50 protein-coding genes and 3 pseudogenes (1 of these 53 running past the window's edge) are annotated in these 57671 nt (G+C 58.7%); 20 read left to right on the top strand and 33 right to left on the bottom strand.

Going from position 1 to position 57671, the window contains the following annotated elements; translation table 11 throughout:
• The 3 genes in view from LH464_RS16150 to LH464_RS16140 are tightly spaced (at most 9 nt apart) and all read left to right on the top strand, a layout consistent with a single transcriptional unit that may run on beyond the window.
• Positions 1-293 carry the final stretch of a protein-S-isoprenylcysteine O-methyltransferase gene (locus LH464_RS16150; RefSeq protein WP_226787427.1) on the top strand. The gene continues 301 nt to the left of window position 1, outside the view, so the window shows 293 of its 594 coding nt (coding positions 302-594); its start codon lies off the left edge, out of view; the stop codon is at positions 291-293.
• A 9-nt stretch (positions 294-302) separates the two neighbouring features.
• The gene (locus LH464_RS16145; RefSeq protein ID WP_226787426.1) at positions 303-1085 is read left to right on the top strand and encodes a hypothetical protein; all 783 of its coding nucleotides are present in this window, start codon (positions 303-305) and stop codon (positions 1083-1085) included.
• On the top strand, positions 1082-1963 hold the full coding sequence (locus LH464_RS16140) for an SDR family NAD(P)-dependent oxidoreductase (protein WP_226787425.1): 882 nt from the start codon (positions 1082-1084) through the stop codon (positions 1961-1963). Before LH464_RS16145 ends, LH464_RS16140 begins: the two co-directional genes overlap by 4 nt.
• 145 nt (positions 1964-2108) lie before the next feature.
• Here the strand turns inward: LH464_RS16140 and LH464_RS16135 are convergent, their stop codons facing one another.
• From LH464_RS16135 to LH464_RS16120, 4 genes are all read right to left on the bottom strand, one after another.
• The gene (locus tag LH464_RS16135) at positions 2109-2690 is read right to left on the bottom strand and encodes a DUF309 domain-containing protein (protein ID WP_226787424.1); all 582 of its coding nucleotides are present in this window, start codon (positions 2688-2690) and stop codon (positions 2109-2111) included.
• Positions 2691-2867: 177 nt separating this feature from the next.
• A complete protein-coding gene (locus tag LH464_RS16130; RefSeq protein WP_226787423.1) occupies positions 2868-4160 on the bottom strand; it encodes a sulfurtransferase in 1293 nt (430 codons plus the stop codon).
• Between the two features lie 123 nt (positions 4161-4283).
• Entirely contained in the window at positions 4284-5003 is a 720-nt protein-coding gene (locus tag LH464_RS16125; protein ID WP_226787422.1) for a cytochrome c biogenesis CcdA family protein, read from the bottom strand.
• Positions 5000-5425, bottom strand: coding sequence for a TlpA family protein disulfide reductase (locus LH464_RS16120; protein WP_226787421.1), 426 nt, complete (start codon positions 5423-5425; stop codon positions 5000-5002). The genes LH464_RS16125 and LH464_RS16120 overlap by 4 nt, the downstream gene beginning before the upstream one ends.
• A gap of 192 nt (positions 5426-5617) precedes the next feature.
• Between LH464_RS16120 and LH464_RS16115 the strand changes: the two genes are divergently transcribed.
• The 3 genes from LH464_RS16115 to LH464_RS16105 are packed head-to-tail and all read left to right on the top strand — an operon-like array spanning position 5618 to position 7673.
• On the top strand, positions 5618-6829 hold the full coding sequence (locus LH464_RS16115; RefSeq protein ID WP_226787420.1) for a YeeE/YedE family protein: 1212 nt from the start codon (positions 5618-5620) through the stop codon (positions 6827-6829).
• The gene (locus LH464_RS16110) at positions 6826-7098 is read left to right on the top strand and encodes a hypothetical protein (protein ID WP_226787419.1); all 273 of its coding nucleotides are present in this window, start codon (positions 6826-6828) and stop codon (positions 7096-7098) included. The genes LH464_RS16115 and LH464_RS16110 overlap by 4 nt, the downstream gene beginning before the upstream one ends.
• Positions 7098-7673: a DUF6969 family protein gene (locus LH464_RS16105; RefSeq protein ID WP_226787418.1), complete on the top strand. Its 576-nt coding sequence runs from the start codon at positions 7098-7100 to the stop codon at positions 7671-7673. Before LH464_RS16110 ends, LH464_RS16105 begins: the two co-directional genes overlap by 1 nt.
• 73 nt (positions 7674-7746) lie before the next feature.
• On the opposite strand, the gene LH464_RS16100 is transcribed toward LH464_RS16105, so the two are convergent.
• Genes LH464_RS16100 through LH464_RS16080 form a run of 5 tightly spaced genes read right to left on the bottom strand, consistent with a single transcriptional unit; the run spans position 7747 to position 12856 of the window.
• Entirely contained in the window at positions 7747-8484 is a 738-nt protein-coding gene (locus LH464_RS16100; protein ID WP_226787417.1) for an ABC transporter ATP-binding protein, read from the bottom strand.
• Complete coding sequence (locus LH464_RS16095; protein ID WP_226787416.1) at positions 8481-9326, bottom strand: ABC transporter ATP-binding protein; 846 nt, start codon at positions 9324-9326, stop codon at positions 8481-8483. The genes LH464_RS16100 and LH464_RS16095 overlap by 4 nt, the downstream gene beginning before the upstream one ends.
• On the bottom strand, positions 9313-10215 hold the full coding sequence (locus LH464_RS16090) for an ABC transporter permease (RefSeq protein WP_226787415.1): 903 nt from the start codon (positions 10213-10215) through the stop codon (positions 9313-9315). The genes LH464_RS16095 and LH464_RS16090 overlap by 14 nt, the downstream gene beginning before the upstream one ends.
• A complete protein-coding gene (locus LH464_RS16085) occupies positions 10212-11240 on the bottom strand; it encodes an ABC transporter permease (protein ID WP_226787414.1) in 1029 nt (342 codons plus the stop codon). The genes LH464_RS16090 and LH464_RS16085 overlap by 4 nt, the downstream gene beginning before the upstream one ends.
• A 20-nt stretch (positions 11241-11260) precedes the next feature.
• A complete protein-coding gene (locus LH464_RS16080) occupies positions 11261-12856 on the bottom strand; it encodes an ABC transporter substrate-binding protein (RefSeq protein ID WP_226787413.1) in 1596 nt (531 codons plus the stop codon).
• 131 nt (positions 12857-12987) lie between these two features.
• Here LH464_RS16080 and LH464_RS16075 point away from each other — a divergent pair, with 131 nt between their 5' ends.
• From LH464_RS16075 to kdgD, 3 genes are all read left to right on the top strand, one after another.
• The gene (locus LH464_RS16075) at positions 12988-13689 is read left to right on the top strand and encodes a FadR/GntR family transcriptional regulator (RefSeq protein WP_226787412.1); all 702 of its coding nucleotides are present in this window, start codon (positions 12988-12990) and stop codon (positions 13687-13689) included.
• Positions 13690-13755: 66 nt separating this feature from the next.
• The gene (locus tag LH464_RS16070; RefSeq protein ID WP_226787411.1) at positions 13756-14730 is read left to right on the top strand and encodes a mannonate dehydratase; all 975 of its coding nucleotides are present in this window, start codon (positions 13756-13758) and stop codon (positions 14728-14730) included.
• Between the two features lie 29 nt (positions 14731-14759).
• Entirely contained in the window at positions 14760-15689 is a 930-nt protein-coding gene (gene kdgD, locus LH464_RS16065) for a 5-dehydro-4-deoxyglucarate dehydratase (RefSeq protein WP_226787485.1), read from the top strand.
• A gap of 24 nt (positions 15690-15713) precedes the next feature.
• On the opposite strand, the gene LH464_RS16060 is transcribed toward kdgD, so the two are convergent.
• Genes LH464_RS16060 through LH464_RS16030 form a run of 7 tightly spaced genes read right to left on the bottom strand, consistent with a single transcriptional unit; the run spans position 15714 to position 23233 of the window.
• Positions 15714-16433: a hypothetical protein gene (locus LH464_RS16060; protein WP_226787410.1), complete on the bottom strand. Its 720-nt coding sequence runs from the start codon at positions 16431-16433 to the stop codon at positions 15714-15716.
• 10 nt (positions 16434-16443) lie between these two features.
• Positions 16444-17496 (bottom strand): ABC transporter ATP-binding protein, encoded by a 1053-nt coding sequence (locus tag LH464_RS16055; protein WP_226787409.1) that lies wholly within the window; start codon positions 17494-17496, stop codon positions 16444-16446.
• Positions 17497-17512: 16 nt separating this feature from the next.
• Positions 17513-18355 (bottom strand): carbohydrate ABC transporter permease, encoded by an 843-nt coding sequence (locus LH464_RS16050; RefSeq protein WP_226787408.1) that lies wholly within the window; start codon positions 18353-18355, stop codon positions 17513-17515.
• Positions 18345-19277 (bottom strand): carbohydrate ABC transporter permease, encoded by a 933-nt coding sequence (locus LH464_RS16045; RefSeq protein WP_226787407.1) that lies wholly within the window; start codon positions 19275-19277, stop codon positions 18345-18347. Before LH464_RS16045 ends, LH464_RS16050 begins: the two co-directional genes overlap by 11 nt.
• Before the next feature lie 10 nt (positions 19278-19287).
• On the bottom strand, positions 19288-20559 hold the full coding sequence (locus LH464_RS16040) for an ABC transporter substrate-binding protein (protein ID WP_226787406.1): 1272 nt from the start codon (positions 20557-20559) through the stop codon (positions 19288-19290).
• 27 nt (positions 20560-20586) lie between these two features.
• Complete coding sequence (locus LH464_RS16035; RefSeq protein ID WP_226787484.1) at positions 20587-22188, bottom strand: FAD-dependent oxidoreductase; 1602 nt, start codon at positions 22186-22188, stop codon at positions 20587-20589.
• 13 nt (positions 22189-22201) lie between these two features.
• A complete protein-coding gene (locus tag LH464_RS16030) occupies positions 22202-23233 on the bottom strand; it encodes a LacI family DNA-binding transcriptional regulator (RefSeq protein WP_226787405.1) in 1032 nt (343 codons plus the stop codon).
• Between the two features lie 308 nt (positions 23234-23541).
• Here LH464_RS16030 and LH464_RS16025 point away from each other — a divergent pair, with 308 nt between their 5' ends.
• The 3 genes from LH464_RS16025 to LH464_RS16015 all read left to right on the top strand — a co-directional run bounded on the left by LH464_RS16025 (position 23542) and on the right by LH464_RS16015 (position 24957).
• Positions 23542-24015: a hypothetical protein gene (locus LH464_RS16025; protein ID WP_226787404.1), complete on the top strand. Its 474-nt coding sequence runs from the start codon at positions 23542-23544 to the stop codon at positions 24013-24015.
• Between the two features lie 88 nt (positions 24016-24103).
• Positions 24104-24454, top strand: a complete 351-nt coding sequence (locus tag LH464_RS16020) for an antitoxin Xre/MbcA/ParS toxin-binding domain-containing protein (protein ID WP_226787483.1) — start codon at positions 24104-24106, stop codon at positions 24452-24454.
• An 8-nt stretch (positions 24455-24462) separates the two neighbouring features.
• Complete coding sequence (locus LH464_RS16015) at positions 24463-24957, top strand: RES family NAD+ phosphorylase (RefSeq protein WP_226787482.1); 495 nt, start codon at positions 24463-24465, stop codon at positions 24955-24957.
• 6 nt (positions 24958-24963) lie between these two features.
• Here the strand turns inward: LH464_RS16015 and LH464_RS16010 are convergent, their stop codons facing one another.
• From LH464_RS16010 to LH464_RS16000, 3 genes are all read right to left on the bottom strand, one after another.
• A complete protein-coding gene (locus tag LH464_RS16010) occupies positions 24964-26655 on the bottom strand; it encodes an ABC transporter permease (RefSeq protein ID WP_226787403.1) in 1692 nt (563 codons plus the stop codon).
• 56 nt (positions 26656-26711) lie between these two features.
• Entirely contained in the window at positions 26712-27734 is a 1023-nt protein-coding gene (locus LH464_RS16005) for a Fe(3+) ABC transporter substrate-binding protein (RefSeq protein WP_226787402.1), read from the bottom strand.
• A 138-nt stretch (positions 27735-27872) separates the two neighbouring features.
• On the bottom strand, positions 27873-28919 hold the full coding sequence (locus tag LH464_RS16000; RefSeq protein ID WP_226787401.1) for an ABC transporter ATP-binding protein: 1047 nt from the start codon (positions 28917-28919) through the stop codon (positions 27873-27875).
• Positions 28920-29215: 296 nt separating this feature from the next.
• Between LH464_RS16000 and LH464_RS24570 the strand changes: the two genes are divergently transcribed.
• The gene (locus LH464_RS24570; protein ID WP_255648419.1) at positions 29216-29344 is read left to right on the top strand and encodes a hypothetical protein; all 129 of its coding nucleotides are present in this window, start codon (positions 29216-29218) and stop codon (positions 29342-29344) included.
• Positions 29345-29552: 208 nt separating this feature from the next.
• Positions 29553-31739, top strand: coding sequence for a malate synthase G (locus LH464_RS15995; RefSeq protein WP_226787400.1), 2187 nt, complete (start codon positions 29553-29555; stop codon positions 31737-31739).
• A 37-nt stretch (positions 31740-31776) separates the two neighbouring features.
• Here LH464_RS15995 and LH464_RS15990 read toward each other — a convergent pair whose 3' ends face one another.
• From LH464_RS15990 to iolG, 10 genes are all read right to left on the bottom strand, one after another.
• Positions 31777-32598 (bottom strand): TIM barrel protein, encoded by an 822-nt coding sequence (locus LH464_RS15990; RefSeq protein WP_226787399.1) that lies wholly within the window; start codon positions 32596-32598, stop codon positions 31777-31779.
• 26 nt (positions 32599-32624) lie between these two features.
• The gene (gene iolB, locus LH464_RS15985; protein ID WP_226787398.1) at positions 32625-33422 is read right to left on the bottom strand and encodes a 5-deoxy-glucuronate isomerase; all 798 of its coding nucleotides are present in this window, start codon (positions 33420-33422) and stop codon (positions 32625-32627) included.
• Between the two features lie 21 nt (positions 33423-33443).
• Positions 33444-34340: a myo-inosose-2 dehydratase gene (iolE, locus tag LH464_RS15980; protein WP_226787397.1), complete on the bottom strand. Its 897-nt coding sequence runs from the start codon at positions 34338-34340 to the stop codon at positions 33444-33446.
• A gap of 9 nt (positions 34341-34349) precedes the next feature.
• Complete coding sequence (gene iolD / locus LH464_RS15975) at positions 34350-36182, bottom strand: 3D-(3,5/4)-trihydroxycyclohexane-1,2-dione acylhydrolase (decyclizing) (protein WP_226787396.1); 1833 nt, start codon at positions 36180-36182, stop codon at positions 34350-34352.
• Positions 36179-38104, bottom strand: coding sequence for a bifunctional 5-dehydro-2-deoxygluconokinase/5-dehydro-2-deoxyphosphogluconate aldolase (locus tag LH464_RS15970; protein WP_226787395.1), 1926 nt, complete (start codon positions 38102-38104; stop codon positions 36179-36181). The genes iolD and LH464_RS15970 overlap by 4 nt, the downstream gene beginning before the upstream one ends.
• On the bottom strand, positions 38101-39228 hold the full coding sequence (locus LH464_RS15965; protein ID WP_226787394.1) for a Gfo/Idh/MocA family protein: 1128 nt from the start codon (positions 39226-39228) through the stop codon (positions 38101-38103). Before LH464_RS15965 ends, LH464_RS15970 begins: the two co-directional genes overlap by 4 nt.
• Positions 39229-39251: 23 nt before the next feature.
• Positions 39252-40031, bottom strand: a complete 780-nt coding sequence (locus LH464_RS15960; RefSeq protein ID WP_226787393.1) for an ATP-binding cassette domain-containing protein — start codon at positions 40029-40031, stop codon at positions 39252-39254.
• A 1-nt stretch (position 40032) separates the two neighbouring features.
• Positions 40033-41139, bottom strand: a complete 1107-nt coding sequence (locus LH464_RS15955; RefSeq protein ID WP_226787392.1) for an ABC transporter permease — start codon at positions 41137-41139, stop codon at positions 40033-40035.
• A gap of 60 nt (positions 41140-41199) precedes the next feature.
• Positions 41200-42123: a sugar ABC transporter substrate-binding protein gene (locus tag LH464_RS15950; protein WP_226787391.1), complete on the bottom strand. Its 924-nt coding sequence runs from the start codon at positions 42121-42123 to the stop codon at positions 41200-41202.
• Between the two features lie 144 nt (positions 42124-42267).
• Positions 42268-43260, bottom strand: a complete 993-nt coding sequence (gene iolG / locus LH464_RS15945) for an inositol 2-dehydrogenase (protein ID WP_226787390.1) — start codon at positions 43258-43260, stop codon at positions 42268-42270.
• 168 nt (positions 43261-43428) lie between these two features.
• Here iolG and LH464_RS15940 point away from each other — a divergent pair, with 168 nt between their 5' ends.
• On the top strand, positions 43429-44451 hold the full coding sequence (locus tag LH464_RS15940) for a LacI family DNA-binding transcriptional regulator (RefSeq protein ID WP_226787389.1): 1023 nt from the start codon (positions 43429-43431) through the stop codon (positions 44449-44451).
• A 717-nt stretch (positions 44452-45168) separates the two neighbouring features.
• Positions 45169-46218 (top strand): D-alanyl-D-alanine carboxypeptidase family protein, encoded by a 1050-nt coding sequence (locus LH464_RS15935; RefSeq protein ID WP_226787388.1) that lies wholly within the window; start codon positions 45169-45171, stop codon positions 46216-46218.
• 333 nt (positions 46219-46551) lie between these two features.
• On the opposite strand, the gene LH464_RS15930 is transcribed toward LH464_RS15935, so the two are convergent.
• A protein-coding gene (locus LH464_RS15930) for an IS3 family transposase (RefSeq protein WP_390624993.1) occupies positions 46552-47783 on the bottom strand; the annotation gives its coding sequence in 2 pieces (ribosomal slippage) (positions 46552-47432 and positions 47432-47783; 1233 coding nt in all).
• Between the two features lie 50 nt (positions 47784-47833).
• Between LH464_RS15930 and LH464_RS15925 the strand changes: the two are divergent.
• From LH464_RS15925 to repC, 4 genes and pseudogenes are all read left to right on the top strand, one after another.
• Positions 47834-48595, top strand: a pseudogene (locus LH464_RS15925) (DMT family transporter); the annotation flags it as partial.
• A 407-nt stretch (positions 48596-49002) separates the two neighbouring features.
• Complete coding sequence (gene repA / locus LH464_RS15920) at positions 49003-50226, top strand: plasmid partitioning protein RepA (protein ID WP_226787386.1); 1224 nt, start codon at positions 49003-49005, stop codon at positions 50224-50226.
• Positions 50223-51251 carry a plasmid partitioning protein RepB gene (gene repB, locus LH464_RS15915; RefSeq protein WP_226787385.1) on the top strand — a complete coding sequence of 343 codons (1029 nt, stop codon included), beginning with the start codon at positions 50223-50225 and terminating at the stop codon, positions 51249-51251. Before repA ends, repB begins: the two co-directional genes overlap by 4 nt.
• Before the next feature lie 206 nt (positions 51252-51457).
• Positions 51458-52669, top strand: a complete 1212-nt coding sequence (repC, locus tag LH464_RS15910; protein ID WP_226787384.1) for a plasmid replication protein RepC — start codon at positions 51458-51460, stop codon at positions 52667-52669.
• A gap of 1650 nt (positions 52670-54319) precedes the next feature.
• Here repC and LH464_RS15905 read toward each other — a convergent pair.
• The 3 genes and pseudogenes from LH464_RS15905 to LH464_RS15895 form a co-directional block, all read right to left on the bottom strand.
• Positions 54320-55045, bottom strand: a pseudogene (locus tag LH464_RS15905) (transposase); the annotation flags it as partial.
• A 176-nt stretch (positions 55046-55221) separates the two neighbouring features.
• Positions 55222-55537: pseudogene (locus tag LH464_RS15900) on the bottom strand (leucine zipper domain-containing protein); the annotation flags it as partial.
• Between the two features lie 356 nt (positions 55538-55893).
• A complete protein-coding gene (locus tag LH464_RS15895) occupies positions 55894-56658 on the bottom strand; it encodes a FadR/GntR family transcriptional regulator (protein ID WP_226787383.1) in 765 nt (254 codons plus the stop codon).
• Positions 56659-57671: the final 1013 nt, after the last annotated feature.

Genomic DNA, 57671 nt, shown 5'->3' with positions numbered 1-57671 from the left:
AACTTGGCAAGAACTGGTCCATCACGCTGGAAATTCGCGACAAGCACACCCTGGTGAGCGGTGGACCATACGCTCTCGTTCGTCACCCCATGTACAGTTCATTCCTGTTGATAGCGCTGGGGCAGGCATTTCTATTGTCGAACTGGTTCGTAGGGCTTGCCGGCCTCGCCGGTTTTTCGATCCTTTTTCTGCTTCGGGTCGCCAAGGAGGAGCGGATGATGATGGAGACCTTCGGCTCCAGCTACGGCGACTACATGAAAAGGACCAAGCGGATTATCCCCTATTTCTATTGAGGTGCCATAATGAAAGGCCGACACCAGAAGATCTCCGCACCCCGCCGGCTAGTGGGAGATCTCCTTCGGTTTTCGGTAGCCATTCCCCGTGTCACGGTGCAACGGCGCATGAACCTTGCCCCCCTTATCGAGGCGCGGGCGAGACAATCGAAGAGGCCGACCTGGACAGTTCTCTTCCTGAAGGGGTTTTCCCTCCTCGCACAGGAAGTGCCGGAACTGCGTCGTGCCTACGTCAAATTTCCCTGGCCACGGTTCTATGAGTATCCGGTTAGTGTCGCCTCCATCGCCCATGAACGTGAGCTTGATGGCGAACGCATCGTCCTGCTTGGAACAGTCAAGGCACCCGAACACCGAACAATCGCGGATCTTCAGGCCGTGGTCGATGCAGCGCGATCGCGTCCTGTTCTGGAGATCAAGGAGTTCAGGCGAGCTCTGAAATTCGCACGGCAGCCACTTCCCATCAGATGGATATTGATGTGGCTCGGCCTCAATATCGGCCGCAGGCGGACTCGTCATTTCGGTACGTTTCAGCTCTCAGTCTATTCGGGCCTCGGGGCGGAATCGCTTAACCCCTTGACGCCCCTGACCACGCTTTTGAACTGGGGGCCGATCGATGCGGACGGGACGGTCAATGTTCGTATTCTCTACGATCATCGGGTCATGGATGGAGCGAACGTTGCGCGCGCGCTGGTGCGCTTCGAGCAAATATTGAACGATGCGATCGTCGCCGAAGTGAACGACCTATCCGACGACGGCACGAATGAGAGCGCCTCAATGAGGGGAGCAGTATGAGCGTCAGCGGCGAGCCTCGGCCAGCGACTGTGGTTGTCGGCGCTTCCCGGGGGATCGGCCGGGCGATTGCGAAGGTCGCGGCGGGCGACCGGGGGCCGGTGGTCATCATAGCCCGTTCACTTGATGGGTTGACTGCTGCTGCCTCCGACGTTCGGGACGCCGGGGGCGAGCCCTATATGCTTCAATTGGACCTTCTTTCTTTGGATACCTCAGCGCAGCTTGAGGATTTCCTTACAAGCAATCGCCTGCTCTGTGATGTCCTGGTCAACAGCGCAGGATACGGCCTCCGCGGGGCGGCCGCGGCACTTCCGAGTGGTAGCCAGCTCGGAATGATCGACGTCAATATCCGCGCATTGAGCGATCTGACGCTGCGCTTTCTCCCGGGAATGGTCAATCGCAGGCGTGGTGGCGTAATCAATCTCAGTTCGATTGCCAGCTTCTCTCCCGGGCCGAACATGGCCGTTTACTATGCGAGCAAAAGCTTCGTTCGCTCGTTTTCCGAGGCTCTTCATGAGGAACTGCGCCACACCGGGGTCATCGTAACATGCGTGGCACCTGGGCCTGTTGACACGGAGTTTCTCGCCCGATCCGGTGCGGGACGCGCGGCGCTGTTCAAGATCCTTCCCAGGCTGACATCAGACTTTGTCGCTAAACGCGCCTGGCGTGGTTTTAAGGCTGGCCGGCGCCTGGTCATACCTGGCGCGTCTGCAAAACTGGCGGCACTAACCGCATCTGTGCTTCCTTCGGCAATCCTTCTTCCGCTCATCCACCGCTTGCAGCACCGCAGCAGCGATCCCTGCCGCTGCGGTTCGGGCCTCAGGTTTAGCGAATGCTGCGGCAAAGGCGGCATGAGATCGTCTCACACTCATCGCGGATGATTAGTTGGGCGACGCGCCGATGCCGATTGTCTGCACATCCGTCAGGCCGTTTGGTTCGCGTGTGGGAGGCCCGACCGATTCTCCGATAACGGCTCCAAGCCACCGGAACCGCCAACTCCGATTCAGTGGGACAAAGATCAAGACCTCAACCAGAAGAAGCACCATCTTCGTGAGGGCGTTTGTGGGGAATAACACGAGGTTGTGCGCCGGGCTTTCCAAGTATGAAGCTGAAGACTGGCTCAGGCTGCCCTTTTTCGGTGACGTGCAGAACCGGTGGAGCGCTTGCTGTTGCCTCTGCGAGGTCAGCAAGCAATGCCGGCGATATCGCCAGTGCGCACGAAAAGGCTTGATGTGGCCGCGTTGTCAATTCTCGCAAGAGCGCGCCGGCGCGTCCGGCGTGGCGCATTGCGGCGCTACGTTTGCGCTCCCGGATCTTCACGCCGGACGCTGAGAGTAGGATTAGTCCTTTGAGCAATGCGCGCATTGGACTGCCTTTTTCCGCAACCTGCCAGAGCGCTTCCCAAGCCTCATGCGCTTCCCAATAGTAGCCATGGTTGAAGAGGTCCTGCCCCCATGCGAACTCGTCCGAATCCAGTGAAACGGTAACCTGCGCGGGTTGGACATTGTAGCTGTGACCTGCAGGATCCCGGACGGGATGTGGACCTCGACCCGGCAAGTACGCGTAATGGGGAAAGGATCTATCCGCAAGCAAACGAGGACGCTCCATAACCGTACCAATCCTGGAAGTGGCTCCCCGGCTAGCATGCCCTGAAGCTACGAGGCGGACAAGCCGTGGCCATGACGTGCTCGATCGCGGCATCAAGCACGTTGGCAGATCATCACCGTTAACAAACGAAAGCCGCCGGGAAACGGCGGCTTTCCAATTCAAGATAATAAGCGGACCTCAGCCGCGCTTCATTGCGCCGTTTTCCCAGCCCTCGAACTTGCCGGTAAAGAAATCGACGTTCTTGAAGCCCAGAAGCGACAGGACCGTGTAGCTGTGGGTGAGTTGGACGCCGCCACGGGTGAAGAGGACGATCTTCTTGTCCGGGGTAACGCCGACTTCCTCGTAAAGCTTGCGAAGTTCGTCGGTGCTCTTCAGGACGCGGTTTTCATCGAGCGTCGAATCCCAGAACACATTGACGGAACCCGGAATCTGGCCGGCGCTGTAATCCGACGGTGCGCGGACATCGACGACGATGACGTCCGGAGTGGCAGCCAGTTCCTTGACCTGTTCGGCGGTGAGGAATTTCGGCCCTTCGGCGTTGCCGAGGTCATTGCCTTCGAAGGCATAGTTGCCGAGCGCGAGCGACTGGCCGGCCTTCGGATCGCGGCTCCACTCATCCCAGCTCTCGTCATAGATACGCACGTTGGTATAGCCGAGATTGCGCAGGGCGATGTAGTTGTTCGCCGCAGCCACGCCGCTGCCGCAATAGGACAGGATTTCCTTGGTCTTGTCGATGCCGCGCGACGCGAGCAGGTTGTTGATGACGTCCTGCGGCAGGATCTTCTTGTCCTCGGTCAGGAGGCGAGCGGCCACCACCGACTTCGCGCCGGGGATATGTCCGTCGACGAAGGCGTCGGAGTTGCGGCCGTCCACGATAACAGTATCCTGGGACTTCAGCTTCGATTCCACGTAAGCCTTGTCGACGCGCACGTCATGCTTGTCTGTCAGCTTGAACTCGGACTTTGCGACGTCCACCGCATCGGTCGACAGATCGCCGCCAAAGCCGGCGACACCGCCATCCAACACATGAATGTTCTTGAAGCCGGCATATTCGAGGGCGATGAAAGCCCGGCCCGGAAGCGAATTCGTATCATAGATCAGGAGTGTATCGCCGGCATTCAGGCCCGCTGCAGAGATTGCCTCTTCAAAGACCGCATCTTCTGCGAACTCGTTACGGATGCCGTCGCGCTCTGAAACGTTGAGCTTGGCCCAAGGCAGGTTGACTGCGCCGGGGACATGCCCCTTCTCGAAGGCTGCCGGCTGTCGCGAGTCCACGATCTTCCCGCCCTTTTCGGCAAGTTCCTTGAACTGTGCCTCGTTGACGATGATCGGGTAGCCTTCCGACTGGGCCAGTGCTGCCGCGCTGAACATCAATGGCGGTGCAACCGTGCTGAGGACGGGAGCCGTCACCACGGCGAAAAGGGAAAGTGTGCTGGCGGCCAGCAGCTGTTTGAAGGCAATATGGGACATCGGTCACTCCTAGAATTTGCCATGGGAAAGTCGGATATTTCGCTGTCGGTAACAATCAATTCGCTGCCAATTATCGGACGGGGTGGAGCAAATATTGCTCCAATCAGCGGAATTTTCGGCCGTTCAATTTGCGACGGCCCGTTCCCAGCCGGTGAGCGAGGCTTCCCAGCCGGGAAACGCATGCAGAAGCGCAACCTGGATGGAACGGTCGATACCGAACCAGATGGCCAGGCCGACCAGAAGGATGCAGATCCCCGTCACTTGCTGAATCCGCACACTATGCCGCTTCAGCCAGCCTGTTCGGTCGTAAAGTCTTTTTCCGAGAAGCACCGCGAGTGCCATCGGCAATGCCGTACCAAGGCTGAACGCCGCCGCGGTCAATGCTGACTGCAAGCTTGTCTGTTGATTGAGAGCCAACGTGATCACCGCCGCCATGATCGGCCCGACGCACGGCGTCCACGCCAGGCCAAGGCCGGCACCCGTGAGAAGGCCACCGGCAAATCCTCGTGACCTGCTGGCGCCGGAGGAAAAGGATCCCGTCAGGAGCGACGCCGTCATCTCGAAACGGGCCTTCAGGGCAGGTATGGCGAGCACGGCTCCCATCACGATGAAGACAAGGGCTGCGGCCGTCCTGTGAATGTCGGGCGAAATCGAGAATTGCCTTACCAGCAGGCTAAGCAGCAACGTGATGCCGGTGAAGAATGCTGCAAAGCCGATGATGAGGCCGAGCGGGCGCCAACGCCCGTCGAGCGTGGAGCTTGCCAGTATGACGGGCAGAAGCGGAAGGACGCAGGGCGAGAGAATAGTAGCGACGCCTGCCGCGAATGCGAAGAGAAGGTTCATTGCGTGCGAACGTTCTCATTCAGACCGGCAACCCCGCCGGCATTCCAGAGCTTGGCGCTGTTTGCTTCATGGTCAAGGAGGACAAACGTGTCCTGATAGGTGACGCCGTATTTCGCCTTCAGATCGGTTTCCTGGTCGTAGTCGGCAATGACGACCGTGACATCCGGATCGACGTCTGCCCATTTTTCCGAAAGTTCGGTCAGTGTGAGGATGCAGTTCGGGCACCAGGTTGCGAAGAAGAAGACGACGGTCTTGCCGTTCTTCGCCAAGGCTGGGAGATCCGTGTCCGCTGAATACTGAACCAGTTTTGCCTGACGCGCTTCTTCTGCGTGAGCCGCAGTGGGGAAGGAGACTGTGGGGATGGAAAGGGAGCCCAGGACAGAGGCGGCAAGAGCCGCCTGACGCAACAGAGTAAATATCACGGAGCATTTCCCTTGCCAGAACAGGCCGGCAAAATATCCGGTGCCGCACCAGCCCTAAAGGAACAAAAACCTCATTATGCTGACGATGCAGGTGGAAATTTCCCGAAAATGGCCACCTAAGAGAGATGAGTTATTTTCTGCCAAGGGCATTCCATGGGATAAGACCCGTTCATCGCAATCGGACGTAATTTCATGGCTGTAACAGTATCAGGTGCGCCCTCCGCATCTGGGAAGGCGGACTCCCTTCCGCTTCTGGTCGTTCTGGCGACCGCCTTTGCCGGCGCATTGGTGCTAGCCTCCCTGGTCACCATCACTCAGGCGCTGCTGTTTCTGAACGGCGGCCTTTTGGGACTGGCGCTGTATCATGCGTCCTTCGGCTTCACCGGTGGCTGGAAGCGGTTCGCAACCGATGGCCGAAGCCGCAGCATGCGGGCTCAGTTCCTGATGATCGGGATGACTGCCATCGTCTTCATTCCTTTGATGAGCGGGTTCTGGGGGCTCGATCGCAGCTTTGCCGGTGCCTGGGCGCCCGTCGGCGTCTCCGTTCTTCTCGGCGCCTTCATCTTCGGGATGGGCATGCAGTTGGGCGGCGGATGTGGCTCAGGAACGCTTTTCACGGTCGGCGGCGGAAGCGGTCGCATGCTCGTCACGCTGACCGGTTTTATCCTCGGCGCCGTGATCGGCACCGCGCATCTGCCCTTCTGGCTTGAAATGCCGTCCATGCCAGTCATCAAGTTCGGGGATTATTTCGGGGCGCTTTCAGGAACCGCAGTCACTCTTGCGGCGATCGGTCTGGTCCTCCTGGTGCTTGCTTTCGTTGAAAAGCGGCGGCACGGCAATATCGAGCCAGTGTTTGTGGGACTTGCGGATTTCACGCCGGGTAAGGTGCTTCACGGTCCGTGGCCGCTGATCGTCGCCGCTGTGTTGCTGGCGCTTGGCAACGTGTTCACGCTCCTGCTCGCCGGCCATCCCTGGTCCGTTACCTATGGCTTCGGTCTGTGGGGCGCCAAGCTGTTCAGTGCCGTGGGAATTCCGGTCGCAAGCTGGGAGTTCTGGCAGATTCCGGCACAGGCGCGCGCGCTCGACCAGAGCGTCCTGTTCGATGTGACCTCGGTGATGAACTTCGGGATAATCCTGGGGGCGGCGCTTGCGGCTTCGCTTGCCGGCAAATTCGCTGAAAAGTCCAAAGTGCCATTTGCGTCTTATATTGCAGCCATCATCGGCGGGCTCCTGATGGGCTATGGCGCGCGCCTTTCCTTCGGCTGCAATATCGGGGCGCTTTTCAGCGGGATTGCTTCAGGAAGCCTGCACGGCTGGGTATGGTTCGTCATGGCGTTTCTGGGCAGTCTCCTTGGTATAGGCCTGCGTCCACTTTTCGGTCTGGATGGGTTCAAGAAATCATGAGCAGAAAAAATACGGCCCTGTTTGGAGCCTCTCTTCTGGCCGCGATCGGCGCGATCGCCGCTGATCATCTGACGAGCGAGGCGCCTCGGCCCGCGCTCGCCCAGCAGGAAGACCACAATCCATGCGCAGCCGCCATGCCCGCAACGCCTGGCCAGCGCGACTACGACGACCTGGCGGATGACTATAGCGGCGGGTCCGCCCCTATGCCTTCCGCCGCGCCGGCACCAACCCCCGCCGGTGCCAACCCGTGCGCAGCGGGAGCGCTATAGTGCTGGACGACGCAAGAGACAGGGCAGCGCAGGAAATGGCCTATTGCGAGGCCATTCTTGCCAAGTCCGGGACGAGCGTCCTGCGCAAGACTTTGCCCTCCGATGGCCTTGTCACCTGGAAGCACTATCCCGAGAGCGACATCTACGATACCGCCTCGGGCGCCCAATGGTATTACCATTGCCATGACGACAGCGATGAACTCGGAGAGCATGGGCATTTCCACTGCTTCGTGCGACCCGACGGCAAGGAGAGTGGGCCCTGCCATCTCATCGCCATCGGCGTCGATGCCCGCGGCCGGGTGACGCGGCTGTTCACCGTGAACCAGTGGGTGGTCGGCGGCGACTGGTACGACGCCGATACCACCAACGGACTTCTCGACCGTTTCAACGTTGAACTGGTTGAGCCCGACTATCTGGTCAATCGCTGGCTGACGGCAGTCGTGACCAGGTACGAAAAAGACATCGTCCGATTGAATACAGAGCGTGACCATCGGCTCGCGCAGCTTGGCACAGACGAAGGCGATATTCGAAGCGACCGCGACCTTGAAGTGATCAGCGAGTTGCGCCTCTCATAACTCTTGGGAGTTACTGGTTTCCCCTTGCTTGAAGCCTCTGATAAGGTGGTTCCGTTAGCAGCCCACCACCTCCCTAGATAAAGCTCGCTTCGATCAGCTCGCGCGAATAGTCCGCGTGGGTGATGCCTAGCCGCATCTCGTCTCGCGTCAACTCGTCGACGAACATTCCATCGTTCATCACAAGGATCCGGTCACACATATGTCCGATCACGGCCAGGTCGTGACTGACGAGGACACAGGTAAGACCAAGCTCCTCTCGCTTGTCTGCGAGGAGGTTGAGGACTTCGGCCTGGATAGATACGTCGAGCGCCGACGTGGGTTCGTCGAGCAGTAGAATAGGCGGAGACAGTATCAGGGCTCTTGCGATCGCAACACGTTGCCTCTGTCCTCCGGAAAGCTCGTGCGGAAATCGATCTACGAACTCGGCGGGAAGTCCGACTTGCAGCAGCGCTTCTGCGACTTTTGACCATCCATCACCTTGTCCCATGGAGCGGACAGGCTCGGCAAGCGCTCTCCCGATGCGATGGCGAGGATGTAGTGAACCGTAGGGGTCCTGAAACACCATCTGCGCGAGCTTCAATTCCTCCCGGCTACGGTTCTTGCCGACAGGCTTTCCGTTAAACGAGATGGATCCGGTCCACGTCCCTTCGAGCCCCGCTAGCGAGCGTAGGACCGTCGATTTGCCACAGCCGGATTCCCCGACAATCCCCAGCGTCTCCCCTCTCGCGACCTCGAAGCTGACGCCCCGGACAACGTGATTGCGTTGTTGCTTCTCTCCAAAGGTCACATCGAGATTTTCTACCCGGATCATCGACCTACCTCCGCTTCGATCTGGGCCCTGTCGAGGACATTGAGGCGTCGAACCGGATGTTTTGGATCGGGCATAGCCGCAATCAAACCGCGTGTGTAGGGATGTTGGGCATCCTCCATGCGGCTCAGCACCTCGACCACCCTTCCCGCATACATGACCATGATGCGTTCACAGAAAGCCGAGACCATTCGGATGTCGTGGCTGATGAGGATGAGGCCGGAATCGTTTTCGCGAACCAGTTCGTCGAGTAGGTCAAGGACATCCTTGCGCACGCTGACGTCTAGGGCGGAGGTAGGCTCGTCGGCAATCACCAGTTTCGGCTTGGCCAGCAGCATCATGGCGATCATCACTCGCTGCCCCATGCCTCCGGATATCTGATGAGGGTAGAGGCCAAGCACCCGGTCCGGGTCCTTGATGCGTACCCTCTCCAGCATTGAACGCGCGTGAATGAGTGCGTCCTTCTTGCCAGACCCCAGGTGTAACCGTGCCGACTCCGCGATCTGACGCCCGATCGTGAGAACAGGATTGAGCGAATAGCGCGGATCTTGCATGATCAGGGCGAGATCCTTACCGCGCAACCGGCCCATTTCCCTTTCTGTCTTCTCCAGCAGTTCCTCGCCATTCAGGTGCATCCGGTCCGCCGAAATGCTCGCCTTTTGCGGCAGGAGGCGCATAATGGCCCGGCCCGTGGTCGACTTGCCGGAACCAGATTCACCGACAATTCCTATGCGCTCGCGACCCACGTCGAAGCTGACATCGGAGACGGCAGCAATTGCGTTGCGGCCAAAACGGACGTTCAATCCACGCACGGACAGTACGGTTGCAGGATCATGATCGGGCATGGCGAGGATCCAGAAGGTCGCGCAGCGTGTCGCCGGCAATGTTGAAGGCGAGGCTCGTCAGCAGGATGGCGATGCCGGGCATCACGGCAACCCACCAGTAATCAAGCATGAACTTTCTGCCGCTGGCGATCATGGCACCCCATTCCGGCAAAGGAGGTTGCGCACCCAATCCGAGAAAGCCGAGTGAGGCGGCTGTGAGGATGATGCCTGCCATGTTGAGCGTGAGGCGAACGATCACCGAGGGGATGCACATGGGAGCAATGTAGAGGAAAAGGATCCGCAGCGGCGAGGCACCATAAAGGCGGGCCGCCGCGACATAATCTGCGTTGCGAACCACCAGTGCTTCGGCCCGCGCCAGGCGTGCAATTGGCGGCCACGCAGTCAGCGATATGGCGATGATGGCTGTGCCGAGGCCTGCGCCAAGCGCCGCTGCGAACGCCAGTGCCAGGATCAGCGACGGAAAGGACAGGACAATGTCCGTCGCCCTCATCAAAATCGCATCAGTCCTGCCGCCGAAGAAGCCTGCCACGACACCGATGATGAGGCCGATGGGGCCGACGATGACCGATACCGACAGGACGGTCTGGATGGTAATGCGCGTTCCGTAGATCAGCCGGCTGAAGATATCGCGGCCGAACTCATCTGTACCCGCGAAATGGGCGAAGCTGGGCGGCTGCAAGGCGTTGCTTAGCATTTGGCGTGCGGGGTCAAAGGGTGCAATCAGCGGCGCGAAGATCGCGACAAGAACCAGAAGGGCCAGGATTGCAAAGCCGATCATGCCGAGAGGCTCATCAGCGAGCTTGTGCCAGACCCGAGCTGACGACGACAATATCCGGGTCGCAAGGCCTGGCGGCTGAGCGGGGTGGAAGTCCCGTAGGGTATCGGTCATCGTGCGACCTCGCGGGTTCTCGGATCCAATAGCAGGTAAGCCATATCTGCGAGGAAATTCAGCAACATGAAGACAAAGCCGATAATGATGGTGCTGGCAAGGATCACATTCATGTCTCCGATCATCAGCGCATTCGTCATGTACTGTCCGATCCCCGGCCAGGAGAAGACGATCTCGGTGATGACCGCACCTTCCAGCAGATTGCCGTAGGATATCGCCAGTACCGTGATCAACTGGACTGCAATATTGGGAAGCACGTGTCCGATAACGGTGCGCGTTGGGCTGACACCCTTGGCGCGGGCGGCGATGACATAGTCCTGACTCAGCTGCTCAAGGGTAAAACTGCGGGTCATCCGCGTGATATAGGCCATGGCCATATAGGCAAGGATGCTTGCGGGCAGAATGATATGCGAAAGAGCATTCCAGAAGATGTCGGGCTCGCCCTCGATCAGGCTATCGATCAGAAGCAGCCCGGTCGTCGGCTCGATGAGGCCTTCATAATAGACGTCCACTCGCCCTGGTCCTCCCACCCATGACAGCCATGCATAGAATATCACCAGGCCGACGATCCCAAACCAGAAGACCGGGATCGAATGACCAACCAGGGCAAAGATGCGCGCAAACTTGTCGATAAAGCTGTCACGAAAGAGTGCGGCTGCAAGCCCGAGCGGCACACCAACCAAAGTCGAGATGATGACAGCGAGGGTGGCCAGCTCCAGGGTTGCTGGAAAAGCCTGCGACAGGTCTCGTGCAACAGGGTTTCCGGTGAGGATGGCTGTCCCGAAATCACCCTGCAGGAGGCCGCGTAGAAAGATGAAGAACTGTTGGTAGAGGGGAAGGTCGAGTCCCAGTCGCGCACGCATTGCCTCATAGGCCGCCGGATCGGCGAGCTCCCCGACAATTGCGCCGACCGGGTCGGTTGGCATGACGCGGCCGATCACGAAGGTTACACATAAGAGGATGAACAGGCTGACGACTAGCTGCAGTACTCGCTGCAACAGCCCGCCTAGTGAAAGTTCCTTCATGACCGGCTGCCCATGACTGGTTACTCAGCTGCAGTTTTTGTCACGCCTTCAAGGCGCGTCGTCTGGCTGGGATGGCCTACATAGTTCTGCACCCGGGTGCTTTGCACGATCGGCTCGTATCGTTCGAAGAGCGGCAAGACGGCCGGCTTCTGCTTTACGAAAAGCTCCTGCATCTCGACGTAGATCTCTCCACGTTTTTTCGCATCCGGCTCTAGAGACGCCTTGGCCGTCAGGGCGGTCAGTTCTGGGATATCCCAGGCGGAACGCCACACGAAGTTGCCTGCGTTGTTGGCTTCCTTGGAGTTGTCGGGATTGCTGGAGAACTGCTCCATGGAGCCGAGGACATTCGGCATGTAGGCACCCGTCTGCGGCATCAGCAGATCGAAATCGCGCGCACGGTGGGCGGCGATAATGTCCGAACCGTTCCCCTGCTGGATTTTTACCTCAATGCCGATTTCGCCTAGCGAGGCTTGCATTGCGGTCGCGAGATCAATGCGGGGCGTCTGGGCAATCGTCTTGAGTGTCAGCGAGAAACCATCCGGATATCCGGCTTCCGCCAGCAATGACTTGGCCTTTTCGACGTTCAACTGCCAGTCGGGGCTTGGGATAGCGTGTTTGAAATTCTCCGGCACCGGTACAGTGCGCGCCCGCCCGTAAGGACCCATGATGGCCGTTTCCATGCCCTTGTAGTCGATGCCGTAGGCAATCGCTTCGCGGACTTTCGGATTGGACAAGGGCTCCTTGCCGGCATTCATCGCCAGAACATAGAAGCCCCCGGTCGGTACGCGCTGGATCGCGAAACCTTCCTTGTCGTTGAACGTCGCGAGGTCCGAGGCGGTCAATGCATTTGCAATATCGACGTCGCCACGTTCAAGCATCAATCGTTCGACTTGGCTCTCGGGCACATGGCGCACGATGACACGACGCATCTTCGGCTCGCCACCAACGTAGTCATCGTTCGCCTCGAGAATGACGATTTCATTCGGCGTCCAGCGATCGAGCGTGAAGGGCCCGGAACCGGCCGAGTTCGTACGCAGCCAACCGTTGCCCCAGTCGCCATTGACTTCGTTGGCCTTGACCTCCTCGCTGTCAACGACGCTCGCTATGACCATTGCCAGCCGGTAAAGCAGTAGTTCCGATGTGGTCTCACCCGACAAATCAATCCGGACAGTCTTTTCGTCCGGCGCGGTCACCAGCTTCTCGACATTGCCGGAGTTGTAACCCACGCGCTTGAGGTTTGCCGCGGCAGCCTGATCAAGCTTCAGAAGCCTGGTAATGGAGTAAACGACATCTGCAGACGTGACGGCGTTGCCGGAGGCGAACTCAGCATCGCGGAGATGAAAGGTAATTCCCTTGTCATCGATATCCCAGCTCTGGGCAAGCTGTGGTAGCACCTCTCCGCCGGGGCCAACGGAAATAAGGCGATCGTAAAGGTTCGCCATGATCTCGTTGGCCTTCGCCTCGGTCGCCTGATGCGGATCGAGCGACAGAACCTGCGCAAGCGAGGTCGCTATCACCAGTTGGTCATCCGGGGTTTCTGCAAATGCAGCGGGCGCACCCAGGATCATCGCGCTTAGTGCGACCTGGGCCAAAAGTCGGGTACAAAAATGCTTCATAGATTCCCCTCCCTGGGATATCATAGAGATAACATCATATGTCGTCCGTATGTCGTATTATGACTTAGCGGACTTATATCGATGTGACAAGGCTCGCTGCGGTCACAATGCGAAATAAGGAATGAAGAAGGATGAAGCCGACGCGCCAAAGGCTGGCTCAGCAGGTAATCGACCACCTGCGGCACGAAATTGAAGCAGGAAAGCTGAAGGAGGGCGACCAGCTTCCGACCGAGCCGCAGCTCGAAGCGCAGTTCGGTGTAAGCCGCACGGTCGTGCGTGAAGCTATTGCCGATTTGAGATCCGCGGGCTTTGTCCGTCCCCTCCAGGGCAAGGGTGTTTTTGTCAGTGACCCCAAGGCTCACCACAGCGTCAAGCTCACGCCGACAGAGATAAACAATATCCCTGCAACCCTTGAGTTGCTAGAGTTTCGCCTTGCAACAGAGGGGGAAGCGGCGGCAATTGCTGCCTATCGCCGCACGGCCGAGCAGGAAAGTGCCATACGGATGGCGAACCGTCGAATGGGACAAATGATCGACCGGGGCCAATCCACGGTTGATGCGGATTTTGACTTCCACATGGCAATCGCGGCGGCAACGAATAACCGGATTTACGTCGATGTTTTCCGCCAGTTCGGGCAAAGGGCCATTCCGCGCAGCCAGTTCCCAACGCTCCCGGAAGCAATGGACAAGGAGTACCTGGCAAGAGTGAATGCCGAGCATGTTGCCATCCTGGAGGCGATCGCGGAGCAGGATCCCGACCGTGCCCGACAGGCAATGCGCGACCATATCAATGCGAGCCAGCGGCGCTACAGAATCATGGCGGACCAGCAATAAGCTCTCGACAGGCTAGCTAAGTCATATTATGTCATATGAGTAGTGACGCCATTTCGGGAGGTTTATGTGTATCTGGGAACGCAGGTCGCCGCACGCGACGACGACGATTACCGAGTCTTCGCGCAGCTTGGAGTGAACAATATCTCGGCGGATCCGCCGGGGCTCCCGTCGAGCTGGACTCTCGAGGATCTGGAGCGTCATCGCGACCATGTGGAGAGCTTCGGACTTGTACTCGACATGATCCAGTTGCCGCTTCCCTCCCAGCCGATCGAGAAAGCCTCGCTTCCCGATATCCTCTTGGCGGGCCCTCAGCGCGACCGCCAGATCGATCTCGTCTGCAAGATGATCGAAAACTGCGCCACGGCCGGTATTCCCGCGGTAAAATACAATCTCAATCTGATCGGCATCCCCAGAACAGAGCTTGAAAAGGGGCGTGGCGGCTCGCTCAACGAGGCGTTCCGATGGACCTTGGCCGACCAGCGTGCCGCCCCCGGTTTGGCGGGTGTGCTGTCTGAAGACGACAACTGGGAACGCATCGATTATTTCCTCGAGCGCGTCGTGCCGGTCGCCGAAAGCAACAAGGTACGGCTTGCCTGCCATCCACATGATCCCTACACGCCGCCCGGCTACAAGGGCGTGACCCGCGTGCTCGGCACCGTCGAAGGCTTGAAGACGTTCGTTCAAATGCGCGAAAGCCCTTATCACGGACTGAATTTCTGCCAGGGCTCGATTGGAGAAATGCTCGACAACCCACGCGAGGAGATCGATGACGTAATCCGCTGGTTCGGCACCCGCGGAAAGATCTTCAACCTGCACTTCCGCAACATCAGCGGCGGCAAGCTATCGTTCATGGAAACCTTCCCGGAAGAAGGTGACATGGACATGGCCCGCTCGCTGAGGATCTATAAGGAGGTCGGCTACAAGTACATGGTTATGCCTGACCATGTGCCACGCATCAGCGGTCGTGACCCGACCGGCGTCGCCTTCGCCTTCTGCTACGGCTACATCGCCGCGCTGCTGCAGACGCTCTCCGCCAACTGATTTCCCCCTACTAGACGAGCAGGACTTTAATCATGCATTCAACCGAATTGAAGAAAGCCGTCGGTAGCGGCCTCCTCTCCTTCCCCGTAACCCATTTCAATGCGGATCTGAGCTTCAACGAAGCAGGTTATCGCAAGCACGTCGAATCGCTTTCCCAGTTCGACGCCGCGGCTCTTTTCGCGGCGGGGGGGACGGGCGAGTTCTTCTCGCTTGCACCATCTGAGGTGCCGAAGGTCGTCAAGGCGGCCAAGGCATCGGCAGGCACCACGCCGATCATTGCTGGCACAGGTTACGGAACGGCGCTGGCTATCGAAATCGCCCAGGCTGCAGAAAAGGCAGGAGCCGATGGTCTGCTGCTGCTGCCCCAATACCTTATGTTCTGCGAACAGGAGGGCCTGATCGCGCACGTCAAGGCGGTCTGCCAATCGGTCGGCATCGGTGTCATCGTCTATAATCGCGACAACGCCGTACTCACCGCCGATAGCCTGCAGCGTCTGTCCGACGCATGTCCAAACCTGGTCGGCTTCAAGGACGGCGTCGGCGATGTCGACAAGGTCATAGAGATCACGACCAAGCTTCAGGACCGGCTCGTTTACGTTGGGGGCATGCCAACCCACGAAGTCTATGCCCAGGCTTATTTCGCCGCCGGCGTGACGACATATTCGTCCGCCGTTTTCAATTTTGTCCCGGCTCTCGCACAGCGCTTCTATGTTGCACTGCGCGGAGGTGATCAAGCGACGGTTGACATGATCCTGAAGGACTTCTTCTTCCCCTTCGTTGCGCTGCGCAACCGTCGGCGTGGTTATGCGGTTTCCATGATCAAGGCGGGTCTTAAGCTGGTGGGCGAGGATCCCGGCCCGGTCCGTCCACCACTCACTGATCTCCAACCTGATGAGCTTGCGCTCTTCCGCAAGATCATCGATGCCAACGAACTGGTGTCGCGCTCAGCAGCCGAGTGACAACGAGGCAGATCGGTTGGTATGTTATTGACTGGTCTGCCAAATTATCGCTTTCGTTGAGCACGCATCTGCAATCGGCCGGACGGCTGCTTCCATGCTCTGCGGCGTCGTGCCGGTCACGACGACACCAAGCAGGGGGGCGGCGATGCCCGCTGCTTTCAACTTCGGTATGTCGTTGGCGACAAAGCGCTTCTGGCTTGGCGCGATGACGGGGATGCCGGCGCTGGCGACGATCTCCCGGTAGCGCGAAAAATCCGCCTCGCCAAGGGGCGTGCCGTAGTCCGCAAAAGATGCAACGGACGCCTCCATCATCGCGCCTGGAATGGCAATGATGGCATTGAGGTCTTCGTTGGTACTCATTTCACCGAGCGCGGGAACGGGCCGTAATTGCGATTGCAGGAGATGGGGCTTCAGGTGGTCGAAATAGACATTGAACGCTTCGAAGCCTAACTCGGCCAGACGGTCCATCTCTTGCGCCGTCGGTACTGTCTCCTGGCCTGCCATCACCAGCAACGGCACTCCAAGCATGGCGAGCTTTTCAAGAAAGGGTCGCTCCTCGGCATATGAGCCGAAGGTGGTTCCTGTGGCGCGATGGTAGGCATTGAGATGGACTTTCAGGGCAACGGCCCCTGCCCCAAGCGCCGCCTTCGCCAGGTCAAGATCGTGGCGAGCCAGCGAAACGATGATCGGGAAGTCACCGTCACGCATTGCGACCGTAAGCTTGGTTTCCGGGTAAAAGGGCATGCAATCGGCCTCAATTCAAGCGTTGGCCGCTGTCGGCAGCGAACAGGTGGACACTGGCAAGCTCCGGGCGCACGCGGATTGTGGAGCCGGGCGTCAGTGCTATGCGTTCACGAAAGACGCCGGTGATCGTTGTCTCGCCGAGCTTCATCGTTACTTGCGTTTCCGAGCCCATGGGTTCGACGAGTAGAACCTCCATGGTCACTCCGCTGTCATCGACCGTGAAATGCTCAGGCCTGATGCCGTAGACAACCTTGCGATCGTGAAGTCCGCGCACTCCTTCCGGAAGTGTCAGCACGATACCCGGTGCGACAAAGCCGTCATGCGTGATTGTACCATTTATGAAATTCATCGCAGGCGACCCGATAAAGCTGGCCACGAACTGGTTGGCCGGCCGGTCGTAGAGGTCGAGAGGAGCTCCGATCTGCTCGACACGGCCGCCATTCAGAACGACGATCTTGTCGGCCATGGTCATCGCCTCCACCTGGTCATGGGTGACATAGATGGTCGTTGTCTTCAGCCTCTGGTGCAGGGCCTTTATCTCGCCGCGCATCACAACGCGCAGCTTTGCATCCAGGTTTGACAACGGCTCATCAAACAGGAAGACCTGCGGATTGCGAACGATGGCGCGGCCCATGGCGACACGTTGCCGCTGTCCTCCGGAAAGCTGTCGAGGGTACCTTTCAAGAAGCTTCTCAAGACCGAGAATGCCGGCTGCCCAATTCACCCGTTCGGCAATCTCTGTCTTGCTCCCACCGCGGTGCTCGAGGGAGAAGCCCATATTCGTCGCGACTGTCATATGGGGATAGAGTGCATAGCTCTGGAAGACCATGGCGATATCGCGGTCTTTGGGATCGAGATCGTTGACGATGCGGTCACCGATACGAACATCACCGTCAGTGATCGTTTCCAAACCGGCGACCATCCTTAGTAAGGTCGACTTGCCGCATCCGGATGGACCAACCAGCACGACGAACTCGCCATCCCTGATCTCTAGATCGACGCCGTGAATAACGTCGACGGCGCCGTAACTTTTACGAACTTGGGAAAGAGTAACTTCAGCCATAAGACCTTATCCGTGCTCAGCCCTTCAGGCCGGTATGCGCAAGCCCTTCGACGAACTGCTTCTGCGCGATGATGAAGACGATGAGTACCGGCAACGCTGTCAGCGTGGCGGCTGCGAGCTGGATGTTCCACATCGGCCCCCCGTAAGCATCGGTATACTGGGTCAGCGCCTGCGGCAGGGTGAACTTCTCGGCGCTCGACAGGAACACGATAGGCTCGAGGAAGAGATTCCACGAGTGGAGAAAGGTGAAGATTGCGACGGACGCCAGAGCCGGCTTAGCAAGCGGCAGGGCAATCCTGACGAAGATCTTGAAGCGACCAAGTCCATCGACACGTGCCGCCTCCTCGAGTTCGACTGGCAGCGTCACGAAGAACTGCCGCATGACGAAAGTGGCGAATATGCTCGGCGCGCCGAACATTGGCACCAGGATCAGTGGCCAATGGGTATTCACCAGGCCGGCTTGGAGAAACATCTGGAAGAGTGGAACGATCGTGACCTCGGACGGGATCAGAAGCCCGAGCAGCACGATCATGAACATGGTGTTGGCGAAGGGGAAGCGAATACGCGCAAAGGCGTAACCGGCCATGGACGAGATGATCATCGTGCCGATCGTCACCACTGCAGCGATATAGGCGGAATTCCAGTATTGCTGCACAAAAGGCTGCAATTCGAACACCTTGGAATAGGTGGTCCAGTCGTAGCGTTGCGGCAGGAGCTGGGGTGGAAACGCAAAGATGTCACTGATTGGCTTGAAGGAGGACGTGACCATCCACCAGGTCGGGAAGACGAAGGGGATGAGCAACACACACAGCAGGCCGTACAATGTGACTTTCATGCGCGCAGAAAGTTCAGCTTTCATAGAAGACAATCCTCTTGCGCATCTGCCATTGGGCGAAAGTCAGAACGGCGACGATCACGAAAAGTAGGATCGACAGCGTCGAGCCGTAGCCGAAAAAGTGGAACTGGAAGGCCTGCTGGTAGAGGTAGTAGACGAGGACGGTGGTCGAGAGGCCCGGGCCACCCTGGGTAAGCACGGCGATCTGCGCAAAGACCTGCAGCGAACCGACGATGGTGATGATGGAGGTAAGCAGAATCGTTGGGCTGATCAGCGGCAAGGTTATGCGCCGGAACTGCTTGAACGGTGGAGCCCCGTCGATTCGGGCCGCCTCGTAGAGTTCCTTCGGTACGCCCTGCAACGCCGCCAGGAACAGGATCATGTTGAGGCCGACATTCTTGAAGACCTGCACGACGATGACCGAGATCATCGCTGTCGTTTCCTCGCGCAACCAGTTCGGTCCCTCCATGCCGAAAACGAGAAGCATGCCGTTGATCCCGCCGTTCTTCTGCAACAGGAAGCCCCAGACGATCGTCCACGCTACGAGCGAGACCACCACCGGAGAGAAGAACAACGTACGAAAAACGGTAATGCCGGGAAGGCGCTGATTTAGAAGTACCGCCAGCAGCAGCGCCAGCGACAGGTTGAATATCACCAGGCCGACCGAAAAGATCGCCGTTGCCCCAAGCACACGAACAATCGAGGGGTCAGACAGGAGCATTCGGTAGTTTTCGCTGCCCGTATAGGTGAACGTGTTTGCCAGCACGTTCCACTCGTGCAGCGAATACCAGAACACCAGCCCAAGCGGAACAAGCACGAAAACGATGACGCCTATCAATTGCGGTGCGATGAAGAGGAAACCGGCGAGGCTGTCGCGCCGCGCAACCGTCCAGAACGGCGACGTGGAGCGGGCGTCCGACGGCACGTGATCCTGCGCGACAGCCATGTCTTTTCCTTTAGCGCTGCAACATGCGGCCGATCTGGCCGCAGATTGCCTGCGTTGCAGCGGGAATGTCGGCGTCTGGCCGCCATATGCTGTCGAGGCCTGCGCGAACGGTCTGCTGGATCTGGGCGAAACCGGTGTGGCCGGGGATAACTTTGCCCGCTTCAATTCCGGCGATGACGACCCGGTCGATCTGCTCCTGGCTCAGGAGCGGATTGGTTTTCTTCAAGATTTCGGCGTTGAGCAGAGACTTGCGCGCCGAGGGGAAGAACTGGCTGAGCTTTGCCGAATTTTCCGGGTTCGTCATGTAGGCGATGAATTTCGCCGCTGTCTCAGCGTTCTTGCTTCCCGCCAGGACACCGACCCCGGCCTGACCGATCAGTGCGTATTCACCAGCCGGTCCCTTCGGAAGCGGCACCAGATCCCAGTCAAATGGATTGTCCTTGGGAAGCAAGGAAGCGCGACTGATCTGCGTGATGGTCATCGCCGCATTGCCGGCAAAGAAGTCGACGTCCTCGCCAGGGCCTGGCATGGCCTTCTGTTGGAAAGCCGCTTCATGAATAAAGCTCAGCGCATCAATCATTGGCTGCTCGGCAAATGTGCAGGTCTTGCCGTCCTCACCCCACGGAGAGGCGCCCCAGCCATTCCAGACGGAGGCGAGGTTCTGCCACATCTGATACTTGAAGTCGCGGATGATCAGCCCTGCCTTGCCGGCTTTCCCGACTGTGGCCGCGGTTGCGATCGCGTTCTCCCATGTCCATTCGCCGGCTGCTATGAGCTCCGCCGGTGTTTTGGCGCCGGAGGCCTTGATGACATCATTGTTGACGAACATGCCAAACGGCGATGTGGAGAATGGATAGGCATAGAGCGCTCCATCTTGCGACCAGCGTTCCGTTGCAGTTCCGTTCACTTCGTCGAGGTTATAGCCCTCCGTGGCAGTCAACGTGTCGGTCAGCGGATGCAATGCTCCGGATGCGACGAAGTCATAGGCTGAGGTTTCGAAGATCCAAGCCATGTCCGGCGCATTTCCGCCGGCGATCTGGGTCGTCAACGCCGTGGTGTACGTATCGAACGGCAGGGATTCATAAGTCACCGTAACATCGGGGTTATCTTCCTTGAACCCCGCGGCGATCTCGTTAAAGAGCGTCAGATGCGCCTCGTTGGCGCTCCATATGGTCATGCGTAGATTGATCGCCTCCTGGGCGTGGCTCGCGCCGCCCCAGGCGAGCGGCACCACCACTGCAAGTGCGGTCATTGCCGACGTCAAAGTCCTTTTATGTGTCATTCCCGGTCCTCCTCCAAGATGGGTTGATCAATAGGCCGCTATATCCGGCCAGCGCATTTCGATGCCTTCACGTGCCAGCTCTCTCTGGAAATCGTGAAGGTGCTCGTCATTTTCCTGGACCTGATGGGGTGTGAGACCCTTGTCAAGGCAGTGGGCGGCAAGCATGCCGGCAACCTCACCGATGTTCCATTCGACGGGATGCAACCGGTAACAGCCGTTGGTGATATGCGTTGTGCCGATATTCTTGCCTGCCGTGACCAGGTTTTTCATGCGCTCCGGCAAAAGCGCGCCAAGCGGAATTTCGAATGGGCAGGATGGCACGTCTATATAGTTGTCACCGCCAGTCGAGGGATGCAGGTCGATGCGGTACATGCCGATCCCTATGCTGTCGCGGTAGTGGAGGGCGCCTAGAGCACCGCGCACTGCAAAGGAGAGGTCCTGCTCGACGATGCGCGTCACCGGCTTGATGCGACGGCTTTCGCGGACGTAAGGCGCCATGGCAAGGCCGTGCTCGGTGCCGGTGATGTCGCCACGCAGGCGTAGTCCCTTGAACCCCTGCCCTCCGTCGACACGCGGCGCCTCCGTTTGAAGCCAGTAGAAGACCGAGTAGGAAAGGTCGGCGGCAGCCTTGAGGTGTTTGGCTTTTTCGTCTTCGGAAACGTCGATGATCGTGCCGTCCATGTAGTCGATCATCGGCCAGTTCACGAAGCAGATGTCGGATTCATAGAGACCGGGCTGGAAGTTTCGGCGGGCAGCAATCCGCCGGAATGTCCAGAGGTTTTCATCGCCGCCCCCTCTGCGCTGATCGGCGTCGACCAGCGTCGGGTCGTCGTCGGGATTGGGAGTAAAGGACCGCGTTGTGAACTCGAGTGTACGGGGATGTGGGGCGGTAAACCCGAGCAGTGGACCACCCCAGAAATGCGGCTGATAGCTGCGCCAGTAGTCGTAGTTTTCCGGCTTGTCGATTGTCTGGTCGCCATCGACATGGTCGATGGCGAAGCAGATAGACACCGCCTGGACGTTGTCGGGCTGTGCATCGTCAGGTGCGCTCGGCTCGCCTGTGTCGGACTGGGCCTCGAATCCTTTTACGTATTCCGTGCCGGTCATCGGCAGGAGGTCGCCCAGTTCCGTCGCGTCGAGAATGTAAGCCGCATGGATCGTGATTTCCTTGCCCAGATCACGATGCCGAACCGTCACGGTTCGCACCGTGTCACCATCGGCATCGGCGGCGACCGGCCTGTAGGGCTGCAGCAACCTCAGCCGCCCGGAAGCAAGATACGGCATCAGCATGGCTTCCATCACCGCCAGGCTGACACGCGGCTCGGCGCAGATGCGGCTTACCCATCCTGCGCCAGGATTGAGATCGGTCCAGGCGCGGCTTGCCTCCGTGAGAGGATAGTGGTCGCGGTAGTATTGGCGGATGCCATTGCGCAGTTTCCGGTAGGATCGCGTGATGCCGAACTGTTCGACCCAGGTATGTTCGTCGGATGGGACGGCCTGACTGGTCAATTGCCCGCCGATCCAGTCAAATTCTTCGGTCATGATGACACTGCGCCCGGCGCGCGCCGCGCCAAGGGCCGCCGCCACGCCGCCAAGTCCGCCGCCCACCACAAGAATGTCTGCTCGCATATCTTTCACGTCGTCATTTCCGTTTTTTTGCGGGCGCCAGGGTTTCCCCTTCCACCGGTTCACACTTCAGGAGAATTTGTTGTCTGGGAGCACCCTTCTCGATGCGGTCTACCAGCGTGGCTGTCGCCTGGCGGCCCATCTCCTCTCGGGGAATGGCAAACGAGGTGAACTGCACCGGGCTTCGATCCGCCCGGATGTGACTGCCCAGCACGACGGCAGAGAAATCGCTTGGGATTGCAAGCCCGTGTTGGCGCGCTGCCGCCTCCACGCGAACGGCGTCCGCCAGTTCGACGAAAAAGACTGCGGTTGCGCCGGATTGAACGAGTGCCTCCAGCACCTCGCCGGCCGGCCTATCTGAGCTTTTGACGTGCAGGACGAGCTCTGCCCCACCTCGCAGCGCTGCACAAAATCCCGTCCATCGATCAGTGACGGATTCGGCCGGCCCTGAGGGCCCGACATAGGCCACTCGCCGATGTCCAAGGGCTTTCGCCTTTTCCACGAGCTCCTGTGTTGCGCTGGCGTAGTCACCGCCGACATAAGGAACCGGTCCGCCGGCGTCCTCTCGCCGGCCGATGGCGACAAAGGGATAATCTCCGGCCACCAACTGCTTGAGCTCGCTGCGATCAAATTCGCGACCAAGAACAAGGCAACCGTCAGCAATCCGCAACCGGTTGCCGTCTCCAAAAATCTTGCGTTCCTTGCCGACGCCTGCGCCGGTCAGAAGCAATAGATCATAGTTGTGTGCCTGGGCCTCTTCCTCGATGCCGAGCAGGAACGGCGCGAAGAAGTCTGCCTGTTCGCTGGGGAACGCCGGCTCGTAGGTAAAAACGCCCAGGATCCGGTTATGGCCCTTCGCCATTCGGCGGGCAATTGGATCGGCGACATAGCCGGTATCGCGGATGACCTGGAGCACCCTCTCCCGCGTCTCTTGCGGGATACGAGCCACGGCGTTTGTCGCACCATTCAGGACAAGCGAAACCGTCGCCTGGCTTACGCCTGCGAGCTTCGCGATGTCATTTTGCGTCAGACGCTTTGCGCCGGCCAACTGCATTCTCCCCACTCAATAAATGCTAATGCGTATTAGCAGATAATACGCATTAGCACCTTCGGCTGGCGCCTGCAAGAGGCTGCTATACCGCGCGGAGTTTTACTATCCTGGAGGCGTAGGACGCGGTGATCGAAGGAGCCTAGGGAGGAAAGGGAGGTGACGCCCAAGGGTTTGTCGATTGCCTTGAAGTCCACGACGGCCAGGGAGCGTGGCGCAATTGGCTCAGTCATCCGCATTGCATTCAGAGGTATTTCCCTTATTTACAAACTCATGATGAGCAAGGGGAACGCCATGAGGATGCAAGAGTGATAGCGTGGGCCGTTGCTATCGGCGTTATCATCCTCATCTTCTTCTTTAACCGTAAGGCGGGCTACGCCGTACTCGCTCTTGCCTGTGTGGTCGGCGCAGTTCTCTCGGTCGTGACCAAGCGCGAAACCGAGCGGCATTCGACCGAGCACGAGGCAATTTCGGTAAAGGCCTCCGTCGATTCCCAAGCTTGCACGGATCCTGCCAGACCCATTCGGATAGAGTTTTCGAACGGATCCGGCCGAACCGTTGAGCGATTGTCCTTCAGCCTTATCGCTCGGGAGGAGGAAAATCCCTCAATCGTCTACCGGGCCTTCCTGCGAAGCGACCACATCATCGGGCCAAACGAAGCATCAGTGGCATGTTATGAACTGCTGCCGCACGGCTTTTCTGCCTCGCGGCGAGGTGACCATCAACTCGATAATCTGCAATGGTCTGTCGGGATATCAATGATTGGCTTTGCCCAGAAGTAGTGGTTGGCTGTTCGTGACCATCTTGATTGCCGGCAGTGTTGACGCTATATTGCGTCACATATGGCGGACGATGAAGAGGACTTGGATGATGGGCCTTGCCCAATATGCAGATCATGGGTTGTTTGCGCCGGCGAAAATCGCCGACGTCTTCCGCACAACCAGCGAAGAGATTGCGCGCACGGCGGGCTTGGGTAAGGACGCCGTCCAGCGAAAGGACAGGGTTCGCTCGGACAAGACCCAACGGCGGTTGCGCGAAATGGTGGAGGTCGTAAACAAGGTTGAACCGCGTTTTGGCTCCGCGCTCATGGCCTATGCGTGGTATCGATCCGAACCGTTGCCCGGATTTTCAGGCCAAACCGCCATGCAATTGGTCCGCGAAGGAAGAGCCGAGGATGTCCTCGACTTTATCGACTCAGTCGATGCCGGTGTGCACGCCTAGTCGTGTCGATCAGCTATTCCGGAAAGCTATACCGCGCGCTAAACCCGATCTACGCGCGCGAGCCGATGTCGGGTCGAGGAGCCGAACTCTACGGGGGACGGTTCAACCCTAAAGGCGTTCCCGCGCTCTATGCCTCCCTGTCTGTCCTTACCGCACTGCGGGAAGCCAATCAGGTGGGCGACCTGCAGCCAACGACACTGGTCAGCTACCGAGCGGATATCCAAACGATTTTTGATACCCGCGATGCGGTTGCTCTCGGTTCAGCCGGTCTCGACGACGCGTCACTCTCCGATCCGACCTGGCGTGACCAGATGCGGACATTGGGAGAGGCGCCAACCCAGACACTGGCCCGCACCCTTATCGCAAAAGGCTATAATGGCCTCCTGGTTCGCAGTTTTGCCAAGGGCGCCGGACCCGATGATATGAATCTGGTTCTATGGAAATGGGGTCCGGCCGCGCCATCCAAGCTTGAACTCATAGACGACGAAAATCGCCTCTTATAAGCACGGCTACTGCAACGATCCGATGGGACTTGGAGCGACGGCGCGACTGCGTCCCACCTGAGAGAGCAGAATGACGGGAAGAATGCTGATCGCGACAATGGCGAGTGCAGCAATCGAGGCCTCTTCATACGTGCCTCTTGCAGCCTCGCCGTAGAGATGTGTGGCAAAGGTTTCAACGTTCAGCGGCCGCAACAATAGCGTCGCCGGCAATTCCTTGACGCAATCCACGAAGACCAGCAGGGCGGCGGCCGAAATCGCCGCTCTGGATAATGGCAGATGCACATGCAGAAATGTCCCCGCTCTCGATTGGCCGAGACTGCGTGATGCATGGTCAAGCGAGCCGGGAATTCTCGATAGGCCGGCCTCAATGCCACCCGCGGAAATCGCGAGGAAGCGCACAGTCAGTGCGTAGACCACGGCGGCCCCGGAGCCAATGAACAATAGTCCGGTCGAGACCCCGAGCCATGCTATCGCGGTACGGTCGATAAATCGGTCCAGGCCGGCCAGCACGATCAGCACCCCGATAGCCACGACAGTACCAGGCGCGGCATATCCCATGGTCGCAAAACGCAGCAGCCAGGATGATTTCGGGCCTGGGCGGACGCGAGTAGCGTAGGCAACGACAAGACCCAGGCCGATTGTCACCACGGTCGCCGCCGTTGCGATCGCGATCGTGTTCACGGCCTCGTCGAGAATTCGGGGTGAAATGCCTGCAAACTGGTAACGCTTCCATGCTTCCGTCGTGAGGTAGAGCGCCGGTGCTCCAAAACCAAGCAAGACCGGGATCAGGCCTGAAAACAACAACAGCATGCCTTTCCATGCCGATACCTGCTGCAAAGCCATTCCGCGGCTGCGCCGTGCATCGGTGGCGTAACGCTGCTTGCGTCGCGCCCAGCGCTCCAAAGCGACCAGCGCAACGACGACGAGCAGCAAGGCAAGAGCGATCTGCGACGCGCCCGGCAGATCGGATCGGGTGATCCACGTCGTGTAGATCGACACGGTCATTGTCCTGACACCCAGGAATTCCGCAGCGCCGACGTCGTTGAGGGTCTCCATTAGCGCGAGGCTGATGCCGACGGCGACGGCGGGACGAGCCAATGGTAGTGCGATCCGCCAAAACACCGCGCGACGGGAGATGCCGAGTGTACGAGCCGCATCGATGAGATTTCCCGACTGAGTGAGAAACATGGCTCGTGTCGGGATGTAGACATAGGGGTAGAGAACGAAGCCTAGCAGCAAGATGCAGCCGGTCATCGAGCGTACATCAGGCAGACGAAACTGCCGCGGGCTGTCGTAGCCCAGCATCCAGCGGATCGCGCCTTGAACGGAACCGATGGGATGTAGGATGTCGAGGTAGGCGTAGGCAATGATGTAGGTCGGCACGGCGAGCGGTAGAAGCAGCGCCCATTCCAGCACACGTCGCCCGGGAAATTCGTAAGCGGTCACCATCCACGCTGTTGTTGTGCCGAGCACGGCAGTAACCACGCCCACGCCCAACAGCAGGATAACCGTGTCGACAAGTGCGACCGGCAGAGTGGTGGAAAAGAGATGAGCCCAGAGCCCTGCAGATCCCTTGAGCGCTTCCATCAGCAGTCCAGCGACAGGAAACACGACGATAAGGGCGATTATCCCCGAGAACGTCAGCCAGCGACTGCCTGGACGCTTTGTCAAGCGGGCGGCGGCGGAGCTGATTGGCATTGCGTGATCCATACCTGACATAAAGAAGGCGCCCCGGAAGGGCGCCTTCTTCTTCCTTAGTTGTCGAATCCAACCTTGTCTACGAGCTCGCTTGCCTGCTTGCGGTGGCTGACGATCTCCGCGAGAGACTTGTCGTCGATCTTCAGCTCACCAAAGGAAGCGATAATCGGATCGATAGCAGCGCCCGGCTTGACCGGATATTCGTAGTTGGCTTCAGCATAGATCTTCTGGGCTTCGTCGGAGACGAGATATTCCAGAAGCTTTACGGCTTCGGCCTTGTTCGGTGCGTGCTTGGCGATAGCTGCGCCGCTGATGTTGACCTGGGTGCCGCCGTCCTTGAAGGTCGGCAGGATAACCTTGATGGCCTCGGCCCACTTGACCTGCTCTTCACCGCCCTTGCCGGACGTCATCAGGCCGACATAGTAGGAGTTGGCGATGCCGATGTCGCAAATGCCGCCGAGGATGTCCTTGGCCGAGTCGCGGTCGCCGCCAGCGGCCTTGCGAGCGAGGTTGTCCTTGACGCCGGCCAGCCATTTTTCGGTCTCTTCAGCACCGTAATGGGCGATATAGTCGGCGAAGAGTGCCGTGTTATAGGGGTGCTGGCCAGAGCGGATGCAGACCTTGCCCTTCCACTTGGGATCGGCGAGGTCTTCGTAGTTGAAGCTGGCGAGATCGAGATCCTTGGCGGCATAGAGAACACGGGCTCGCATGGACAGCGCGAACCAATGGCCGTCTGCATCGCGCAGCTGCTCTGGAATTGCAGACGTCAGTACCGTGGATTCGGCAGACTGCGTCACGCCCTTCTCAACGAGGTCGACAAGGTTGCCGGCATCGACGGTCATCAGAATATCGGCAGGAGAACTTTCGCCCTCGGAAGCAACACGCTCCGCCAGGCCGTCCTTCAGGAATACAGTGTTGACCTTGGTGCCGGTCGACTTCGTGAAGGCTTCCAGGAGAGGCGCAACCAGCGCGGGTTCTCGCGTTGTGTAAACATTGATTTCGGCAGCGGTAGCGACCGACGCCGTCAGCAGAAGCGAACTGACAAGAAAAGTGGATGTCTTGATTGCACGTAGGTTCATGAATCCCTCCATTTACGAACACGCCATGCTTCGAGCATTTCTTGAGTTTACAAGTCAAGTTCGGTCACGCATATCCGGCTGCGATCACGTCTTCTTGATGAGGAATTGCGCGGATAAGCCGCCATCCATGATGGGCTTCTAAAAAATCAGAATCCTATCCGACCGAATGGACACTCTGACCGCATCAATCCCATCCGGCAGACGCTCCATCGTCCTGACCTTCAGTGGCACATCCAGTCCCTTTACCTTCAGTAGGATCTGCTCGACCTCCCCGTGGAAGATCCGCTCCTCGACCGTCGCGAAGAGGTCTCCGTGATCGAGTGACAGAGCGATGGCCTGAGGACGGATATAGAGGGTCGCGGCACTTTTCGGCTCGAGGTCGAGCTGTCGTGGAAAACTACCGATGGCCGTATCAATCCGGCCGTCATTGTAGACGCCGGGAACCTTGTTGAAGGCGCAGAAGAAGTCTGCCGCATAGGTGCTGCTCGGCCGGTCGTGCAGATCATAGGGAGAACCTGCCTGGACAATTTCACCCGATCGCATGAGGACGACACGGTCGCCGGTAGACAGGGCTTCCTGCGGATCATGGGTCACCATGATTACGGTTGTGTCCAGAGACTTGAGCAGCGAAAGTGTATCCCTGCGCACCTTTTCGCGAAGTCCCTGGTCAAGGTTTGAGAACGGCTCGTCCATCAGCACGATACTGGGACGCGGAGCGAGCGCTCGTGCCAGCGCCACACGCTGCTGTTCGCCGCCGGAGAGAGTGTGGGGATATCGCTCCACCAGATGCTCGATCCCGACGCGCTCGATAACGTCGGTGGTCCTCGCACCAACTTCCGACTTCGGTTGGCGCTTCAGGCCGAAGAGAATGTTCTCGCGGACAGTCAAATGCGGAAACAGGGCATAGTCCTGGAAAACAAAGCCGACGCTGCGCGCCTCCGGCTCCACGAATGTGTTTGGGCCGTTAACTTCGCGCCCGGCGAGGAACACCTGGCCCGTTTCGGCCATTTCTACACCGGCTATAATGCGCAGGAGCGTGGACTTTCCGCAGCCGGAATGCCCTACCAAAGACACCACTTCTCCCTTTTGAATATCGAGTGATATGTCATGCACCGCTGCCGTAGTGCCAAAGGATCGGCATATATTCTGTAGTCGAAGTGCGGGCTCTCGGGACTTCGTTTTCATGAGTCCTCCTTGGGTGAGGCTCGCCAGTCCGGCGACGCGTCGGGATTTATCTCCTATGCATCAACTCGATCGCCGACAAGTGTGACCAATTCACGATAGTTGCAGATATAGATCGTAACGGATCGTATTGACTTTGAAATGCTGGACCGTGTGGTCGGGTTTGAGCAGAGCGAAGCCGGTGGCGGGGAGCCCCCAGATGCCTTCAACTCAGCTAAATCTTTGCTGTTGCATCCACGCCACTCGACTCCTCAAGGGGGCGGTGTTTCTATCTCGGCAGTGATGGCGTGAGGATGCACATGGTTTTCGAGTGGGATGAGAGAAAAGAACGCCGGGCCTATCTGATGAAGTTTGCAGCGGCCTGGACCGCAGCGGTCGTTGTCGGCGGCCTCCCTGTCATGATGGTCGTCAACGCGATGACCTTCTAGAGGCTGCATTTCTGCATGCTTCGTGCGTGAAGCAGTCGGGATAGACGTTATGTCATCCATACCAAGTAATCAGCGGAACTGATCACGATCAGCCGTTAGGGACTATAGTTTCCATAACGGAAGACGCAATTTCCTGTTGCTGCCATTGCAAACGAAACGCTCCCGTACGAATTTCCTTTCACAGAAAATCACGTACTGGAGGCGCCGTATGGCTCGCATCGACAAGAATGGGCTCGCAATCGACAAGCTGCTGCATGATTTCCTCGTGCAGGAGGCCATTCCGGGTACCGGCGTGGATGTGGAGCGCTTCTTCTCGCAGTTTGCCACGATCGTCCACGATCTCGCACCGAAGAACCGGGCACTGCTGGCCAAGCGCGATGCAATGCAGGTGAAACTCGACGATTGGTATCGCAAGAACGGTGCTCCGTCCGACATGGCGGCCTATGAGAGCTTCCTGCGCGAGATCGGCTATCTTCTGCCTGAAGGCCCGGATTTCACCGTCTCGACCGGAAGCGTCGATCCGGAAATCGCCGGGATCGCCGGCCCGCAGCTCGTCGTGCCGGTGATGAACGCCCGCTATGCGCTGAACGCTGCTAATGCGCGCTGGGGTTCGCTTTACGATGCGCTTTACGGCACCGATGCCATCCCGGAGGACGGCGGTGCGGAAAAGGCCAAGGGCTACAATCCCGTCCGCGGCGCCAAGGTGATTGCCTGGGTGCGTGATTTCCTCGACCAGTCCGTACCGCTTTCGGGCGCCAGCTGGACGGAAGCCACGTCCTTCGTGGTGACCGATGGCACGCTCACCATTGCGGTCAACGACGGCAAGACGGCCAATCTCGCAGATCCGTGGCAATTTGCTGGCTATCTCGGTGAGCCGGCGCAGCCGACAGCCGTGATCCTTCGCAAGAACGGCCTGCACATCCAGATCGTTATCGATCCGACCACAGCGATCGGCGGCCACGACCCGGCGAAGATCTCCGACGTCAGGATCGAGTCGGCGATCACCACGATCATGGACTGCGAGGATTCGATCGCCGCCGTGGATGCCGAAGACAAGGTGGTTGCCTACCGGAACTGGCTCGGCCTGATGAAGGGCGACCTGACAGAAGAGGTCAGCAAGGGGGGCAAGAGTTTCATCCGCAGGCTCGAGCCGGACCTCGACTATCTGATGCCGGATGGCGATGCCGCCAGCCTGAAGGGACGATCCCTCATGCTGGTGCGCAATGTCGGACACCTGATGACCAACCCGGCCATTCTCGATCGCGACGGGAACGAAGTGCCGGAGGGCATCATGGATGCCATGGTGACGGCGCTGATCGCGTTGCACGACATAGGCACCGGCGGGCGGCGGCAGAACTCACGCGTCGGCTCCATGTACGTGGTGAAGCCGAAGATGCACGGGCCGGAGGAAGTTGCCTTCGCCAGCGAGATCTTCGGCCGTGTCGAAGAAGCGGTCGGCATGCCGGTCAATACGATGAAGATGGGCATCATGGACGAGGAGCGCCGCACCACGGTAAACCTCAAGGAATGCATCCGTGCCGCGCGCGAGCGGGTCGTGTTCATCAATACCGGCTTCCTGGACCGCACCGGCGACGAGATCCATACTTCGATGGAAGCCGGCCCGATGATCCGCAAGGGCGACATGAAGCAGGCGGCCTGGATTTCGGCCTATGAGAACTGGAATGTCGACATCGGGCTTGAATGCGGCCTTTCCGGCCATGCCCAGATCGGCAAGGGGATGTGGGCCATGCCCGACCTGATGGCGGCCATGCTCGAACAGAAGATCGCCCATCCAAAGGCAGGCGCAAACACGGCCTGGGTGCCGTCACCGACCGCAGCGACGCTGCACGCGACCCATTATCACACGGTGAATGTTGCCGACGTGCAGGCCGGGCTGAAGACCCGTGGGCGTGCGAAGCTGTCGGATATTCTATCGGTACCGGTTGCCACGCGGCCGAACTGGACGCCGGAGGAGATCCAGCGCGAACTCGACAACAACGCGCAGGGCATCCTCGGCTACGTGGTGCGTTGGGTCGACCAGGGCATCGGCTGCTCGAAAGTGCCCGACATCAACGACATCGGACTGATGGAAGACCGGGCGACGTTGCGCATCTCCGCGCAGCACATGGCCAACTGGCTCCATCACAAGGTGGTCAGCGAAGAGCAGATCGTCGAGACGATGAAACGGATGGCCGCCGTCGTCGATGGCCAGAACGCCAGCGACCCGCTCTACCGGCCGATGGCACCTGATTTCGACGCTTCCATCGCCTTCCAGGCTGCCCTCGATCTCGTCCTGAAGGGTCGCCAACAGCCGAACGGCTACACCGAGCCAGTGCTGCACCGACGACGCCTCGAGCTGAAAGCCAGGTATCCAAGCCAGGCAGCAAACTCGTAAGCAACAAGACTGCCGGATCGATGAGATAGGAATATCGTTATGATGTTCCGGTCTCGTCCCGCGACAGGTCTTTATCCTCAAGGGTAAATGCCGCGCGAAATGCCTCAAGTGCCTGTAGCGGGTCGTCCTTGGCGAAGGCTTCCATTCCCACCGGGCCACGGTATCCCATATCGAACAGGGCGTGGGCGATGACAGAATAGTTGATCTCGCCGGTGCCTGGTTCACATCGTCCCGGTACATCGGCGACCTGTATTTCTCCGATCCAGGGCAGACAGGCCCGGCAGGTCTCGATCAGGTTTCCCTCCCCTATTTGGGCATGATAGAGGTCGAGATTGAGCTTCAGGCGTGGGTGATTGACGAAGGAAACCAATGCCAGCGTATCCTCCGCGCGGCCGAAAGGCGTTCCTGGATGATCCACCGGCAAGTTCAGGTTCTCCAGGGTGAAGACCACATCCAGTTCCTCGGCCAAATCGGCAATACGCGAAAGCGTGTCGCGAGCCTTGAGCCACATCCGTCCTGTCACCGTTTCGCATGGCTGCGCTGGAAGGCCGCCTTCGCCAAGCCCTGTGCCATGCAGGTTTAGGTGCGAGACGCCGAGGCGCCTTCCAACCTGAGCGGTGTCGCGTGCCGAACGCAAAAGCGTGTCGGCACCCTCATCATCTGCAAGGCGCCCGGTCAAATAGCCATTCATGATGGAAAATGTCGCGCCCGATCTTTCCAGCGCGTCAAGATCGTGGTCCGGCCAATTCCATAGACCGACCTGGAAACCGAGGTCCTTGAGTTGCTCGCAGCGCCATTCGATCGGCCTGTCGCACCAGAGCATTTCGGCGCAAGCCGCGAGTGTAAAAGGTTGGTCCATGTCTCTATATCCTGAGGTGAAGGCGCTCAGCGCATCAGATGCTCGACCGGCGGCGCGGCGACAAAGCGCCATTTGCGCAAGGGCCCGGCCATGACGTTGAGGTAGTACATCTCAAACCCGTACGGCGCGCCGCAGGGATGATGACCGCGCGGCACGCAGACCACGTCGCCGTCATGCACGGCCATGGTCTCGTTCAATTGCAGGTCGTCGGTATAGACGCGCTGGACGCCGAAACCGTCGGCAGGGTTCAGCCGATGATAATAGGTCTCCTCCAGATAGGTGATGCGGGGAAAATCGTCCTCGTCATGGCGATGGCTCGGATAGCTTGACCAGTGTCCGGCCGGGGTAAACACCTCCGTCACCAGCAGCGAGTCGCAATAGTCCTCATTCTCCATGGCAATGTTGTTGATGTAGCGGGTATTTGCCCCCTCGCCGCGTTGCGTCAGCGTGATCCCGTCCGGTCCGATCTTGCGGGAAGCGTGGCCACCCTTGCCGGGCGCCGAGCAGACGGCGATGACGCAATCCGTCTCCGCGACGGCCACCCAATCACTGCCATTCGGCAGATAGAGGCAATGCGGCGGGCTTTTTTCGAAGACGCTCATGCGCTCGCCCAGAACACCCCAATCGCGGCCAGCGCCTTGAATGCTAGCCTTGCCCTCGACCATGACAAGAATGACTTCGCGGCCGCCGGTGGCTTCCTCTGCGCGCTCGCCGGCACGCAGATGGTATAGGGAGAAGCCGACGTGCCGCCAACCAGCCGAGGCAGGCGTGATCTCATGCACCTTGCCATGGGTGCCAAACGGGCGATGAAGCAGATTGGGCATGGTTTCCTCCTTGACCGCGTGTCAGATGAGACCGGCGTCGATGGCCGCGGCTTTTAACGTCTTCAGTCCAAGAGACTGGTACTTGTAGGGGGTGCGGATCTCCGGATCCTGTTCGGCCTCGATCACGATCCAGCCGTCATAACCTGCCTCCTTGAGGATCGTCAGCAGTGGCGTGAAATCCACAGCACCTTCCTCGTCGCCGGGCACGGTAAAGACACCGGCACGAACGCCGTCCATGAAGGACATGCCTGTTTCGCGAACCTGCCGCATCACGGCGGGACGGACGTTCTTGGCGTGAAAATGGCTGACGCGATCGACATATCTGCGCAACATCGGCGCGGGATCGCTTCCATTTCCACCGAAGTAGCAATGGCCTGCGTCAAACAGCAGTCGCGTCCTCGGGCCTGTTGCGGCCATGAAGGCGTCGATCTCCTCTGGAGTCTCGACGACCGTACCCATATGGTGATGGTAGACGAGCGCTATGCCCTGCGATGCCGTGAAGGCGGCGAGTTCCTCGACCCTGGCGCCAAACAGCAACATGGCGTCGTTTGAGAGCTTCGGGCCTTCCGACAACGGCACCTGCAGACCCTGGATGCTGTTGGAGGTTTCGCAGGCGATGCAGACGGTGCAGCCGTTGTGCTTCAGCTTGTCGAGATGCGGCTGGATCGCCTTTTTCTCGTAATCCACCGATTGCGATAGCAGGTTCAGCGAATACCAGCCGGAAACGAAAGCAAGGCCATGGGTCCCGAGCAATTGTCTCAGCGCTTCCGGATCGTCAGGCCAGCGGTGACCGTTCTCGATTCCGTCAAAGCCGATACCCGCGGCCTCGTGGAGGATCTGTTCTGTCGGAATGTTGGCGCCGAGCGTCTGGTCGTCGTCGTTTGCCCAGGCGATGGGGTTGGTGCCGAAGCGGATCATACCTTGTCCTCAGTTTACGGGTCTCTGTCTGGCGGCGCCTTCGAGGTAACGGCCATAGGCCTGCCGCAGCTTGTCGGTGGTGCCCACCTGGGGGACCGCGACGTCCCACCAATGGCCCGCGTCTCCAAAGCCGGGACCATTGGTCGGGTCTGTCTCGATGACGATGACAGTCGGAATGTCGCGGCCGCGGGCGACAGCGATCTGCGTTTCCAGATCGGCGATGTCTTTCGCTTTCACCGCAAAAGCGCCCATTGACGCCGCATGGCCAACGAAGTCGATCTGCGGCTGCTGTTCAACATTGCAGTCCTTGTAGAGATTGTTGAATGCCTCGCCGCCGCTTGCCTGCTGCAGGCGGTTGATGCAGCCGTAGCCGCGATTGTCAGTCAAAACGACGGTGAACGGCACCTTGCGCATGACCGCAGTCGCCAGTTCCGAATTGGCCATCATGTAAGAGCCGTCGCCGACGAAGCAGACAACCTCACGATCCGGACGGGCGAGCTTCAGCCCCATGGCACCGGCAATCTCATAGCCCATGCAGGAATAGCCGTATTCCATGTGATAGCCACCCTGGCTCGACTGCCACAGAAGCTTGAGCGCACCCGGCATGGTGCCGGCGGCGCACATGGCGATGGCGCTTTCGCCCGTCGCGCGCTGGACCGCTCCGATGACCTGCGCATCTGTCGGCAGACCGTCGGCGGAAGGCGCTGTGCAATGGCGATCGACGGCGGCAAGCCATTCGGTTCGTGATGCGGCATCCGGCGCTGGTGCACGATGCTCGCCGAGGATTTCGCTCAGGCCAACAAGCGCTACCTTGGCGTCGGCCACCAGTCCGGTCGCGCCGTGCTTGTCGGCGTCATAGCCATGGACGTTGATAGAGACTATGCGGCGCTCTTTTGCCTCAAACAGCGACCATGACCCCGTCGTAAAGTCCTGGAAGCGAGTGCCGATCCCGATCACCAGATCCGCCGTGCGAGCGAGCACATTTGCAGCCGCCGAACCGTCAACGCCGGCAGCGCCGAAGTTCAGCGGATGGTTTTGCGGCAGTGCGGACTTGCCTGCCTGCGTTTCGATCACGGGAACCGCGTGGCGCGTGGCAAAATCGGCAAGATCGCGTTCCGCATCGCTGTAGATGACCCCACCGCCGGCGACGATCACCGGCGTCTTCGCCGCGCGAATCATCGTAGCAACATCCTCAAGGTCGCGCCTGTCCGGCGCCGGTCTGCGGATGCGCCAGACCTTGCGCTCGAAAAACGCTTCCGGCCAGTCGTAAGCCTCGGCCTGAACGTCCTGGCAAAAGGAGAGCGTCACCGGTCCGCAATCGGCGGGATCGGTCATCACGCGCATCGCACGCGGCAAAGCCGTCAGAAGTTGCTCCGGCCGTGTAATACGGTCGAAATAGCGGCTGACCGGCCGGAAGCAGTCGTTGGCCGAGACTGTGCCGTCGCCGAAGTCCTCGATCTGCTGCAGCACCGGATCTGGCCGGCGATTGGCGAAGACGTCGCCGGGGATGAAGAGCACGGGCAGCCGGTTGACATGTGCCAGAGCCGCCGCCGTCACCATGTTTGTTGCACCCGGTCCGATGGAGGATGTCACTGCCTGCACCCGCCGGCGCTTCATAGCCTTGGCATAGGCGATGGCTGCATGCGCCATGGTCTGCTCGTTCTGGCCACGCCAGGTGGGTAGCCCATTGCCCGCCTTTTGCAACGCCTCGCCGAGGCCCGCCACATTGCCGTGGCCGAAGATTGCCCAGACACCGTCGACGAAGCGCTCGCCTTCGTCCGTCATCTGCGCGGAGAGCCATTTCACCATCGCCTGTGCGGCCGTCAGTCGAACCATGTTCATGCTGCCTGCTCCCGTGCCTTTTCGCGCGCCGAATCCCATAGTCCGCAAAGCCGCGCATAGCGCTTGGACATTTCGTTCACAGCCGCCTCATCAGCGAGTTCGCCGCAGAACCAGCGACCTGCCACTTCGCCGAAGATCGTGCGTCCCACCGCAAATCCCTTGACCAGATTGAAACGCGCCGCGATCTCGAAACTCTCCGAAAGGTCCGCCTCCGGCGCATCCAGTCCGAGAACGACGATGCCGCGTGTGTGTCTGTCATGGGCTTCGATTGCGGCAATCGCACTCGCCCAGCCGTTATGCGTCTTCAATGGCTCCAGCTTCCACCAGTCGGGATAAATGCCGGCCGCGTAGAACTGGTTGATGAGCGTTGCCACCGTCGCGTCGTCTGTGGGGCCTACTTTGGACGGTATGATCTCCAGCAGGAATTCCAGTTTGTTGCGGCGTGCAGCGTTGAAAAGCTGTCTGACGGTTGTTTCCTGCCCGGCCCGCATCTCGCCTGCGTCGTCCGGATGACAGAAACACAACACCTTCACCACATCCTCGCGCGCCCATTCGACCAGCGTCCCGCTATCGAGCCCGAGTTCTGGCTCGAGCGTCAGCGGACGAGAGCCCGGCCACTCGGTCGGCCGTCCGATCCACAGGCCGGTGCCGGAAGCTCGGTGAAGAGCGGAACGCCCGATGCGATTGTCGCAGAGGATGCCGTACCCGCTTTGGCCCGCCTGTACCCGCAATGCCGCATCGAGGCATAGCTCCTTGAACGAGGCGCCTTTCTCAGGTGAGTAGCCTTCCAACGTCTCCAGTTGCATCCGATGATCGAACGCAAAAACACGCATGGTGGACCAGTCGCCGTTGACACGCGTGTGGCGCGTCGTCGACCAGTGGATTTGCTCCAGATCCGGATCATTGCGCAAATCCGGGCGCACCACGCCGCGATCGAGGAAGAACTGCAACTCCTCCCAGCTCGGGTAGGCCGGCGTGCAGCCATGACGGCTGACGGCGAAAGCGCCGCAGGCGTTGGCATATTTCAGCGATGTCGGCCAATCCTCTCCCGTCATCCAGCCACGCAGCAGCCCGGAAAAGAAGCCGTCGCCGGCGCCGAGCACATTGAACACCTCGATCGGGAAGCCCTGTCCCGTTTGCCCTTTATCTAGGCTGGTGGGGATCTCACCCTCGAAAGCAACTGCACCCAGTGGGCCGCGCTTGCACACGAGCGTTGCGCCACTCACGGAACGCACCGCACCAAGGGCCACGAGCGTATCGGTCGATCCGCCGGCGATGTGGAACTCTTCCTCCGTTCCGACGATCAGGTCAAAGTAATGTAGTGATGATTGCAGTCTGGCCGTGACCTTGGCGCTTTCGACAAAACGGCTTTCACCGTCACCATGACCCGCCACACCCCACAGATTCGGGCGATAATCGATGTCGAGCGCCGTGCGCAGTCCGTACTTGCGGGCAAGGGTCAGTGCCTTGATGACGGCAGCTTCCGTGCGTGGGTGGCTGAGATGCGTTCCGGTAACGACGACCGCTCGGGCGGAGGAAATGAAGTCTTCGTCGATATCATCTTCACAGAGCGCCATGTCCGCACAGTTTTCGCGGTAGAAAATCAAAGGGAACTTCTCGTCATCGCGAATGCCGAGGATCACCAACGCGGTTAGTCGCTCGGGGTCGATCTTCACGCCGTCGGTCGCCACACCTTCGCGGGCTAGCTGTTCCAGGATGAAGCGGCCCATATGCTCGTTGCCGACGCGGCTGATAAGTGCAGTCTTAAGGCCTAGGCGAGCACTGCCGCAGGCGATGTTGGTAGGAGAGCCGCCGATATACTTCTCGAAGGATCCCATGTCCTCCAGCCGACCACCAATTTGTGCGCCATAGAGGTCAACGCCGGCACGGCCGATGGTAATGACATCCAGTGTTTTGGTCACTTTTCTTGCCTTTCAATCCGTATCGCTTTGCCGTTCGAGGCAGCCATCGCGTGAATGATTTTTTCGATCTCCAGCCCATCCGCGAAATCCGGGCCCACATGCGGACCGCCGACAATCGCGAGGAGAAGATCGCGGGCCTCGATCACTTTCTGCTCGTTGAACCCAAAGTTATGGCCCGGCGCCGGGCAGAAGGCGGCGAAATCGGGCTGGCTAGGGCCGGTCAGGTGCCGCACAAAGCCGGCTTCACCCATGCGATGAACCCAAAGCTCGTTCATGTTCTCCTGGTCGAAAACGATCGTTCCCAAAGAGCCATGGACTTCCCATTGCAGGCGGCACTTGCGCCCGCGAGCCACTCGCGAGGTGGCAAATGAGCCTTGTGCACCGGAGGTGAAGCGCAACAGGGCCATGGCGCTGTCTTCGTTTTCGACCTGCTTTGGACCTTCCGGCGAAAGACGTGTGGGGATGGCAATCTGGGTCTGGCCGATCACCTCGGAGACCGGGCCCATGAGGGCCAGCATGTGGCTTACGAGGTGGCAACCGAGATCGCCGAGTGCGCCCAGCCCGCCATCCTCATGTGTCATCCGCCACGACCACGGGAGGAGCGGGTCAGCGGAATAATCCTCGTCATAAACTCCGCGAAACGTCAGCGGCGCACCGATCAATCCCTCGCGGATCATGTCTCGCGCAGCCTGGAACGCAGGATTGCGAAGGTAGTTGTAACCGAGGATTGTTACCTGCCCGGGGTGAGCCGCGGCAGTTGCCGCCATGGCGCTGGCATCCTCCAGCGTCAGCGCCATAGGCTTTTCCAGCCAGACGTGCTTGCCGGCCTTCAATGCCGCCTCGGCCATCGGGCGATGCAAGCCGTTGGGCGCCGTGATCGACACCACGTCGACCGCGGGATCGATGATGGCATCTTCCCACCGCGTGGTTGAACGGAAAAAGCCGAACTGGTCTGCGAACATCTTGGCGGAATGTTCGGTTACATCCGCGAGGATTTCGAGCCTCGGATGCGCGCCACCAAAGACCGCTGCGACGTTTCGCCAGGCCATGGCATGGCATTTGCCCATGAAGCCCGTTCCTATCAGAGCCACACCGAGTTCTGTCTGCGGCATTGAAGTCGACATCTGTTCCCTCGTTTGACCGGCAGTCAGATCGTTCCGCCGAGCGAGCCTTCCAGCTCGGCAAGTTCCTGTCCGCCAGCCATCAGATCTTGCAAGTCGGAGGCACTGATTTCGCCTTTCCGTGCGGTTCCCAGCGTCTGGCCACGGTTGAGCACGGTGAAGCGGTCACCCACAGCCATGGCATGACGGACATTGTGGGAAATGAACACGACGCCAATACCCTGTTTTCGAACGCGATTGATGGTGGCAAGGACGTTGGAGGTCTGGCGTACGCCAAGTGCTGATGTCGGCTCGTCGAGGATAAGCACCTTGGCGCCGAAATAGACCGCCCGTGCGATGGCTACCGTCTGCCTTTCGCCACCCGACAACGTCCCTACCGCTTGATCAGGCCCCCGCAGGTTGATGCCCATCTTGCGCATCTCCGCCATGGTGATCTCGTTGGCCTTGTCGATATCGAAGCGCTTGAAGAGGCCCCTGCCCTTCACCGGTTCGCGCCCCATGAAGAAGTTGCGCGTTACCGACATCAGCGGGATCATCGCGAGATCCTGGAACACCGTGGCTATGCCTGCCTCCATCGCATCGCGGGGGCTGTTGAAGGACATCGGTTTTCCCTCAAGCGTGATCGAACCCTCGGTGGGTTTATGGACGCCAGACATGGTCTTGATGAAGGTCGACTTGCCTGCGCCGTTGTCGCCCAGAAGGCAGTGGCATTCACCGGCGGCCACGTCGAAGGTCACGCCATTCAGCGCGATGACATTGCCATAGTGCTTCTTGATGTTTTCCATGTGGATGATCGGTACGGTCATTTCAGCGCTCCCCGGTCACACGTCTGCGGATGACGTTGTTGAAGATCACAGCCAGGAGAAGCATTGTGCCGAGGAATATCTGGAACCAGTCCTGATCAAACCGGGTATAGGTCAAGCCGATCGTGACCATGCCGAAAATGATCGCACCGAAGAAGGCGCCGATCGCCGAGCCATAGCCTCCGGTCAGCAAGCAGCCGCCGATAACGGCAGTGATGATCGCCTCGAACTCTTTCATGAAGCCGCGGCGAGCGTCGGTGGAGCCGGCGTCGATCACGGTAATGATGGCAACGAGGGCCGCAGCCATCGCGGTCAGCATGAAGAGCGATATCTTGACGCGCCGGACCGGCACGCCGGAATTTGAGGCAGCGAGAGAATCTCCCCCCGTTGCAAAGATCCAGTTTCCGATCGGGGTGCGCAAAAGCACATAAGTGGCAGCCAGCGCGAAAAGAACGAACCAGATGATCTCCACCGGAATGCCAGGTATTTTAGGCGCGCCGGACTTGAAGGTCTCGATCATGCCGGCCGCGGCAAGCCAATCGAAAAGAAAGCCGAATGCGTCGCCGGAAAAGATTGGCGCGAGGAAATCGCCTTCGACGGCATCACGAACCCCGCGCAGCTGCGTGGAGCCGCCGGTAAAGATCTTCAGGCCGACAAGCGCCGCGCCCCGCAGGACAAAGAGGCCTGCCAGTGTGACGATGAAGGAGGGCAGACCTGTGCGTATCACAATGAGGCCGTTGGCTGCGCCCAGCGCGGCGGCAACCCCCAGAGTCAGTGGAATGGCGACGATGAGTGGCAGTCCGGCATTGACGGTCAATGCCGCAAAGACCATGCCGGCGAAAGCGACCATCGAGCCGATGGACAGGTCGAACTCCCCGCCGATCATCAGCATTGCAGCCGCAATTCCGAGAATGCCCAGCTGCGCAGCGGGCGTCATGAAGTTCATGATGCCGGACAGGGTGAACATCGTACGGTCTGCCGTCACCAGGAAGAAGATGGTGACAAGAACGACACCGCCAATGGCTCCCAATTCCGGACGTTTCATCAATTTGGTGGCAAGGGACTCGGACTTGATCCGCTCGTCCGGTTGTCCCAGCTTGGCAGTCGACATGGCGTTCTCCCGATCGGTAGCCGGGCCGCGTATCTATGCGGCCCGGATGATTGCTATGGTTCAGCGGATGCCTTGAGCGGAAAGGTCGATAACCTTGGCTGCAGTGTCCTTGGTCACGAGGTTGGGACCGGAGGCGACATCACCGCCTGGTATAAGGCCGTACTGCGCGTTGAGTGCCAGGAACGACACCGGCAGGTAGCCCTGCAGGAACTGCTGCTGATCGATGGCAAAGGCAGCCTTGCCGTCGGCCACATCCTGGAGGAAGCCGCTCGAAAGGTCGAAGCTGGCGATCATTACATTCTCACGCCCGATGGCCTGAGCGGCCTTGACGGCGGGCTCACCGACAAGCGAGGCGCTCAGTCCGAGTACCGTATCGACATCGGTGTCGGATTCGAGTGCGGCGCGGACCTTGGATTCGACTTCCGCCGGATCATTCTGGGTTGGGATGACCGTGACGGGATTGCCGAAACCTTCGGTGAACCCCTGGCAACGGAGATCGAGCGAAACGTTGCCCACCTCCTGATTGACGCATATGCCCTTCTTGCCGCCCATTTCCGCAAGCTTCTTGCCAGCGGCCTTGCCGGCATCGAATTCCGACTGGCCCACGTGGAGAAGGGCGCCCAGTTCATGGGCGACATCGGATCCCGAATTCATGGAAATGACCGGAATTCCGGCCGCGACCGCACGCTTGATCGCCGGCCCGAGAGCATCGGCGTCGGGGATCGATACCACGAGGCCGGCCGGCTCCTGGTTGACGGCGGCGTCGATCATCTGGCCCATCTGAACCATGTCGAAGGTTTCAGGCGAGCGGAATTCTACATTGACGCCGGTATCCTTGGCGGCCTTCTCGACTCCGTTCTTGACGACAGACCAGAACGGATCGTTCGCCTGGCCGTGGGCAACGACGATAATGTCGGTGGCGAAAGCCGGAAATGCCGAGGCGATGACCGCGACGGTTGCGACTGCTGCTAGTAAGTTCTTCATGTTATCCTCCCAAGTGAGTTCCCTGGACGTCACGTTCCTGACGTCCCTCCATCCGACCACGTAGGGCCGGAACTGAAAGCCGAGGCAATGCTCCCCCAATGCCGCGGCTATCTCCCGACGATGGCCCAAGGCCATCGCAAATATTTACAGCGGGGGTTCGACCGGTCGGCCCGAATTGCGCGATTGCGTTGCCGCCTCTGCCAACGCCAATGCTGCCACCCCGTCCCTCAATGTGATCGGCATGGGGGTGCCATCAAGAATGGCGGATACAAAAGCATCCCACTCCGAAGCATAGGCACGCATGTAGCGCTCCAGGAAGAAGAACTCAGGCTTTGCGCTTGTGACGCCCGCCTTCGTCGCCTTCGACACGGTGTTTTCAAGCACGTTGGCGGCCGACAGCAGTCCCTCGGACCCCAGCAATTCGATACGTTGGTCATAGCCATAAACAGCACGGCGGCTGTTCTTGATGACTGCGATGCGACCATCCGCATATGTGAGCGTTACAACCGCTGTATCCACATCACCGGCGGTGCCGATTTCCGGATCAACGATTGAAGTGCCGACTGCGTGGACGGATTTGGGCATCTCACCCATGATAAAATTCGCCATGTCGAAATCATGGATCATCATGTCACGAAACAGCCCGCCAGACAGCTTGACGTAGCTGATCGGCGGCGGCGCCGGATCAAACGAGGTAATCGAAAGCAGTTCCGGTTTGCCGATTTCGCCGGCTTCGACGGATGCCTTGATCGCGGCGAAATTGCTGTCGAAGCGGCGATTAAAGCCAACCATGACCGGCATCCCGCTACCAGAAACCGCTGCAAGGCATTTTTTGGCGCGGTCCAGAGACAAGTCAACCGGCTTTTCGCACAGTACGGCTTTGCCTGCCGCCGTTGCCTTTTCAATGAATTCCGAATGGGTATCAGTCGAAGTCGCAATCAGCACGGCGTCGATTGAGTTGTCTTGAAGCATCTCCTCGGAGCTGATCGCCTTTGCGCCGTAGACTTTCGCAAGGGAGCGAGCAGCGTCTTCGTTCACGTCCGACACGGCAACCAGTTCGCTTCTGGCATGGCCGGCAATATTTACAGCATGTACGCGACCGATACGCCCAGCGCCCAGCAAACCGATTTTCACCACAAATAACCTCCCGATCGCGGCTTGATCCCGTTCCTGAGCGGACTATCTCCATTTTTGCTCTCGCGAGCAAGATGAAAATGCTCCCGTGAGCAAAATTTTCTCGGGGCAAGATAAAAAGGCCCTATCAATTGACCGCGAACCGATACAAGACGGAGGTAGGAGAACAGAATGGCAGGTGAAAAAAAGCCCGCTTTTGCCGGCCACGTAACGGCAGACGACGTGGCCGTTGCTGCAGGGGTATCGCGCTGGACGGTCAATCGCGCCTTCCGGAAAGACGCATCCATATCGACCAAGAGCCTGGAGAAGGTCATGGTCGCTGCGGAACGGCTCGGCTACGTGCCGGACCTGCGGGCCGCAAGTCTTGCGTCCGACCGGTCGAATCTCGTGGCACTTCTCATCGACGACTTCGCAAATCCACACAAGCTGGTGATGATGGAGCACCTGACCCGCATATTGCGGCGTGAGGGATGGGATATCCTGCTCGTCAACACTCTTAACAGGGACGATGCCGGGCATGCGCTGCTGAATGCCAGCCAGCGGCGTGTCGATGCGGTGATCCTGATCGGCATCCAGTTTGACGACGAGGTCCTGGAGACCGCCCTTCATGCCCGGCGCTTTCGCAAACTGATTATTTTCGCCCGAACTTCGCGCAACCCGAACACCATTTCTATCGCCGTGGACGATGTGCATGCGATGAAGGAAATCGCCAACTACGTGCATGAACGGGGATATCGCCGACCGATGTTTCTGGCCGGGCCACGCACCTATTCAGCCCACCTCCTGCGCAAGGAAACCTTCGTCGAATACTGGCGCGGACATTTTGGCGTCGAGCCCGAGACGGTTGCAGTCGCCGCCTATGATCCGGCATTGGCCGCCGATATCGTCACGGATACGCTGGCCGGGCGCAATGCAGAGGCGCTGCCGGACATCATCGTTTGCGAGAACGATGCGCTTGCGATCGGAGCCATGGACGTGATCCGCCACAAGTTGCGTTTACGCGTCTCCGAAGACATTGCCATAACCGGGTTCGACGATGTGCCTCAGGCTGACAGTCCGAATTATCGGCTGACGACCTACCGCCAACCAATCTCCGATATGGTCGAGTACCTCGTCGAGGTTCTCGGAAGCTCCGAAGATCGGGATTTCGACCGCCTTTTCCAGGGAAAGCTGATTGCAAGGGAAAGCGCCTAGCTCCCATTAGGATGAGAGCGACTTCATTTCAGTGCTGAAATTTGCTGCCGGCGTCCGGATGCTCTGCATCGAACTTAAGGGAGATATGATCCTCACCCCATCCCCCACCTTCCGGCCGTTAAAATTACCAGAGGGCTAAAAACGAAAAAGCCCGCCGCGGGAGGAGGTGCGGCAGGCTTTTCCAAAAGAACCGAACAGCAGCTGGGAGGAGGAGTGCTGCTGTTCCTACAGGCGTCCCTGGGAGGAGGAGTGGGCCACCTGAAACACGAAGCTTTGCGGGAGGAGGTGCATCGCTTCGATGAAAACCATCATACCCTGATAGCGCTTATTTCAAAGAGCTTATGCTGCAGTGCAGCTATGCACCAATCGCGCAGCTAAGGCGGCCTTCGCCTCGGCTGCGCACGGGCCGTCATGTAGGATTGGCTCGTTTGTGCATGATTGACAGGTCGGCGCGGCAGGAATGGCGGCGGTTCCAACAGAATCCGGGCGCGCGCAAATGGCAAGGGCATTGACCGCCTGTTCCAACCGTTCCATAGCCCTGAGATAAGCAATCTCGCGAGGTCTAAATTTTGCCCGTTTGACCTAATTCAAAGCGTCAGCTCGCATCACTCAGCGATCTCCAGGATCATTCTTTGCTTAAGCAATAGCACTCTCACAGACGCTGCGCCCGCGCATGCAGATTTCAAATTGGATATGGAAATGGGAAACTTGAGCAGGATGAAGGCTCTCTCCAACGGATGGAAAGCGCTCTTGCTTAGTACTTCGGTTTTTGCAGCCGTGCCTGTTGGCGCCACGCCAGCCCTCGTGGTGGATGTAGCGACGCAGGCCGTCCTCCATGCGGAAGATGCCGGTGTCCCGTGGTATCCGGCCTCCACGACGAAACTCATGACTGTCTTTGTTGTCTTCGAAGCGTTGCGATCAGGCCAAGTCACGATGGACACGCCGGTGGTAATTTCGCGGCACGCGATGAGCCAAGCATCGCTTGAAGCCGGGCTCTCTGTCGGTCGCGCCATGACCCTGGAGGATGCGCTTTTCGCCGTCATCGCAGGTTCCACTAACGATGTTGCTGTAGCATTGGCTGAGACTGTGGCTTCCAATGACGCGACCTTCGTCGAACGCATGAACGATGCAGCCAAAAGACTTGGTTTGACGGCGACCCACTTCGCCAACCCAAATGGGCTCTTCGACCGGACGCAACATTCTACGGCACGAGACCTGGCGCTGCTGGGGATCCGTATCGACCAGAGCTTTCCCGAGTACAGGTACTTTTTTCAGGCAGCAGGAGTTGTCGTCGATGGGAAAGAGGTGGCTTCCTCCAATGAGCTTTTGGCCCATTTCCCGGGAACCACGGGGATGAAGACAGGTTTCATCTGTGCATCAGGCCGTAACATGGTTGCTTTGGCTCAGCGCAACGGCCGACGTGTTATGGTGGTTCTCCTGGGCGCAACGACTGAACGGGAGCGTAGCGAACGTACCGCTCAGTTTTTGACGCAGGCCTTTGACGGCACACTCGGATCGCACCTCGGTTCACTTGAAGCGCTATCGAACCGCCCAGATGTTCAACCCGAAGATATGCGCCTGCGGCTTTGCAGCGATCAGACTGCAGCTTATGAGGCCGGTCGGGAAGCGATGTACCCAATGGGCCTGCCAGGGCATCAGACATTTCTTGGACCCGAGATGCCTGTCAGCAAGCACATAATTCGCACATGGGCGATCGAGAACGTTGCGGACGTTCCAAAGCCGTTACAGAGGCCGCCCCTCCAGTAATGGGCCTCACCAGCCTAGACTTGAACCAGGTTTCGGCACAAAGGCTCGCCTTGTCTCGCGAACGGTATTCGATGCTCGAGACGTTGGACCAAGCGCTTCAGTGTCTCGCTACGCCGGTGCACAGCTGAGTGGCCGTCGATATCTGAATGCTCAGCGGGAAGAATGGCAAACGTGAAGAATAACCAGTCCACGCCACGAGCAGCCGCATGGATGGCTACGTCTATCGCCCTGCTTCTCCTTATGGCCGTTTCGGGCCGGGTTATCACGCGGGAGATTGACGTTTTCCAGGTCATGGAGATGCTGGAGTGCTCCCCGTTTCACCGGACAGGTCAGCTAGGTTGATTTAGCCCTGATGAACTGCCGAGGGGAAGCCATCTTGAGCGCGGAATGCGGATGGATTTCGTTGTAGTCTTCGATCCATCCGTCGATGAGCCGGAGCGCTGTTTCGGCGTCCGGAACCTGGGATATACGGACATAGTCCCGCTTTAGGGTTTTGACGAAAGCCTCGGACATTCCATTCGACTGGGGGCTCGCGACCGGGGTGAAGCAGGGCGTGAGGTTGAGCGCCTGCGCGAACAGCCTGGTGTCCCGCGCCGTATAAGCTGAGCCATTGTCCGAGAGATGCTCGATAGCGTGTGGGGCTCTCGTTGCACCAAAGCGCTTCTCGACCGCCTCCAGCATCATGTCGCGCACGTCCGAGCCGGAGATGCCTGCATTTGCGACCGCTGTCCAGGCGATGATCTCTCGGTCAAAGGCGTCGATGATGAAGGCGAGCCGGATAACCTCGCCATTCCAGCAGGTGAACTCCAGACCATCCGAGCACCAGCGCAGGTTCGAGCGCATGACCATGACCTTGCCATCGTGGATACGGCCCTTGCGAACGGCCGTATGCTTCTCCAGCAGCATCGCGTGGCTGCCCATGATGCGATGAACCCGTTTGGCGTTGACGACAGGCTTATCGGCGGCTCGCCTTTCGCGATTGAGGAGCGCGGCGATCCGCCGATAGCCATAGGTTGGCCTTTGATCCACCAGCCTGCGAATGGCGGGCAGAAGTTCAGCATCCTCGGCCTTATGGTAGGGACCGCGCGGCTTCGATCTGCCTTTCAACCGCTCGACGAGGTTTGAACGGGAAACACCGAGGGTGTCTGCGACGGTCTTCATCGGGAACCGTCCTTCGGCAACAAGATCGGCCGCGATATCCGTTTTTTTGAGTCCGCTTTGGAAAGGGCCTCGCGGAGGATTTCCACCTCCATCGTCTTGCGGCCGAGTATGCGCTCCAACTCGCGGACGCGGTCTTCCAGCTTCTTCACTTCCGAATTGCCGACAACCGGCTCGTCAGATTCCACGGCTGCAGCACCTCCCTCGCTCAAGAGCCTGCGCCACCGGTAAAGCAGATTGGGCGCAACGCCATGGCGGCGAGCGGTCGAAGATACCGTCTCGCCTGGCTCAAAACTCTGCTCAATGATTGTCAGCTTCTGCTCGGTTGTCCACCGCCTGCGGCGGACATCACCCGTCAGCAATTCAACGTGTCGGTACTCGTTAGACATAAGCCTGTCCTCAAGCATGTGCTTGAGCCTTTCTGCTTATGCCGACTGTTCGGTCGAAAGGGGGTGCAGTTCAGATGCGCTCCGTCATCGCCTTCTTCATGCTATTGCCACTTGTCTATCGCGAGGGCGGCATCAGGGCGATGCGGACCAGTATTCTACCCAGCCACATAGGCCGCAACGTCGCCCACTATGTCGGTCAGTTCGCATGGCTGATGGGCCTCACAATGATTCCCCTGGCCCAGGTTATTGCCATCGAATTTACTGCGCCGATCTGGGTGGCTCTCATGGCGGCGGCTTTTCTTGGCGAGCGACTGACATGGCGCAAGTGCATGGCGATCCTGTTTGGCCTTGCCGGCGTCCTGCTCATCGTGCGGCCCGGCTCGGTGCCACTCGATCCGGGGCATCTGGTCGTGCTGGGAGCCGCTTTTGTATTTGCCATATCGTTCATCATGACAAAAGCCCTGACGCGTTCGGACAGCGCGACGAAGATCATCTTCTGGATGCTTATCATCCAGTCTGTCATCGGACTTGTTCCGGCGCTGAAAGTGTGGATCTGGCCATCCGCCGCGGTATGGCCATGGATATTCCTCATCGCATTCTCAGGCACATTCGCACATTTTTGCATGGCCAAAGCACTGTCCTATGCCGAGGCTACGCTGGTGATGCCCATGGACTATCTGCGGGTGCCGTTGTCGGCGCTATTGGGTTATCTGTTATACACCGAAACCATTGACGGTTTTACGGCCTTGGGGGCGGCACTGGTTCTCGCTGGCAACCTTTTCAACCTTCGTCGACCGAACGGCGTTCGCCGGTCGTGTCCGTCTCTATAAAGTAGAGACCAGGCGGCGCCTGCCGGAATACTGTGCATGGCCGCATCACAACTTGCCTGGCATGCTAGCCTGATCCGGGCGCTGTAGCCCCCGCCGCATTGCACTCGATGCTAAGGCTGCGCTGGATCTCGTGCGGTGATTCTGGCGAAAAGCCTTCGGAGCTATCCGGATGCTGCCGTTCTGCGTCGATGTATTGCCGGGGCCTTATGGTTTCCACCGGTTAAGTTTTGTCGGAACCGTGCCAAAAAATCGTGCGTTTTCAGATGGGTAGGCCTCTGTCGGCGGCAGATTGTGTCGTGTGACTGGCGTCAACTGGGCCGTTCATTGTGGACGGTTCGTGCGAATCGTGGTCTATCTCTTGGCGGTCTTTAGTCGGCAAACCGGTCTTGAGCCGCTAAGAGGGAAAAATGGCGATAGCACGACAAGCAGAAGCGGTGGTTACTTCCAAGGAAGATGCCGGTAGTAAGATTACGCGCCACGCTACCCTCCTGTCGGGACAGTTGCAGCAGCTTCGAACTCGGATGTATCCGCCGACGGCGGAAAAGAGCTTGCGGCATTTCCTCACCAATGAAGTCTCCAAGCTGACATCTATACCTGACTCGACCCTCAAATTGATGTCCAGCGAAGGCCGTGGTCCCATCCCGGGCAGGCTCGAGAATAATCACCGGGTCTATACGCTCGCGCAAATCAACGAATTGCGCGAAATGTTCGCCGCCCAGAAGCCCGGCGATGCTCTACGCTTCTTGCCGAGGCGTCGGGGGGGCGAGCACCTGCAAGTACTCGCGATAGCCAACTTCAAGGGCGGCAGCGCGAAGACGACGACTTGTGTGCATCTGGCCCATTATCTCGCTTTGCAGGGTTATCGTGTCCTTGCGCTCGATCTGGACCCCCAGGCATCGCTTTCCGCCATGTTTGGTGCGCAACCGGAAGTCGACGTTGGTGCCAACGAGACGATTTATGCCGCATTGCGCTACGATGACGCCGATCGGCGTCCTATCCGCGATATTATTCGCAAGACATATTTCGACGGTATCGACCTTATTCCAAGCAATCTGGAGGTTATGGAATACGAGCATGAGACGCCTCGTGTCCTTGCCAATAAATCCAGCGATGGCGCGATCTTCTTTGAGAGGCTGAAACTTGCTCTCGCTGAGGTTGAGCAGGATTACGATATCGTGATCCTGGACACGCCGCCGTCATTGGGCTTTCTGACCCTGAGCGCAATCTACGCCGCGACGAGCATGATCATCACGGTTCACCCGGCGATGCTCGACGTCGCTTCGATGAGCCAGTTTTTGCTCATGATGGGCGACCTCATTAGCGTTCTGAATGAGAACGGTGCGCAGTTGGACCAAGACTTCATCCGTTATCTCATCACGCGACATGATCCAAATGATGCGCCGCAGTCGCAGGTCGTGGCGATGCTTCGCCATCTCTTCGGTTCTGACGTTCTGCTGCCAACGGCAATCGAGAGCACCGCAGTCGAAGCTGCGGGGCTCGCCAAGAAATCACTCTATGAACTTGAGATGGGGCAGATCGGCCGTGACACGCATAAACGCGCTCGCGAGGCAGTGGATGCGGTCAACGAAGGCGTCATACGCTTGATCAATGCAAGTTGGGGCCGGGAATGACAAAGAGCCCCAGAAAGTCGATTGTCGCCAGCTTCGGTCTGCTTTCCGCGGAACTCGAAGGCGAACAGAATGCGTCGGCTCCCGCGGAGCAATCTCCTCAGCCGGCAGGCGGCAATCGCGTCGGTGCGGGCGTGATCGGTGCCGCTCACAGGGCCATCGACGACATCAGAGCCGAGCGAGACATGCTAAAGGCACTGGTCGATGCCGGTGGCGTATCCGTATTTGAGTTGGATACGTCTCTCATCGATCCGTCCCCCTTTCCGGATCGCCTGCCAGATGACGACGGGGACGATTTCGACGTATTTAAGCATTCAATGGACATCGACGGGCAAAAGGTGCCGATCCAGGTGCGGCGTCACCCCAACACCCCGGGGCGCTATCAGATCGTATACGGTCATCGGCGCTGGCGTGCGGCCAAGGAACTCGGCCGAACCGTTCGTGCGATCGAAGTCGATATCTCGGATCTGGATCTGGTGGTCGCGCAGGGTATCGAGAATGCCAGTCGGCAAGATCTCACCTGGATTGAGCGAACATTGTTTGCATGGCGCATGGATGATGCAGGCATCAAGCCGCGTGACATCTATGCGGCTCTGGCAATCGATGACGCAGAACTAGCTCGTATGCGCAGCGTATACCGCGCGGTTCCAGCGGACCTCATCGAGGCAATCGGGCGGGCGCCGAAGGTGGGACGACCGCGTTGGGTGGAATTTGCCAAGGCCTTGGCCAGTGAAGCCGATGCCCTTGCGACTGTGCGGCGTACCCTTGCCGCGAACCGCAATAGCGCACTTGGCTCTGACCAGCGGTTTCAGCGGGCGTACCAGGCGGTCAGGACCGTCCCGACGTCTACCGGCGGAGGTCTCGGCGAGCTTACGGATGCCGAAGGCACCAGACTTGGTGCCTTGAAGCTCTCCTCAAAGGAAGTTCGGATTTCAGCCGAGGGATCGCTTGGAGCGGAGTTCGTAAAGTTCGTTGGGAAGGAACTGCCAGCACTCGTTGAGCGGTTTTCCCGAGAACGGAAACGCTGAAAAACCCTGACAGCTGTCAGGGAATACGCTGAATAGAAGACGAAAGGATCATAGCAAAAGAAAAAGGCCCCCTTAACGTTTCCGTCGTGGAAGCCTCTCTCTGGATTTAGCACTTCGAGAATCGCATTTCCACGAACATCAGTCAAGAGTCTTTGGCGCGGTTTTGGGCGAGCGGATTTCTTTTGCCTTTTGAGAGGTGAAGGAAAATGGAAAGAGGACATGTCACGACGCCCTTTGGGCGGCGGCCGATGACGCTCGCCTTGGTAAGGCAGCAAGTTGCGACGGCAGACATCAAGCCGGGTTCGTCGGTGGACAAGTGGAAAGTGTTTCGCGCGGCCTGTGCCGCGAGAGATTTCTTGAAAGTCCAAGATCGGAGCCTCGCGGTACTTGATGCCTTGTTGAGTTTCTACCCCGAATCTGAACTCCGCCAGGACGGTCAGCTAATTGTTTTCCCGTCCAACGAGCAGTTGATGGTGCGCGCCCATGGTATCGCAGCCGCCACGCTGCGACGTCATATTGCAGTGCTCGTCGATGCGGGCCTTATCGTTCGCAAGGACAGTGCGAACGGCAAACGCTATGCACGCAAGAGCCGTGCCGGAGAGGTGGAGGAGGCCTACGGCTTTGACCTGTCACCGTTACTCGCGCGAGCAGAAGAACTCGAGCAGTTGGCGCAGCGCGTTATAGCCGAACGTCAGGAGTTCCGCCGGACAAGGGAAGCTCTGACGATCTGCCGGCGCGACGTACGGAAGCTTATTAGCGCGGCGATGGAAGAGGGCGCCGACGGAAACTGGGGGCAGCTTGAAGCCATGTACGTGGAGCTAGTGGCACGGATTCCGCGCAATCCGAACGCTGGTGAATTGAAAGCACTGCTTGATGAGTTGGGATTGTTGCACGAGGAAGTCGTAAGCAGTTTGAACCAAAACAATTTTTCTGAAAATACCAGCGCCAATGATGCTCATTTTGGGCGTCATATACAGAATTCAAATACCGATTACCCAACTGAACTTGAACCCAGCTCTCGAAAAGAGCAGGAGGAAAAATTGGCGGGCAATCAGGGAACTCGCAATCCGATGAAAGCCTTTCCATTGGGATTGGTTTTAAGGGCGTGCCCGCAAATACTGGATTATGGTCAAGGGGGCGCCATAACTGGGTGGCGCGATCTGATGGCAGCGGCGGTCGTCGTCCGTACGATGCTTGGCGTCAGCCCCTCTGCCTATCAGGATGCTTGCGACGCAATGGGGCCCGAGAATGCAGCGGTCGCTATGGCATGCATGCTTGAGCGAGCGGGCCACATCAATTCCCCTGGGGGCTATCTTCGCGATCTTTCCCGAAAGGCCGAGCGAGGAGAATTCTCCCTCGGCCCGATGGTAATGGCCTTGTTGCGGGCCAATGGGCATGGAGACCGGCAGGTGAGTTAGAGGCCGCGGCGCCGATTTAGCTCGGCACCGCGTTCAGGTGAGATTACTTGCCGGTAGCTCTTCTTGGCTTGCAGGCATTGCGATCGGCGCTGACGCTCACAATGCTGACGGGGACTGCCGCCTTGGACCGAACTTCGGTTCGATTCACGAAATGTTCGACGCGGCGTTTTTAGTCGGCGTCGTCGTTCCGACCATTTTTTGGTGAGGCATGCCTAAGGGTTTTTTTGGGGGGTCTTTGCGGGATATAGGTCAAACACACGCAGAAATCTCTGCCCCCGTGAGGAAGTGCCCTGGTCGGGTAGCCAACGATCTGAACTTCCGGCCTGTTTTGCGGCGGTGTCGGAAATGACGCCTTAAGGCTCTTGTGTCCGCTTATTTGGAAATACTCCGCGTGGAGCGGAGGGTAGTTCGGATCTTCCTAGGTAAAGGGGGGCTCCGGTCAAATGAGATAAATTTCGACCTGTGCGATCACCCGACCGAGAAGCTATAGCGTCGCCGTTGGAGATCAATGCGATATTGCTGCTGTCCATACGTCGCTTGAGCATGGACAGGCGAACATTTGCATGCCGAAACTAGAGTTTGCCGACTATCGAGACGATTAAGCCAACACCGGCCCGGGCCCCCTGCCCTTTCCGACCATTCGACCGCATCTTCTACATCGGATGCGGATACCTCTTTGGTTGAGAGGCCTTGCGAGTCTCTGCCAAGTTGACGGCTGGGCCTGCGTAGCCGCTAAGGCCAAAATCTAGGTCGTGGCGCGCTACAGCTGGATGTTAGACGCCGTGAAACTGCTGCTGACAACTTGATCTCTGGCCGAACTGGCGTCTACGAAACACTGGTCGATCAGCGTTGAGCACCTCGAATCCCATCCATGTCTGGTGGAAGGTTTAGAACGTCGGCGTTTACATCCGCCGCTTGAAGGCCAGAACGTTTACGTCGGGAGCTTCAGCAGCTGTATGCTCAACGCAGCATCCTCTTCGGCATCGATCATGACCAAGTCACCATTCTGGACGGGCAATTGAGGATCGCCAATCCGGTTGCTTTCGACGCTGGGATAAAAGTCCGGCAATCTATGCCGGGATCGGCTCCAAGGCTGCGCAAATGAATCCTCTCCTCCCGACGGTGGTTACACTGCGCAAGTCGCTCTCAGAAATCACGAAGGCCCTAGTTGCTGCGAGATATAAATTCATTGGCAGGATATTGATCCCTTGGTGGGGTGGGTACTTGTTGCTGAGTGATGGGCTCTTGGCTGCGACGTCCCCAGATGGTCTGAATAATATAGCTAAGTAGAGGTACGTCTCCGGGGGAATGTTCCTAAACGCTGACTGCCTGCCAACACGCTGGGTGAGGTCCTCCCCTTCCCCATTTTGATCCAGGTGGCGGCGGGGGTAACGATACATGTGGAATGCGTTCGCGGAGGTATCGGTGAAGTTTACCTCGCTGGGTCAAACTCTTAGCCCTTGGATATCGAGACGGCCTGCGGCTGCGAGCGCAACATGTCAGAAACATTGATCGGTCTGATGGGTGCGTCCGAGCTGTGTGTTCGAGAGCTGGAACCTCTGCCGCATTGAGTACCCGTTCCGTGGATGACGATTGCGCAGTTCCAGGGATCTTGGGATGCAGTGCCCATCGGGCGTTCGTGTTCTGAACATAGCCTGCATTTCCAAGATAGTTGGTGCATTCTTCTAGTTGGTTTGTTGGTTTTCGCTAGTGTTCCGACGTGTCTCCATGTGTCTTTGATTGTCCGCTTTTGTGCCAATCGCATCCAGTGTTTGATCTTGGAGAATGCCTGCTCGATCAGATCAAGGTCTGGCCAGTATGGCGGAAGGAACCAGCGGCGTGCGCCGGCCGCGCCTTGATGGTGTCGCACAGGTGCTGCTTTGTGGCTGTTGTCCCCGATTTGAGAACGAGCATAAGTTGCTGTTCGCCATAGGCAAGAGACCATTAGCCGTGATCTGTCCATCGAAGATGCAAACGGTGGTCAACCGGTCGCAACCCACGGCGCCCAGAGAGGTCAGCGTCTGCCAGTGACCACGGAGCAAAAGCACGCAGCCGCTGACCTTTCGGCCCCCAGCCTCTGATCGGCGTGATATTCGTCTTGGTCCAGGACTCACCGATGAAGACGTGACGCTCGGGATCGAGGTGAGCCGCGTGACGCCAGCTCACCCTTCAAACCATGCACCGCCAGGTGCGGGTTCTCTGCGAGCCGCTTGATGGGGAATGCTCGGGGCGGTTCCGGAATGTGTTTTCGGTGGCAGCCCATCCTGCCGGAGTGAACCGAACCGGACGCGCGATGCGGTTGAGGCAACCTCACCACAGACGACACGGGAACTTGAAGCGTAAGGCCACCGTTTGGTGGCTTTCGCCTCTCAAGATAGCGGCGACGACGCGCTCACGAAGGTCATTCGATTAAGGCTGTTTCGTCGGATGCTGACCTCTTCCAAGCCAGAATCTTGAATCACATCAAAGTTGATTTGGAAACATCACGACCTTGGGAAATGAGGGTTTGCTTGTCTTATGACTTTCTGCGCCGAAGGGGTAAATGTGAACCGCTGCGTGAGGGTGACCGGGGACACGCCGACCTCCGTGGCGATGTGCTTGCCGGTCAGCCGCTGGCGACGAAGGCGCGACAATCCGCTCGACCAGCACCTGATTCGTCTGTCTCGGACTGGTTTTGGGCCGGGATGAAAATCCATCATCCCAGCCCGTCTTTGTATCCTGAACCACCTGACCCAGCGCGAGTTGATCTTTGCCGAGACGCCGTAGAGACTAGCAGCTTCGGATCTGGATAGACGTCCTTCGACAAACCTTAGACGCCATTTCCTCTCGATGGATCCGCGTCAAGCGGGGATTCATGTGGATGTTCATTCGGGACGATCCTCGAAAACTGTTGTGTGTTAGGTCCAGTCTCCTAACTCGGCCGCGAATGGCCAACCACCGTGAAGCTCACAGCTCACAGCTCGTGGCTCTTGCTGGCATCTTCGGCACAGGATGGTCTGCCAGAATGGCGCCGCGTTAGGTGACTTGGGCGTGCAATATCCTGAAGTTGGCCTTGCTTCTTCCTGGTTGGTCTCAAACAGCTGATGCTGGGTCCAAAGGGACAGGCCATGCGGAAAGGGTTTCATCGCGCCGCAGAGGTGGAGATCATTCGCGCCTTCGGCGACGTCTCTACCGGATGCCAGCGTGAATGGTAGAGAATTACACCCGCGGGAACAGAGAAATGGTCATGTACACTCATTCCGGGAGTTTTTCAGGTATTGGTTGCTTCCTACGTACGTTTGGAGATGGGCGGTATAATTGTCGATATGCGAGCCCATCAGTGCACGTGCGCGTTGAGCGTTGCCGTCACGTATATGCGAATAGATCTCTTCATGTTCGGCTTGAGCCTTTTCCAGCGTCTGGCGTGGTCCTGGCCCAGAAATGCGCACTACTCCAGCGATCAAGGCATTGAATTTGTTATATAATAATGAATAAATGTCGTTTCCGAGCGATTGTACAATTGCGCGGTGAAATAGCGTATCGCCTTCGGTAAATTGAAGATGGTTGTTTTCCCGGGCGGAACTGCGCATCTTATCGAGCGCGCTGCTGACACCCATCGACAGCCTCCCCTCCCCGGCCGCAAGTCGGCCGACGACGTCCAGTTCGATCATTCGGCGAACGTCCATGACCTGAACGAGATGGGAAGTGTCGCGGGTGATCAATGACCCAACGGAAGCCGCAAGTGTATCGATGAACAGGTCCAGATCGTCGCGCACGACCTCTGCCAATTCGCCATGACGGCGCCTTATAAGGCCCTTGGTCTCCAAAATATGTAAGGCCTCCCGCACGGAGCGCGTACTTACGTCGTACACGCGGGCAAGCTCCGCTTCAGAGGGCAGCCGCTGCCCCACCTGCAATTGACGCGACAGGACGCGTCTCTCGATATCCGAAACCACCCGCGTATTTAGCTTGCGGCGGTGGTACTCAGCCGATGACGATGTGTTTGCCATGGGGCCGTTCCATGAGGCATGGCGAGATTTTATCCGCCATGCGGGTGAATTTATAGGATGTAAAAAGTAAATGGAGCGCGCCGTGATGCTCGCTGGCTCCGACTGAGGCCAAGGGGGCGGTGGCGCTACGCCCCCCTGCTTCGAACTCCGTGGAAGACAAGGTTCAAAGCGGGGTGACCTCGGGACAGCATACCTTCGTTCCTTTGATGCCAGAGCGTTGTCCAATGGTCCCGGCATTTATAGATATGACATATGACATATCCACAAGATTGTCCATCGGTCGATACCTTCCGTCGAAAAGGAGACCTATGTTATTGTTTAGTGTCGCTGCAGCTGGATCTGCATTGGGTGAGACGTCGGCGTTTTCCGGCCTTGGATGGCAGGTCAATAGTGAAACGTTTTGATACCGCCCGCTCCTTGGCCTTGGCGGGGGATTTTCCGAACACGTCTCTTGCGCACTATGCAGAGAGTGCGCCAGCTGGTGGTCCAGCCGAAGCTATTTGCCTGAGACATGCTTGTTGGATGAGCCATTGGAACCTGGCAGGTGGACGTGTAGGCAGAAGGCGGCCGCAAGCGACATGAGGGTCGGGTGGTGTCGGTTGGGAGGGGCCCCCTCGCCGCTTCTCATTTCTTTGAATGCAATTGCGATAACGGATTTCTGCGATGGATTCGACAGAATGATTGTCAGCCTGCCCTTGAGATTTGTCCTCCGGTAACCTTTTCATTCCGGATTAAGGTTGCCTGCCGATCGGCGGGCATTTGGCGGGGCAATGTCGATGTTGGTAACGGTGACGGTGATGGGTGGCTGCGCATGCTCTTTTGGAGCTCCGCGTGCGCGTGTTGGTAAGGCGTCAGGTTCATAGCGGCCGTCGCCCCAAGAGTCGTTCGGGGCAAAATCCTGTCAGCTGACAGGATTCGGGGCCAGATGCCTGACTAGGCGTCGTTCAACGCCTAGACATAGTTTCTGCAGCTCCGATCAGTCGTGCCGGCGAAACCCTGTCAGCTGACAGGGT

Origin of the sequence: Pseudorhizobium xiangyangii, assembly GCF_020531965.1 — a bacterium.
GTDB classification, from domain to species: Bacteria; Pseudomonadota; Alphaproteobacteria; order Rhizobiales; family Rhizobiaceae; genus Neorhizobium; species Neorhizobium xiangyangii.
This window is presented reverse-complemented; position numbering and strand designations above follow the sequence as displayed.

Coding starts and splice junctions, on each gene's coding strand:
- LH464_RS16145 (WP_226787426.1), top strand. CDS start 303: ATGAAAGGCCGACACCAGAAGATCTCCGCACCCCGCCGGCTAGTGGGA.
- LH464_RS16140 (WP_226787425.1), top strand. CDS start 1,082: ATGAGCGTCAGCGGCGAGCCTCGGCCAGCGACTGTGGTTGTCGGCGCT.
- LH464_RS16135 (WP_226787424.1), bottom strand. CDS start 2,690: ATGGAGCGTCCTCGTTTGCTTGCGGATAGATCCTTTCCCCATTACGCG.
- LH464_RS16130 (WP_226787423.1), bottom strand. CDS start 4,160: ATGTCCCATATTGCCTTCAAACAGCTGCTGGCCGCCAGCACACTTTCC.
- LH464_RS16125 (WP_226787422.1), bottom strand. CDS start 5,003: ATGAACCTTCTCTTCGCATTCGCGGCAGGCGTCGCTACTATTCTCTCG.
- LH464_RS16115 (WP_226787420.1), top strand. CDS start 5,618: ATGGCTGTAACAGTATCAGGTGCGCCCTCCGCATCTGGGAAGGCGGAC.
- LH464_RS16110 (WP_226787419.1), top strand. CDS start 6,826: ATGAGCAGAAAAAATACGGCCCTGTTTGGAGCCTCTCTTCTGGCCGCG.
- LH464_RS16100 (WP_226787417.1), bottom strand. CDS start 8,484: ATGATCCGGGTAGAAAATCTCGATGTGACCTTTGGAGAGAAGCAACAA.
- LH464_RS16095 (WP_226787416.1), bottom strand. CDS start 9,326: ATGCCCGATCATGATCCTGCAACCGTACTGTCCGTGCGTGGATTGAAC.
- LH464_RS16090 (WP_226787415.1), bottom strand. CDS start 10,215: ATGACCGATACCCTACGGGACTTCCACCCCGCTCAGCCGCCAGGCCTT.
- LH464_RS16085 (WP_226787414.1), bottom strand. CDS start 11,240: ATGAAGGAACTTTCACTAGGCGGGCTGTTGCAGCGAGTACTGCAGCTA.
- LH464_RS16080 (WP_226787413.1), bottom strand. CDS start 12,856: ATGAAGCATTTTTGTACCCGACTTTTGGCCCAGGTCGCACTAAGCGCG.
- LH464_RS16075 (WP_226787412.1), top strand. CDS start 12,988: ATGAAGCCGACGCGCCAAAGGCTGGCTCAGCAGGTAATCGACCACCTG.
- LH464_RS16060 (WP_226787410.1), bottom strand. CDS start 16,433: ATGCCCTTTTACCCGGAAACCAAGCTTACGGTCGCAATGCGTGACGGT.
- LH464_RS16055 (WP_226787409.1), bottom strand. CDS start 17,496: ATGGCTGAAGTTACTCTTTCCCAAGTTCGTAAAAGTTACGGCGCCGTC.
- LH464_RS16050 (WP_226787408.1), bottom strand. CDS start 18,355: ATGAAAGCTGAACTTTCTGCGCGCATGAAAGTCACATTGTACGGCCTG.
- LH464_RS16045 (WP_226787407.1), bottom strand. CDS start 19,277: ATGGCTGTCGCGCAGGATCACGTGCCGTCGGACGCCCGCTCCACGTCG.
- LH464_RS16040 (WP_226787406.1), bottom strand. CDS start 20,559: ATGACACATAAAAGGACTTTGACGTCGGCAATGACCGCACTTGCAGTG.
- LH464_RS16035 (WP_226787484.1), bottom strand. CDS start 22,188: ATGCGAGCAGACATTCTTGTGGTGGGCGGCGGACTTGGCGGCGTGGCG.
- LH464_RS16020 (WP_226787483.1), top strand. CDS start 24,104: ATGGGCCTTGCCCAATATGCAGATCATGGGTTGTTTGCGCCGGCGAAA.
- LH464_RS16010 (WP_226787403.1), bottom strand. CDS start 26,655: ATGCCAATCAGCTCCGCCGCCGCCCGCTTGACAAAGCGTCCAGGCAGT.
- LH464_RS16005 (WP_226787402.1), bottom strand. CDS start 27,734: ATGAACCTACGTGCAATCAAGACATCCACTTTTCTTGTCAGTTCGCTT.
- LH464_RS16000 (WP_226787401.1), bottom strand. CDS start 28,919: ATGAAAACGAAGTCCCGAGAGCCCGCACTTCGACTACAGAATATATGC.
- LH464_RS24570 (WP_255648419.1), top strand. CDS start 29,216: ATGGTTTTCGAGTGGGATGAGAGAAAAGAACGCCGGGCCTATCTGATG.
- LH464_RS15995 (WP_226787400.1), top strand. CDS start 29,553: ATGGCTCGCATCGACAAGAATGGGCTCGCAATCGACAAGCTGCTGCAT.
- LH464_RS15990 (WP_226787399.1), bottom strand. CDS start 32,598: ATGGACCAACCTTTTACACTCGCGGCTTGCGCCGAAATGCTCTGGTGC.
- iolB (WP_226787398.1), bottom strand. CDS start 33,422: ATGCCCAATCTGCTTCATCGCCCGTTTGGCACCCATGGCAAGGTGCAT.
- iolE (WP_226787397.1), bottom strand. CDS start 34,340: ATGATCCGCTTCGGCACCAACCCCATCGCCTGGGCAAACGACGACGAC.
- iolD (WP_226787396.1), bottom strand. CDS start 36,182: ATGAACATGGTTCGACTGACGGCCGCACAGGCGATGGTGAAATGGCTC.
- LH464_RS15965 (WP_226787394.1), bottom strand. CDS start 39,228: ATGTCGACTTCAATGCCGCAGACAGAACTCGGTGTGGCTCTGATAGGA.
- LH464_RS15960 (WP_226787393.1), bottom strand. CDS start 40,031: ATGACCGTACCGATCATCCACATGGAAAACATCAAGAAGCACTATGGC.
- LH464_RS15955 (WP_226787392.1), bottom strand. CDS start 41,139: ATGTCGACTGCCAAGCTGGGACAACCGGACGAGCGGATCAAGTCCGAG.
- LH464_RS15950 (WP_226787391.1), bottom strand. CDS start 42,123: ATGAAGAACTTACTAGCAGCAGTCGCAACCGTCGCGGTCATCGCCTCG.
- LH464_RS15940 (WP_226787389.1), top strand. CDS start 43,429: ATGGCAGGTGAAAAAAAGCCCGCTTTTGCCGGCCACGTAACGGCAGAC.
- LH464_RS15935 (WP_226787388.1), top strand. CDS start 45,169: ATGAAGGCTCTCTCCAACGGATGGAAAGCGCTCTTGCTTAGTACTTCG.
- repA (WP_226787386.1), top strand. CDS start 49,003: ATGGCGATAGCACGACAAGCAGAAGCGGTGGTTACTTCCAAGGAAGAT.
- repB (WP_226787385.1), top strand. CDS start 50,223: ATGACAAAGAGCCCCAGAAAGTCGATTGTCGCCAGCTTCGGTCTGCTT.
- repC (WP_226787384.1), top strand. CDS start 51,458: ATGGAAAGAGGACATGTCACGACGCCCTTTGGGCGGCGGCCGATGACG.
- LH464_RS15895 (WP_226787383.1), bottom strand. CDS start 56,658: ATGGCAAACACATCGTCATCGGCTGAGTACCACCGCCGCAAGCTAAAT.